The sequence below is a fragment of the Pseudomonas sp. NFACC10-1 genome, from assembly GCF_900119195.1.
Lineage (GTDB): Bacteria > Pseudomonadota > Gammaproteobacteria > Pseudomonadales > Pseudomonadaceae > Aquipseudomonas > Aquipseudomonas cerasi.
In genome coordinates this window covers 569,310-625,953 of the sequence record NZ_FPJB01000004.1, presented here as the reverse complement: position 1 = coordinate 625,953, position 56,644 = coordinate 569,310, and the positions used below count along the sequence as shown (strand labels likewise).

The 56,644-nt window shown below is 59.2% G+C and carries 52 protein-coding genes and 1 tRNA gene (2 of these 53 only partly in view); 17 read left to right on the top strand and 36 right to left on the bottom strand.

Going from position 1 to position 56,644, the window contains the following annotated elements; translation table 11 throughout:
- The 21 genes from nuoM to BT119_RS14955 all read right to left on the bottom strand — a co-directional run.
- On the bottom strand, window positions 1-231 hold the 5' portion of the coding sequence (gene nuoM / locus BT119_RS15055; protein WP_002554022.1) for an NADH-quinone oxidoreductase subunit M. 1,302 nt of this gene lie to the left of the window's left edge; only the first 231 of its 1,533 coding nucleotides appear in the window; the start codon lies at window positions 229-231; its stop codon lies off the left edge, out of view.
- A 39-nt stretch (window positions 232-270) separates the two neighbouring features.
- Window positions 271-2,124: an NADH-quinone oxidoreductase subunit L gene (nuoL, locus tag BT119_RS15050; protein WP_024663375.1), complete on the bottom strand. Its 1,854-nt coding sequence runs from the start codon at window positions 2,122-2,124 to the stop codon at window positions 271-273.
- Window positions 2,121-2,429 carry an NADH-quinone oxidoreductase subunit NuoK gene (nuoK, locus tag BT119_RS15045; protein ID WP_003317980.1) on the bottom strand — a complete coding sequence of 103 codons (309 nt, stop codon included), beginning with the start codon at window positions 2,427-2,429 and terminating at the stop codon, window positions 2,121-2,123. Before nuoK ends, nuoL begins: the two co-directional genes overlap by 4 nt.
- Window positions 2,426-2,935 carry an NADH-quinone oxidoreductase subunit J gene (gene nuoJ / locus BT119_RS15040; RefSeq protein ID WP_003317979.1) on the bottom strand — a complete coding sequence of 170 codons (510 nt, stop codon included), beginning with the start codon at window positions 2,933-2,935 and terminating at the stop codon, window positions 2,426-2,428. Before nuoJ ends, nuoK begins: the two co-directional genes overlap by 4 nt.
- Window positions 2,936-2,945: 10 nt before the next feature.
- A complete protein-coding gene (gene nuoI / locus BT119_RS15035) occupies window positions 2,946-3,494 on the bottom strand; it encodes an NADH-quinone oxidoreductase subunit NuoI (protein ID WP_002554018.1) in 549 nt (182 codons plus the stop codon).
- Window positions 3,495-3,505: 11 nt separating this feature from the next.
- Window positions 3,506-4,513, bottom strand: a complete 1,008-nt coding sequence (gene nuoH / locus BT119_RS15030; protein WP_003371726.1) for an NADH-quinone oxidoreductase subunit NuoH — start codon at window positions 4,511-4,513, stop codon at window positions 3,506-3,508.
- Complete coding sequence (gene nuoG / locus BT119_RS15025; RefSeq protein ID WP_054081088.1) at window positions 4,510-7,227, bottom strand: NADH-quinone oxidoreductase subunit NuoG; 2,718 nt, start codon at window positions 7,225-7,227, stop codon at window positions 4,510-4,512. Before nuoG ends, nuoH begins: the two co-directional genes overlap by 4 nt.
- A gap of 136 nt (window positions 7,228-7,363) precedes the next feature.
- Window positions 7,364-8,722, bottom strand: a complete 1,359-nt coding sequence (gene nuoF / locus BT119_RS15020) for an NADH-quinone oxidoreductase subunit NuoF (RefSeq protein ID WP_003436020.1) — start codon at window positions 8,720-8,722, stop codon at window positions 7,364-7,366.
- On the bottom strand, window positions 8,719-9,216 hold the full coding sequence (nuoE, locus tag BT119_RS15015) for an NADH-quinone oxidoreductase subunit NuoE (RefSeq protein WP_002554014.1): 498 nt from the start codon (window positions 9,214-9,216) through the stop codon (window positions 8,719-8,721). The genes nuoF and nuoE overlap by 4 nt, the downstream gene beginning before the upstream one ends.
- A gap of 2 nt (window positions 9,217-9,218) precedes the next feature.
- Window positions 9,219-11,000 carry an NADH-quinone oxidoreductase subunit C/D gene (nuoC, locus tag BT119_RS15010; RefSeq protein ID WP_002554013.1) on the bottom strand — a complete coding sequence of 594 codons (1,782 nt, stop codon included), beginning with the start codon at window positions 10,998-11,000 and terminating at the stop codon, window positions 9,219-9,221.
- A gap of 74 nt (window positions 11,001-11,074) precedes the next feature.
- Window positions 11,075-11,749 (bottom strand): NuoB/complex I 20 kDa subunit family protein, encoded by a 675-nt coding sequence (locus tag BT119_RS15005; RefSeq protein ID WP_002554012.1) that lies wholly within the window; start codon window positions 11,747-11,749, stop codon window positions 11,075-11,077.
- 10 nt (window positions 11,750-11,759) lie between these two features.
- A complete protein-coding gene (locus BT119_RS15000; protein ID WP_002554011.1) occupies window positions 11,760-12,173 on the bottom strand; it encodes an NADH-quinone oxidoreductase subunit A in 414 nt (137 codons plus the stop codon).
- A gap of 463 nt (window positions 12,174-12,636) precedes the next feature.
- Window positions 12,637-13,962: an isocitrate lyase gene (gene aceA, locus BT119_RS14995; RefSeq protein ID WP_058396340.1), complete on the bottom strand. Its 1,326-nt coding sequence runs from the start codon at window positions 13,960-13,962 to the stop codon at window positions 12,637-12,639.
- 528 nt (window positions 13,963-14,490) lie between these two features.
- Complete coding sequence (locus BT119_RS14990) at window positions 14,491-15,234, bottom strand: secretin N-terminal domain-containing protein (protein ID WP_072366212.1); 744 nt, start codon at window positions 15,232-15,234, stop codon at window positions 14,491-14,493.
- Between the two features lie 185 nt (window positions 15,235-15,419).
- A complete protein-coding gene (locus BT119_RS14985) occupies window positions 15,420-15,842 on the bottom strand; it encodes a GNAT family N-acetyltransferase (RefSeq protein WP_003371737.1) in 423 nt (140 codons plus the stop codon).
- Window positions 15,835-17,001 carry a ribosomal protein uL16 3-hydroxylase gene (locus BT119_RS14980; RefSeq protein ID WP_065349569.1) on the bottom strand — a complete coding sequence of 389 codons (1,167 nt, stop codon included), beginning with the start codon at window positions 16,999-17,001 and terminating at the stop codon, window positions 15,835-15,837. The genes BT119_RS14985 and BT119_RS14980 overlap by 8 nt, the downstream gene beginning before the upstream one ends.
- 60 nt (window positions 17,002-17,061) lie before the next feature.
- Complete coding sequence (gene purB / locus BT119_RS14975; protein ID WP_003371741.1) at window positions 17,062-18,432, bottom strand: adenylosuccinate lyase; 1,371 nt, start codon at window positions 18,430-18,432, stop codon at window positions 17,062-17,064.
- A gap of 131 nt (window positions 18,433-18,563) precedes the next feature.
- Window positions 18,564-19,184, bottom strand: coding sequence for a high frequency lysogenization protein HflD (gene hflD, locus BT119_RS14970; protein WP_003405097.1), 621 nt, complete (start codon window positions 19,182-19,184; stop codon window positions 18,564-18,566).
- On the bottom strand, window positions 19,184-20,314 hold the full coding sequence (mnmA, locus tag BT119_RS14965; RefSeq protein WP_011168961.1) for a tRNA 2-thiouridine(34) synthase MnmA: 1,131 nt from the start codon (window positions 20,312-20,314) through the stop codon (window positions 19,184-19,186). Before mnmA ends, hflD begins: the two co-directional genes overlap by 1 nt.
- A gap of 60 nt (window positions 20,315-20,374) precedes the next feature.
- On the bottom strand, window positions 20,375-20,821 hold the full coding sequence (locus BT119_RS14960) for an NUDIX hydrolase (RefSeq protein WP_003350322.1): 447 nt from the start codon (window positions 20,819-20,821) through the stop codon (window positions 20,375-20,377).
- A gap of 42 nt (window positions 20,822-20,863) precedes the next feature.
- Window positions 20,864-21,769 carry a LysR family transcriptional regulator gene (locus tag BT119_RS14955; protein ID WP_024663379.1) on the bottom strand — a complete coding sequence of 302 codons (906 nt, stop codon included), beginning with the start codon at window positions 21,767-21,769 and terminating at the stop codon, window positions 20,864-20,866.
- Window positions 21,770-22,072: 303 nt separating this feature from the next.
- Here BT119_RS14955 and BT119_RS14950 point away from each other — a divergent pair, with 303 nt between their 5' ends.
- On the top strand, window positions 22,073-22,954 hold the full coding sequence (locus BT119_RS14950) for an alpha/beta fold hydrolase (protein ID WP_054081085.1): 882 nt from the start codon (window positions 22,073-22,075) through the stop codon (window positions 22,952-22,954).
- A gap of 151 nt (window positions 22,955-23,105) precedes the next feature.
- Here the strand turns inward: BT119_RS14950 and BT119_RS14945 are convergent, their stop codons facing one another.
- Together BT119_RS14945 and BT119_RS14940 are read right to left on the bottom strand one after the other, a co-directional pair.
- Window positions 23,106-25,328: an NADP-dependent isocitrate dehydrogenase gene (locus BT119_RS14945; protein ID WP_044308824.1), complete on the bottom strand. Its 2,223-nt coding sequence runs from the start codon at window positions 25,326-25,328 to the stop codon at window positions 23,106-23,108.
- Window positions 25,329-25,945: 617 nt separating this feature from the next.
- On the bottom strand, window positions 25,946-26,230 hold the full coding sequence (locus BT119_RS14940) for a cold shock domain-containing protein (RefSeq protein ID WP_032609879.1): 285 nt from the start codon (window positions 26,228-26,230) through the stop codon (window positions 25,946-25,948).
- Between the two features lie 218 nt (window positions 26,231-26,448).
- Here BT119_RS14940 and clpS point away from each other — a divergent pair, with 218 nt between their 5' ends.
- Window positions 26,449-26,811, top strand: a complete 363-nt coding sequence (gene clpS, locus BT119_RS14935) for an ATP-dependent Clp protease adapter ClpS (protein WP_003405085.1) — start codon at window positions 26,449-26,451, stop codon at window positions 26,809-26,811.
- A gap of 30 nt (window positions 26,812-26,841) precedes the next feature.
- Window positions 26,842-29,115: an ATP-dependent Clp protease ATP-binding subunit ClpA gene (clpA, locus tag BT119_RS14930; RefSeq protein ID WP_003371759.1), complete on the top strand. Its 2,274-nt coding sequence runs from the start codon at window positions 26,842-26,844 to the stop codon at window positions 29,113-29,115.
- A gap of 117 nt (window positions 29,116-29,232) precedes the next feature.
- On the opposite strand, the gene infA is transcribed toward clpA, so the two are convergent.
- From infA to aat, 3 genes are all read right to left on the bottom strand, one after another.
- Window positions 29,233-29,451, bottom strand: coding sequence for a translation initiation factor IF-1 (infA, locus tag BT119_RS14925; protein ID WP_002553999.1), 219 nt, complete (start codon window positions 29,449-29,451; stop codon window positions 29,233-29,235).
- A 101-nt stretch (window positions 29,452-29,552) separates the two neighbouring features.
- Window positions 29,553-30,260: an arginyltransferase gene (locus tag BT119_RS14920; RefSeq protein WP_003371761.1), complete on the bottom strand. Its 708-nt coding sequence runs from the start codon at window positions 30,258-30,260 to the stop codon at window positions 29,553-29,555.
- A 48-nt stretch (window positions 30,261-30,308) separates the two neighbouring features.
- Complete coding sequence (gene aat, locus BT119_RS14915; protein WP_003371763.1) at window positions 30,309-30,998, bottom strand: leucyl/phenylalanyl-tRNA--protein transferase; 690 nt, start codon at window positions 30,996-30,998, stop codon at window positions 30,309-30,311.
- A gap of 468 nt (window positions 30,999-31,466) precedes the next feature.
- On the opposite strand from aat, the gene ftsK reads away from it, so the two are divergent.
- The 6 genes from ftsK to cysG all read left to right on the top strand — a co-directional run bounded on the left by ftsK (window position 31,467) and on the right by cysG (window position 38,979).
- Window positions 31,467-33,872, top strand: coding sequence for a DNA translocase FtsK (ftsK, locus tag BT119_RS14905; RefSeq protein ID WP_058417278.1), 2,406 nt, complete (start codon window positions 31,467-31,469; stop codon window positions 33,870-33,872).
- Window positions 33,873-33,948: 76 nt separating this feature from the next.
- Window positions 33,949-34,572: an outer membrane lipoprotein periplasmic chaperone LolA gene (lolA, locus tag BT119_RS14900; RefSeq protein ID WP_003371767.1), complete on the top strand. Its 624-nt coding sequence runs from the start codon at window positions 33,949-33,951 to the stop codon at window positions 34,570-34,572.
- A gap of 18 nt (window positions 34,573-34,590) precedes the next feature.
- Complete coding sequence (locus BT119_RS14895) at window positions 34,591-35,913, top strand: replication-associated recombination protein A (RefSeq protein ID WP_003405078.1); 1,323 nt, start codon at window positions 34,591-34,593, stop codon at window positions 35,911-35,913.
- A complete protein-coding gene (gene crcB / locus BT119_RS14890) occupies window positions 35,913-36,287 on the top strand; it encodes a fluoride efflux transporter CrcB (RefSeq protein WP_003317947.1) in 375 nt (124 codons plus the stop codon). The genes BT119_RS14895 and crcB overlap by 1 nt, the downstream gene beginning before the upstream one ends.
- Before the next feature lie 16 nt (window positions 36,288-36,303).
- A complete protein-coding gene (serS, locus tag BT119_RS14885; RefSeq protein ID WP_003436002.1) occupies window positions 36,304-37,584 on the top strand; it encodes a serine--tRNA ligase in 1,281 nt (426 codons plus the stop codon).
- Window positions 37,585-38,979: a siroheme synthase CysG gene (gene cysG / locus BT119_RS14880; RefSeq protein ID WP_003436001.1), complete on the top strand. Its 1,395-nt coding sequence runs from the start codon at window positions 37,585-37,587 to the stop codon at window positions 38,977-38,979.
- A 50-nt stretch (window positions 38,980-39,029) separates the two neighbouring features.
- Here cysG and BT119_RS14875 read toward each other — a convergent pair whose 3' ends face one another.
- The 6 genes from BT119_RS14875 to tusD form a co-directional block, all read right to left on the bottom strand.
- Complete coding sequence (locus BT119_RS14875; RefSeq protein ID WP_072366208.1) at window positions 39,030-40,028, bottom strand: glutathione S-transferase family protein; 999 nt, start codon at window positions 40,026-40,028, stop codon at window positions 39,030-39,032.
- Between the two features lie 96 nt (window positions 40,029-40,124).
- Window positions 40,125-41,126: a glycosyl transferase family protein gene (locus BT119_RS14870; protein ID WP_058417281.1), complete on the bottom strand. Its 1,002-nt coding sequence runs from the start codon at window positions 41,124-41,126 to the stop codon at window positions 40,125-40,127.
- Window positions 41,123-41,458 carry a TusE/DsrC/DsvC family sulfur relay protein gene (locus tag BT119_RS14865; protein ID WP_003317943.1) on the bottom strand — a complete coding sequence of 112 codons (336 nt, stop codon included), beginning with the start codon at window positions 41,456-41,458 and terminating at the stop codon, window positions 41,123-41,125. Before BT119_RS14865 ends, BT119_RS14870 begins: the two co-directional genes overlap by 4 nt.
- Entirely contained in the window at window positions 41,455-41,754 is a 300-nt protein-coding gene (gene tusB, locus BT119_RS14860; RefSeq protein ID WP_003371784.1) for a sulfurtransferase complex subunit TusB, read from the bottom strand. Before tusB ends, BT119_RS14865 begins: the two co-directional genes overlap by 4 nt.
- Entirely contained in the window at window positions 41,754-42,116 is a 363-nt protein-coding gene (gene tusC / locus BT119_RS14855) for a sulfurtransferase complex subunit TusC (protein ID WP_072366206.1), read from the bottom strand. The genes tusB and tusC overlap by 1 nt, the downstream gene beginning before the upstream one ends.
- Window position 42,117: 1 nt before the next feature.
- Window positions 42,118-42,510 (bottom strand): sulfurtransferase complex subunit TusD, encoded by a 393-nt coding sequence (gene tusD / locus BT119_RS14850; protein ID WP_003371788.1) that lies wholly within the window; start codon window positions 42,508-42,510, stop codon window positions 42,118-42,120.
- 234 nt (window positions 42,511-42,744) lie between these two features.
- Between tusD and BT119_RS14845 the strand changes: the two genes are divergently transcribed.
- Complete coding sequence (locus BT119_RS14845) at window positions 42,745-44,046, top strand: MFS transporter (RefSeq protein WP_003435999.1); 1,302 nt, start codon at window positions 42,745-42,747, stop codon at window positions 44,044-44,046.
- A 15-nt stretch (window positions 44,047-44,061) separates the two neighbouring features.
- Window positions 44,062-44,841 (top strand): substrate-binding domain-containing protein, encoded by a 780-nt coding sequence (locus BT119_RS14840; protein ID WP_003371792.1) that lies wholly within the window; start codon window positions 44,062-44,064, stop codon window positions 44,839-44,841.
- Here BT119_RS14840 and BT119_RS14835 read toward each other — a convergent pair.
- Window positions 44,827-45,735 carry a LysR family transcriptional regulator gene (locus BT119_RS14835; RefSeq protein WP_044308814.1) on the bottom strand — a complete coding sequence of 303 codons (909 nt, stop codon included), beginning with the start codon at window positions 45,733-45,735 and terminating at the stop codon, window positions 44,827-44,829. The genes BT119_RS14840 and BT119_RS14835 overlap by 15 nt on opposite strands.
- Before the next feature lie 143 nt (window positions 45,736-45,878).
- Window positions 45,879-45,966 (bottom strand) — tRNA-Ser (locus tag BT119_RS14830).
- Window positions 45,967-46,087: 121 nt separating this feature from the next.
- On the opposite strand from BT119_RS14830, the gene BT119_RS14825 reads away from it, so the two are divergent.
- From BT119_RS14825 to BT119_RS14800, 6 genes are all read left to right on the top strand, one after another.
- Window positions 46,088-46,759 (top strand): Bax inhibitor-1/YccA family protein, encoded by a 672-nt coding sequence (locus BT119_RS14825; protein ID WP_003317937.1) that lies wholly within the window; start codon window positions 46,088-46,090, stop codon window positions 46,757-46,759.
- Window positions 46,760-47,238: 479 nt separating this feature from the next.
- Window positions 47,239-48,669, top strand: coding sequence for a serralysin family metalloprotease (locus tag BT119_RS14820; RefSeq protein ID WP_003435995.1), 1,431 nt, complete (start codon window positions 47,239-47,241; stop codon window positions 48,667-48,669).
- Between the two features lie 56 nt (window positions 48,670-48,725).
- Window positions 48,726-49,109 (top strand): protease inhibitor Inh/omp19 family protein, encoded by a 384-nt coding sequence (locus tag BT119_RS14815; protein WP_003435993.1) that lies wholly within the window; start codon window positions 48,726-48,728, stop codon window positions 49,107-49,109.
- A gap of 81 nt (window positions 49,110-49,190) precedes the next feature.
- Window positions 49,191-50,987 (top strand): type I secretion system permease/ATPase, encoded by a 1,797-nt coding sequence (locus tag BT119_RS14810; protein WP_054081081.1) that lies wholly within the window; start codon window positions 49,191-49,193, stop codon window positions 50,985-50,987.
- On the top strand, window positions 50,984-52,321 hold the full coding sequence (locus BT119_RS14805) for an HlyD family type I secretion periplasmic adaptor subunit (protein ID WP_003435991.1): 1,338 nt from the start codon (window positions 50,984-50,986) through the stop codon (window positions 52,319-52,321). Before BT119_RS14810 ends, BT119_RS14805 begins: the two co-directional genes overlap by 4 nt.
- 1 nt (window position 52,322) lies before the next feature.
- Window positions 52,323-53,672, top strand: a complete 1,350-nt coding sequence (locus BT119_RS14800) for a TolC family outer membrane protein (RefSeq protein WP_054081080.1) — start codon at window positions 52,323-52,325, stop codon at window positions 53,670-53,672.
- Here the strand turns inward: BT119_RS14800 and solA are convergent, their stop codons facing one another.
- Together solA and BT119_RS14785 are read right to left on the bottom strand one after the other, a co-directional pair.
- On the bottom strand, window positions 53,673-54,839 hold the full coding sequence (gene solA, locus BT119_RS14795; RefSeq protein ID WP_072366204.1) for an N-methyl-L-tryptophan oxidase: 1,167 nt from the start codon (window positions 54,837-54,839) through the stop codon (window positions 53,673-53,675).
- A gap of 428 nt (window positions 54,840-55,267) precedes the next feature.
- Window positions 55,268-56,644 carry the 3' portion of an aldehyde dehydrogenase (NADP(+)) gene (locus BT119_RS14785; protein WP_003371818.1) on the bottom strand. 207 nt of this gene lie beyond the right edge of the window, so the window shows 1,377 of its 1,584 coding nt (coding positions 208-1,584); its start codon lies off the right edge, out of view; its stop codon occupies window positions 55,268-55,270.

Sequence of the window (56,644 nt, the reverse complement as noted above, 5' to 3'; positions counted from 1 at the left end):
GCCGAAGCGGGTGATCCACGGATGGTGGAATTCCAGGGTCCAGGTCGGATCGGCACCCGGCACCGGCGCGTAGCCGAAGTTGCCGGTAGCCCACAGCCAGAGGCCGAGAACCAGTTCCAGGGTCATTGTCAGCAACGCAATCCAGCGCGGCAGGGTAGAGCCGAAGCGCTCACCCAGCCAGCACAGCAGGCCGCCGATGAAGGGGATCAGGATTAGCCAGGGCAGAATCATGACGGGCTCAATTCCTTTCGCAAATTCGCAAGGTTCATATCAGATCGCAACCAGAACGACGGCACCGAGTACCAGAACGGCACCCACGGCGATCGAGGCAGCATACCAACGCAACTGGCCGGTCTCGGTGCGGCTCATGGTGTCATGACCGCCTTTGACCAGACGTGGGATCAAGCCGATGGTGCGGTCGAACGGATCACTACGCAGTACATGGCTGATTGCCAGATACGGCTTGACGAACAGCTTGTCGTAGATCCAGTCGAAGCCCCATGCCGCGAACCACCAGGCCGAGAGGAAACGGCCCGGAGCGCTGTTGGCGATAGCCGTCGCCAGGCGGCGCTTGCCGAGGAACAGCAATGCTGCCAGCAGGATACCGGCCAGCGCGATGGCGCCGGAGGCGATCTCCAGGCTGTGCTTGGCTTCGCCACCGGCATGGCCGACGCTCTGCGGCAGCACACCGGCCAGGGGCGGAGTGATCCACGCGCCGATGAACGTCGACAGTACGATCAGCACCGACAGTGGCAGCCAGTGAGCGATACCGTGACCTGCGTGTGCTTCGGTCTTGGCTTCACCGTGGAACGCGATGAAGATCAGACGGAAGGTGTACAGCGACGTCATGAACGCGCCCACCAGACCGGCATACAACAAGCCATTGTTACCGCTGGCAAATGCTTCCCAGAGAATTTCGTCCTTGGAGTAGAAGCCCGCCGTCAGCAGCGGCAGGGCGGAAAGAGCAGCGCCACCGACGATGAAGCTGGCGTAGGCCAATGGCAGTTTCTTCCACAGGCCGCCCATCTTGAAGATGTTCTGCTCGTGGTGGCAGGCAACGATCACCGCACCGGAAGCAAGGAACAGCAGCGCCTTGAAGAAGGCGTGGGTCATCAGGTGGAAGATCGCGCCTTCCCAGGCGCCAACGCCCAGTGCCAGGAACATGTAACCGATCTGGCTCATGGTCGAGTAGGCGAGGATACGCTTGATGTCGGTCTGCACCAGTGCGGCGAACCCCGCCAGAACCAGCGTGACGCCGCCGACAATGCCGACCAGATGCAGGATGTCAGGTGCCAGTGCGAACAGGCCATGAGTACGCGCAATCAGGTAGACGCCCGCCGTGACCATGGTCGCTGCGTGGATCAGCGCCGAAACCGGAGTAGGACCGGCCATCGCATCCGCCAGCCAGGTTTGCAGTGGCAGCTGTGCAGATTTACCGACCGCACCGCCCAACAGCATCAACGTCGCCAGCACGATCCAGAAATCGCCGACCTTGAAGTGTTCCGGCGCCCGGACCAGCAGTTCCTGCACATTAAGCGTGCCCAATTGCTGGAACAGGATGAACAAGCCGATAGCCATGAACACGTCACCGATACGGGTGACGATGAACGCTTTGAGGGCTGCGTTGCCGTTGTTGCGGTTGCTGTAATAGAAACCGATCAACAGGTAGCTGCACAGGCCCACGCCTTCCCAACCGAAGTAGATGAACAGCAGGTTGTCGCCCAGGATCAGGAACAGCATGCTGGCAATGAACAGGTTGGTGTAGGAGAAGAAGCGCGAGTAGCCCGCTTCACCGCGCATGTACCAGGACGCGAACAGGTGGATCAGGAAGCCGACACCAACCACGACGCCCAGCATCGTGACGGACAGCCCGTCCAGATACAGCGCGAAGTTGGGCTGGAAGCCATCGACGTCCATCCAGCGCCACAGCACCTGCGTGTAGTGACCGCCTTCAGGTGGTGCCACGTTGAACTGCCAGATGACCCAGGCCGTGACGATGGCTGAAAGGCCGATGGAGCCGACACCGATCAGCGCAGCGAGGTTTTCCGAGATGCGTCCACGGGAGAACGACAGCAGCAGAAAGCCGATGAGGGGGAATACGAAAGTCAGAAAGAGAAGGTTCATCCGCGCATCTCGCTGGCAGCATCGATATCGAGAGTGTGGAAGCGGCGATACAGTTGCATCAGGATCGCCAGGCCGATACTGGCCTCGGCTGCCGCAAGGCTGATCACCAGGATGAACATCACCTGCCCGTCCGGTTGCCCCCAACGGCTGCCGGCCACAACGAACGCCAGTGCAGCGGCGTTCATCATGATTTCCAGGCTCATCAACACGAAGAGAATGTTACGGCGCACCATCAGGCCGACCAGACCCAGGCAGAACAGGACCCCGGCGACCGCCAGACCGTGCTCAAGAGGGATAGCATTCATTGGCTTGGCTCCTTGGCCTCGTTGCGGCCCAGATGGAAGGCCGTGATGGCTGCTGCAAGCAACAGCATCGAGGCGAGTTCCACCACCAGCAGATAGGGCCCGAACAGGCTGATGCCGACTGCCTTGGCGTCGACCGTGGTGTGACCGACACCAGCGCCGGTCGGGTTGGCGAACAGCACATACAGCAACTCGGCCAGCAACAGCGCGCCGAGAATGACCGGGCCGATCCAGATGCCGGGTTTTAGCCAGGCACGTTCCTGCTGAACCGAGGCCGGGCCGAGGTTCAGCATCATCACCACAAACACGAACAGGACCATGATTGCGCCCGCGTAGGCAATGACTTCCAGCACGCCGGCGAACGGAGCGCCGAGGCTGAAGAACGTCATTGCTACGGCGATCAGCGAGATGATCAGGTAGAGCAGGGCGTGCACCGGATTCGTGTTGGTGATCACCCGCAGGGTGGACACAACAGCGATACCGGATGCGAAGTAGAAAGCGAATTCCATCTTTACTTCCTTAAGGCAGCAAGCTCTTGACGTTGATCGGCTCGGCTTCGTTCTGTGCGGAGCCCTTGGGCTTGCCGCCGATGGCCATACCGGCAACGCGATAGAAGTTGTAGTCAGGGTTCTTGCCGGGTCCGGAGATCAGCAGGTCTTCCTTCTCGTACACAAGGTCCTGACGCTTGAAGTCGGCCATCTCGAAGTCCGGCGTGAGCTGGATCGCGGTTGTCGGGCAGGCTTCTTCGCACAGGCCGCAGAAGATGCAGCGCGAAAAGTTGATGCGGAAGAAGTCGGGGTACCAGCGTCCGTCCTCTGTTTCGGCCTTCTGCAGCGAAATGCAGCCGACGGGGCAGGCTACTGCACACAGGTTGCATGCCACGCAGCGCTCTTCACCATCGGGGTCGCGGGTCAGGACGATGCGGCCGCGATAGCGGGGCGGAAGATAAACCTGCTCTTCGGGGTATTGCAGGGTGTCGCGCTTGCGAAAGCCGTGGCCGAAGACCATGACCAGGCTGCGCAACTGAGTACCCGTACCCTTAACGATGTCACCAATATATTTGAACATGGGTCAAATCCTCACTGAACCGAGCCTGCCGGTGTGTTCAACAACACAATCGCAGCAGTCACCAGCAAATTGATCAGGGTCAGCGGCAAACAGAACTTCCAGCTGAAATCCATGACCTGGTCATAACGCGGGCGCGGGATGGAGGCGCGCAGCAGGATGAACAGCATGATGAAAAACGCGGTTTTCAAGGCGAACCAGAAGAATGCCAGCGATGGCAGAATGTCGAACGGGCCGTGCCAGCCACCGAAGAACAGCGTCACCAGCAGCGCCGAGATCAAGATGATCCCGATGTATTCGCCCACGAAGAACATGCCCCATTTCATGCCGGCATATTCAATGTGGTAGCCGTCAGCCAGTTCCTGCTCGGCTTCCGGTTGGTCGAAAGGATGGCGGTGAGTGACCGCGACGCCAGCGATGAAGAACGTACAGAAGCCGAAGAACTGCGGAATGATGAACCACAGGTTCTGCGCCTGATATTCAACAATGTCGCGCATATTGAACGAGCCGACCTGAACCACGATGCCCATCAGCGCAAGGCCCATGAACACTTCGTAGGACACGGTTTGTGCCGAAGCACGCAGGCTGCCCAGCAGGGCGAACTTGTTGTTGCTCGACCAGCCGGCGAACAGCACCGCATATACGGACAGACCGGCCATGGCGAAGAAGAACAACAGGCCGATGTTCAGATCCGCGACGCCCCAGGTCGGGGTGATCGGGATGACCGCAAAGGCGATCAGCAGGGCACTCATGGCAACCACCGGCGCCAGGGTGAAGATCACCTTGTCGGCGAACGGTGGGGTCCAGTCTTCCTTGAAGAACATCTTCAGCATGTCGGCTGCGATCTGGAACATGCCGAACGGACCCACACGGTTCGGACCATAACGGTCCTGCCACCAGCCCAGCAGACGACGTTCGATGAAGCTCAGCAGGGCACCACAAACCACGACCGCCAGCAACACCACAATGGCCTTGACCACTGCAATGATTGCGTCGATCACATCAGGGGTAAACCAGGTCATTGCGCTACCTCCTGCAGACCGTCAACGGATTTGCCGAAGAGTGCTGGCGGAATGCCAGGCAGTCCTGCCGGCAATGCCACAAGGCCCGCGCCCAGTTCTTCGCTGATGCGCAACGGCAAGGTCAGCGTTTCACCGCCGATGCTCAAGGAGAGCAGGGCACCGTCGTTGACGCCGAGACGATCGGCTTCGGACTTGGCCACTGCGACATAGGCCTGCGGGATGCGTTCCTGAACCGGCGCGGCCAGAGACGAGGTTTCGTCGCTGCCAAACAGGTGGAAGAACGGCACGACCTGCCAGGTGCCGCGCTCTGGCGAGAACGCACGTGGCACGCTGGAGAACCAGGACAGACCATCGCCCTGGCTTTCGATCAGGCGAGTGCCCGGGTCGCCGGCGCGCAAGTGACCGCCGACTTCGTCCTGAAACTTGTTCCAGGCCTGCGGCGAGTTCCAGCCCGGCGACCAGGCGAATGGCACCTGCTGACGAGGCTCGGCCGAGCCCGAGTAGCCTTCCATGGAGAAGGAGAACGCTGTGTCGATGTCTTGCGAGGTGCGCGGCTCATGCACGCTGATGTTGGCTCGCATCGCGGTACGGCCGCTATAACGCAGCGGTTCGCGAGCCAGTTTCAGGCCCTTGATGCGGAACGACGCAGACGGCGCGGCGTTGACGATACCCGCCAGTTGCGGGGTGCTGCTGGCGCAGGCCTCGGTGACGTGGTCGAGTTGCGTCCAGTCAACCGGCTTGTTCAGCAAGGTGGCACGCAGGGCATGCAACCAGCGCCAGCCTTCGTGGACCAGAATGCTCGCATCCAGATAGGTCGGATCGAAGACCTGGAAGAAGCGTTGGGCACGGCCTTCCTGGCTGACCAGTGTGCCGTCGCCTTCGGCGAAGCTGGCAGCTGGCAGGATAAGGTGGGCGCGGTCGCTGGTCGGGGTTTTCTGATGGTCAGCGACGATCACGACCTTCGCAGCGCTCAGTGCGGCGTCGACGATCTTGGCGTCCACACGACGATACAAATCGTTTTCCAGCACCACGATGGCGTCGGCCTTGCCGGAGATCACCGCTTGCAGCGCGGCATCTACGGACTCGCCGCCGAACATCGCCAGGCCCATGCTGTTGGCTTCAGGCACGATCAGGCTGATGGAACCCTGCTTGTCGCGCAGCTTCAAGGCCTTGGCGATGTTGGCAGCAGCTTCGATCAGCGCTGTCGAACCCAGCGAACTGCCGGAAATGATCAGCGGTCGTTTGGCAGCCAGCAGCGCATCGGCAATGCGTTGCGCCAGTTCCAGCGCCTCGCTGTCCAGACCATCGACGGCAGGTGCGCTGGCGTCCAGGGCATGAGCCACGGCAAAACCGATACGCGCCAGATCATCGGGCGCTGCATGTACGCATTCTTCTGCAACATCGTCGAGACGGGTTTCGGCGAGGCTGGCGATGAACAGCGGATTGAGCTCGTGCTGACCGATGTTCTTCACGGCCGCGTCGAGCCACGGCTGGACTTTCATCGCCGCAGCCATGTCTTCAGCCTTGCCTTTGACGGCTTGGCGCAAGCCCAGAGCCATACGTGCCGCCGTCTGGGTCAGGTCCTCGCCGAGGACGAAGATGGCATCGTGATCTTCGATGTCGCGCAGGGTCGGGATCGGCAGCGGGCTGTCGTTCAGGACCTTGAGGATGAGTCTGATACGCTCCAGCTCACCGGCTTCGATACCGCTATAGAAATGCTCGGCCCCCACCAGCTCACGCAACGCATAGTTGCTTTCGAGGCTGGCGCGAGGAGAGCCGATACCGACGATGTTACGGCCGCGCAGCAGGTCCGCCGCCTTGTCCAGCGCCTCGTCCAGGCTCAGTTTGACCTGGCCGTCGACAAGCAATGGTTGGCGCGGGCGATCCTTGCGATTGACGTAACCGTAGCCGAAACGCCCGCGGTCGCAGAGGAAGTACTGGTTGACCGAGCCATTGTAACGGTTTTCGATGCGGCGCAATTCACCGTAGCGTTCACCCGGGCTGATGTTGCAGCCGCTGGAGCAACCGTGGCAGATGCTTGGTGAGAACTGCATGTCCCACTTGCGGTTGTAGCGCTCGGAGTGGGTCTTGTCCGTGAACACACCGGTCGGGCAGACCTCGGTGAGGTTGCCGGAGAACTCGCTTTCCAGCGTGCCGTCTTCAACGCGACCGAAGTACACGTTGTCATGGGCACCGTAGACGCCCAGGTCGGTGCCGCCCGCGTAGTCTTTATAAAAGCGTACACAGCGATAACAGGCGATGCAGCGGTTCATCTCGTGCGCGATGAAAGGCCCCAGCTCCTGATTCTGGTGGGTACGTTTGGTGAAGCGATAACGGCGCTCGTTGTGGCCGGTCATCACGGTCATGTCCTGCAGGTGGCAGTGACCACCTTCCTCGCAGACCGGGCAGTCATGCGGGTGGTTGGTCATCAGCCATTCGACGACACTGGCCCGGAAGGCCTTGGACTCATCGTCTTCGATGGAAATCCAGGTGTTGTCGGTAGCTGGCGTCATGCAGGACATGACGATACGACCGCGTGTGTCGTTCTCGTCGGTGTACTGCTTGACCGCGCACTGGCGACAGGCGCCGACGCTGCCAAGGGCAGGGTGCCAGCAGAAATAAGGGATATCGAGGCCCAGCGACAGACATGCCTGTAACAGGTTGTCTGCACCATCGACTTCGAGCGCTTTGCCGTCTACGTGAATAGTAGCCATGGTTCAAAGGTCTTCGTTGGCCCGTTGTCAGCGGGCGTGGCTAATGGAATCTCGGTAGTACCCGTATCGTTCAGCCCGGAGGGCGTCAGCAGGTACGAGGACGGCAGCCCGAACAGCCGCCGACCGTTGTGTCTTGTTATGCGCCGACCACTGTCGGACTTTTGCCCGGAACGAGCGTGGCTGCGCTGGCTGGCGCGATACCGGCTTCGAACTCTGAGCGGAAATACTTGATCGCACTGCCCAAGGGTTCAACGGCGCCCGGTGCATGGGCACAGAAGGTCTTGCCAGGGCCGAGGAAATTGACCAGACCCAGCAGGGTCTCGATATCACCCGGCTGACCCTGACCGTTCTCGATGGCGCGAAGCATTTTCACGCTCCATGGCAAACCGTCGCGGCATGGCGTGCAGAAGCCGCAGGACTCCTGAGCGAAAAACTCTTCCATGTTGCGCAGCAGCGAGACCATGTTGACCGAATCGTCGACCGCCATCGCCAGACCCGTACCCATCCGGGTGCCGACCTTGGCGATACCGCCTGCATACATCTGGGCGTCCAGATGCTCAGGCAGCAGGAACCCCGTACCGGCGCCTCCGGGTTGCCAGCACTTGAGCTTGAAGCCATCGCGCATGCCGCCGGCGTAGTCTTCGAACAGTTCGCGAGCCTGTACGCCGAAAGGCAGCTCCCACAAACCGGGGTTTTTGACCTTGCCGGAGAAGCCCATCAGCTTGGTACCGTGGTCTTCACTGCCTTCGCGAGCCAGCGACTTGTACCAGTCGTTGCCGTTGTTGACGATGGCAGGCACGTTGCACAGGGTCTCGACGTTGTTCACACAGGTCGGCTTGCCCCAAACGCCTACTGCAGCAGGGAAGGGCGGCTTGGAGCGCGGGTTGGCGCGGCGGCCTTCCAGCGAGTTGATCAGTGCGGTTTCTTCACCGCAAATGTAGCGACCGGCACCGGTGTGCACGAACAGTTCGAAGTCGAACCCGGTGCCGAGAATGTTCTTGCCCAGCAAACCGGCGGCCTTGGCTTCCGCCACTGCGCGATTGAGGTGCTTGGCCGCAGTGACGTATTCGCCGCGCAGGAAGATATAGCCGCGATAGGCTTTCAGCGCGCGGGCACTGATCAGCATGCCCTCGACCAGCAGATGGGGCAGTTGCTCCATCAGCATGCGGTCTTTCCAGGTGTTGGGCTCCATCTCGTCCGCGTTGCACAGCAGGTAGCGGATGTTCATGGATTCGTCTTTGGGCATCAGGCCCCATTTCACACCGGTGGGGAAGCCTGCGCCACCGCGGCCCTTGAGGCCCGAGTCCTTGACCGACTGGACGATATCGTCAGGCGCCTGTTGCGTCAGCGCCTTGCGCGCTGCGGCATAGCCGTCCTTGGCCTGGTACTCGTCGAGCCAGACCGGTTCGCCGTCGTCGCGCAGACGCCAGGTCAGCGGATGGGTTTCTGCCGTGCGCGCAATGCGGTTGGCAGGGCCGAAGGAAGTGATGGTCATAGGTAACCCTCCAGCATCTTGGCAACGCCAGCAGGCTGTACATCGCCGAAAGTGTCGTCGTCGACCATCACGGCCGGCGCCTTGTCACAGTTGCCGAGGCAGCAGACCGGCAGCAGTGTGAAACGACCGTCGGCGGTGGTCTGACCCAGGCCGATGCCCAGTGAGCTCTTGATCTCGTCGACCACGTTTTCGTGGCCGCCGATGAAGCACACCATGCTGTTGCAGACGCGAATGATGTGACGCCCGACCGGCTGGCGAAAGATCTGGCTGTAGAAGGTGGCAACGCCTTCGACGTCGCTGGCGGGAATGCCCAGCAGGTCGCCGATCGCGTAAATCGCGCCGTCGGGCACCCAGCCACGTTCCTTCTGAACAATTTTCAGGGCTTCGATGGACGCCGCGCGCGGGTCCTCGTAGTGATGCATCTCATGCTCGATGGCCGAGCGCTCGGTTTCGCTCAGCGCGAAACGGTCTGTCTGGATTAGCGGGCTATTCATGCTTAGCGGTCCACGTCGGCCATAACGAAATCGATACTACCCAGGTACGCGATCAAGTCCGCGACCATGCTGCCTTTGATCACCGAAGGGATCTGCTGCAGGTGCGGGTAACTCGGGGTGCGGATCCGGGTACGGTAGCTCATGGTGCCGCCGTCGCTCGTCAGGTAATAGCTGTTGATACCCTTGGTCGCTTCGATCATCTGGAAGGACTCGTTGGCCGGCATGACCGGGCCCCACGAAACCTGCAGGAAGTGCGTGATCAGGGTTTCGATGTGCTGCAGGGTGCGCTCTTTCGGCGGCGGCGTGGTCAGCGGGTGATCCGCCTTGTACGGGCCTTCCGGCATGTTGCGCATGCACTGGTCGATGATCTTGATGCTCTGGCGCATCTCTTCGACGCGGACCATGCAGCGGTCATAGGCATCGCCATTGGCGGCCAGCGGCACTTCGAATTCGAAGTTCTCGTAGCCCGAGTAAGGGCGCGCCTTGCGCAGGTCGAAATCGCAACCGGTGGAGCGCAGGCCTGCACCGGTGACGCCCCATTCGAGGGCTTCCTTGGTGTTGTAGGCGGCGACGCCGACGGTACGACCCTTGAGAATGCTGTTCTGCAGGGCAGCCTTGGTGTATTCGTCCAGGCGCTTGGGCAGCCAGTCGACGAAGTCCTTGACCAGTTTTTCCCAGCCACGCGGCAGGTCGTGAGCGACCCCGCCGATGCGGTACCAGGCAGGGTGCAGACGGAAGCCGGTAATCGCTTCGATCACGGTGTAGGCTTTCTGGCGGTCGGTGAACGTGAAGAACACCGGTGTCATGGCGCCCACGTCCTGAATGTAGGTACCCAGGAACAGCAGGTGGCTGGTGATACGGAAGAACTCGGCCATCATGATGCGGATGACGTCGACCTTTTCCGGCACCTTGATGCCTGCCAGCTTCTCTACCGAGAGCACATAAGGCAGGTTGTTCATCACCCCGCCCAGGTAATCGATACGGTCGGTGTAGGGAATGAAGCTGTGCCAGGACTGGCGTTCGGCCATTTTCTCGGCACCACGGTGGTGGTAGCCGATGTCCGGAACGCAGTCGACGATCTCTTCGCCGTCCAGTTGCAGAATGATACGGAACGCGCCGTGAGCAGAAGGGTGGTTCGGCCCCAGGTTGAGGAACATGTAGTCCTCGTTGGCGCCAGAGCGTTTCATGCCCCAGTCTTCCGGACGGAAGCGTGCGGCTTCCTCTTCCAGTTGCTGTTTGGCGAGGGTCAGGCTGTACGGGTCGAATTCCGTTGCACGGGCAGGGAAGTCCTTGCGCAGCGGATGACCTTCCCAGGTCGGCGGCATCATGATGCGGCTCAGGTGCGGGTGGCCTGGGAAGTCGATGCCGAACATGTCCCACACTTCACGCTCGTACCAGTTGGCGTTCGGCCAGATGCTGGTAATCGTCGGTACGCTCAGGTCGCTTTCGGAAAGCGCTACCTTGATCATCACGTCGCTGTTTCGCTCGATCGACAGCAGGTGATAGAACACGGTGAAGTCTGCACCGGGCAGACCACGACGGTTTGTGCGCAGACGCTCGTCCACGCCATGCAGGTCATAGAGCATGGAGTAGGGCTTGGGCACGTTGCGCAGGAACGTCAGGATTTCAAACAGTCGGGCGCGCTCGACCCACAGCACGGGCATGCCGGTGCGAGTCGGCTGGGCAGTGAAAGCCTCGGCACCAAAACGGTTGTTCAGTTCAACGACGACATCTTGGTCGTCAGCCTTGTAAGGCGGGATGTACAGAGCGTTGTCTGCAGTCATAGGTCTCAATCACTTCGGTCAACGTACAGAATCAACCCCGGTTCTTGTCTTTTTTATAAGAAGAACGGGCTGGATCAGACTTCGTCGGGGCTGCGCAGGTTGGTCACCTGAATACGCTGTTCGCGGCGCTGTTCCTTTTGCGATGGCATCTCGGCGCGATACACGCCTTGATCGCCAACGACCCAGGAAAGAGGGCGACGCTCCTTGCCGATGGATTCCTGCAACAGCATCAAGCCTTGCAGAAACGCTTCGGGGCGGGGCGGGCAGCCGGGCACGTAGACATCCACGGGAAGGAATTTGTCCACCCCCTGGACCACTGAGTAGATGTCGTACATGCCACCGGAGTTGGCACACGAACCCATGGAAATGACCCACTTGGGTTCGAGCATTTGCTCGTAGAGACGCTGGATGATCGGCGCCATCTTGATGAAGCAGGTACCGGCAATGACCATGAAATCCGCCTGTCGTGGCGACGCCCGGATCACTTCAGCGCCAAAGCGCGCGATGTCGTGGGGTGCCGTGAAGGCGGTGGTCATTTCCACATAGCAGCACGACAGGCCGAAGTTGTAGGGCCACAGGGAGTTTTTACGTCCCCAGTTGACCGCACCGTTCAGCACGTCTTCCAGCTTGCCCATGTAGATGTTTTTGTGGACTTGATCTTCTAACGGATCGGAAACGGTTTCCCGTTTGCCGATGGGGTACTGCTCGTTAGGAGCGTCCGGGTCGATCCTGGTGAGATTATATTGCATCGCCAAAGCCTCATTGTTTCAGCTTCGCTTGCCGATTACGGCGACCTTCAGGAGCCCAGTCAAGAGCACCAACCCGCCATAGGTAGACAAGACCTGCCAACAGAATTGCTATGAAAACGAGAGCTTCGACGAATCCGGTCCAGCCGCTTTCGCGGACGGACACAGACCAGGCAAAGAGAAAGAGGGCTTCAATGTCAAAGATCACGAAAAGCATCGCGACCAGATAGAATTTTGCGGAGAGACGCAGGCGCGCACTGCCGGTAGGCAGCATGCCGGATTCGAAAGGTTCGTTCTTGCTGCGGCCCCAGGCCTTGCTTCCGAGCAGGCTGGAGAGACCGAGCATGAAGGCGCAAAGGCCGACAACACCCAAAAGGAAAATGGCGAAGCCCCAGTTATGGGCAATCAGACCTGTCGATTCGGGCATGCTGTCAGTCCTTGTTAGAGAGCAAAGGTCTCTGTGCTTGATAAAGAGTCGAGGCAGTGACGAAATGTCGCAGTGCGGTCAACGGATTGATTTTATGTGCAAACAGTTGGCAAGTAAATTTTCTACATCAAATTTATTTACGGAATTAATTGCCCAAGGCCTTTCAGGGAGGCTGCAGGGCCTGCCGGGCGGGCATCAGCGGGGATTTCGTTAATTATGTTTCTTGACCGAGAAAAGCAGGAAAACGCAATTTGAATGATAATTAATATCATTTGAAGTGGTCTTGATAGTTCAGCGTTCGGTAGTCGGCGCATAGTGGGTAACGGTACTGATTATAAAGTACGCCTTTTGTAGCATTCGCCCGGCAACTGCATATTGTCCGAAATCAATACCGGCACCTTCTGACACAAAAGACAGACCGCCCTGACGGACGGCCTGTGTTTTCAACGCGTTGCGCGGTGTATCAGTGGAATTGCTCTTCTTCGGTCGAGCCGGTGAGTGCGGTTACCGACGATACGCCGCCCTGAATCACGGTCGTCATGTCGTCGAAATAGCCGGTACCCACTTCCTGCTGGTGAGCCACGAAGGTATAACCCTTGGCAGCGTCGGCGAATTCCTGTTCCTGCAGCTTCACGTAGGCGGTCATGTCGTTGCGGGCGTAGTCATGCGCCAGATTGAACATGCTGTGCCACATGTTGTGAATGCCTGCCAGGGTAATGAACTGGTGCTTGTACCCCATCGCCGACAGCTCGCGCTGAAATTTGGCAATGGTTGCGTCGTCGAGGTTTTTCTTCCAGTTGAAGGACGGCGAGCAGTTGTAGGACAGCAACTGATCCGGGTATTCCTTTTTGATTGCCTCGGCGAAGCGGCGTGCCTCGTCCAGATCCGGCCTGGCGGTTTCGCACCAGATCAGATCGGCGTAGGGCGCGTACGCCAGACCGCGTGCGATGGCCTGATCGAGGCCGGCGCGAACCTTGTAGAACCCCTCATGGGTACGTTCGCCGGTCACGAATGGCTTGTCGTACGGATCGCAATCGGATGTCAGCAAGTCGGCAGCGTTGGCATCAGTCCGGGCCAGAATGATGGTCGGTACACCGGCCACGTCGGCGGCCAGGCGTGCAGCGACCAGTTTCTGTATGGCTTCCTGAGTCGGGACCAGCACTTTGCCGCCCATGTGGCCACATTTCTTCACTGAAGCCAGTTGATCTTCGAAGTGCACCCCGGCGGCACCGGCCTCGATCATGTTTTTCATCAGCTCATAGGCATTGAGTACACCGCCGAATCCGGCTTCCGCGTCTGCCACGATCGGAGCGAAGTAGTCGATGTAGCCTTCGTCGCCCGGCGCCTTGCCGGCTTTCCACTGGATCTGATCGGCACGGCGGAACGAGTTGTTGATGCGCTTGACCACGGTAGGCACCGAGTCAACCGGGTACAGCGACTGATCCGGGTACATGGACTCGGCAGAGTTGTTGTCGGCGGCGACCTGCCAGCCGGAAAGGTAGATGGCCTGAATGCCGGCCTTGACCTGCTGCACAGCCTGGCCACCGGTGAGGGCGCCCATGCAATTGACGAAATCCTTGTCCGGCCGAAAGGACGGTTTGGCACCCTGGGTCACCAGGTTCCACAGCTTGTCCGCGCCCAGCCGTGCAAAGGTGTGTTCGGGTTGAACCGAGCCGCGCAGGCGGACCACATCTGCAGCGGAATAAGTACGGGTCACGTTTTTCCAGCGCGGATTTTCAGCCCAGTCTTTCTCGAGAGCCGCTATTTGTTGTTCGCGTGTCAGTGCCATGGTGATAAACCTCTAGAAGTAGGTCTCGTTGGAAAGTCCTGCTCCGCCAAAACGCCTCGTTTATCGAAGGCACGGTAGATGGCTGCTCGCTGATCCGGGGTTTTGCCTGAAGCCGCACGTTATGAGTGGCGCGACGGGTGAATGAGGTGCTCGAGGGGAGAGCGGGCGTCCGGACATGAGGCTGTCAGGTGGACAGTCGGGCCTGCAGTGGCGTTGTGCATCACCGTCGGCCTTGCCGGGTTACCGTTTACGCTTCCGTCCCTCGGGACAACTTCGTTCCAGTCGCAACCTCGTCAAACTGCCTTGTGGGCGATGCGGACACGAATCGGCTCTGCGGGTGTGTGAGAGCGGCGACTCGAAGGCTTTTTGCAAAGCCTCTGATTAGCGGGAGCGAGGCAATCATGCCTCGCACTTCAGGGGGGCGTCAAACGTTTTGTAGTGCTTTTTTTAAATCACTACATATTTGTGAAAAGTAGACCGGGCAGTCATCAAAAGGCCCGTAAGTATTGGGTTTTCAGCCCGTGCAGGCTATTCGAGGGTTTCGACCTTTACACGCAAAATCATATCGTCACGACCCTGTGTGGAATAGCGTTGCGCCAGGCCACTTTGATCCGCGACGGATTCATTGCTGTTGCTCGCCAGTGTGATCCATTCTCCCAGCCGTCCGCTGACCTGGCTGTCAGTACTCTGCACCTTGATAGCGTCGGGTCGCTCCTGGCTCATGCGGTCATGATTGGTGCTGATACTCAGGTGAACCGTGTCGCCGGTCACGCTGGCCGTGACGTAAAACCCTTGGGTTACATTGCGGTACTCGGTGTCGCTTCGGGAATATCCGTACGCGTCCGTGGATGAAGAGGTCAGCGGCACACTCTGGCCCACCTGTATGAGTGCAGGGGTGCCCTCGCTGGTCTGCACTTGTTGCACGCCGCCTTCACGGCTGGCGGTACCGTACTGAATAACCCGCGAGCCACTGCTGCTGCGGGTCGCGCTGTCGCTGGTGTCGACGCTGATCAGCAAGCGTTTCGGTGCCGTATCGAGCTGCGAGATCAAAGCGCGAAGTTCTTCGATCTTGCGTGACTCTGCATTCACGATCAATTGATTGCCGTAGGCGCTGACGGTGCCTTCGTCCCCCAGAAAGGATTTGGCGACCGGCAACAGATCGGCACTGGTGCGGTAGTTGAGCGGGACGACTTCGGTCGCCGCGAAGACCTGAGTGCTGAAGACGATCAGCATCGAGGTGAGTGCTGCATTGAGCAAGTTGCGTACTGACATGTTCATTCTCCGCGGTGAGCGCGTAAAGCATGATTGTGCCACTGTGTCGGCTGCAGGCAATCAAGCTGAATGGTCAGGCATAAAAATGCCCTGCGGCTTTTCGGTTCGACCTTGAGGGGGCGAGCGAAAAAGAGCAGGGCGATCATCATGTAGTGCCGCTGCAAACGCCTACATAACTGCGTTGATCACGCTTCGCGGAGCATATCAACGTGTGGCAGGCCGGCTTCGAGAAACTCGTCGCTGATAACCGAAAAGCCGAAGCGCTGATAAAACTCGACGGCCTGCACCTGAGCGCTCAGCTTGAGCGGCTTGAGCCCACGCTGTTCGGCTTCATGGATCACTGCACCCAGCAGAGCCTCGCCGACCTTCAGGCCACGCCAGTCTCTCAGGACTGACAGGCGACCGATCTCGCCATCGGGCAGCAGTCGGGCAGTGCCCACCGCATATTCACCCTCGTACGCGAGAAAATGCACGGCACCTGCGTCTTCGGCATCCCACTCCAGTTCCGGCGGCACCGATTGTTCGGCAATGAATACCGAATCGCGTATGCGCCGGATATCGGCGTTGTTCTTCTGCCATTGGGCGACAGTTACAGTGACTTTATTCATCGGCAAATCCCAGGCTTCCTTGTTTTACGAGTTCGCAAAGCAAATTGCGCCCCTCGTCATCGGCCAACCATTGGCCAAGGTTTTCGCTGTGCAATGCATCGGCGGCACAGATCAGTTTGAGCAGATCACGCAGGCTGCCTGGCAGCAGGCGGCTCTGGCCACTGGCAAACAGTAGCAGATCGTCATCGACTTCAGACCACGCCAGCCGTGCGCTCGGGTTACGAATCAGCACCGCGCCCTGCTCAAGGCTGTCGAGCAGGTCCTGTTCGTCGAGCTCTGGGCCGGTCACCAGTTCCGGGTAGCGCGGTTCGGTCATGAACTGGCCGAACCAGGTCAGCAGCAGGCGTTCGTCACTCATGTGCTCGGCCAGCAGCGTTTTCAGGCGATCAAGCGCTTCATGCTGGATTTGATGAGGATCGCTGACCGGCTGGGCGTCAGCATCGGTGTAGCGCTCTTCGTCCGGTATGAACTGGCTGAGGAAGTCAGTGAAGTGAGTCAGGACTTCGGCGGCGCTTGGTGCACGGAAACCGACCGAGTAGGTCAGGCAGTCGTCGACGGCGACGCCGCAGTGCGCCAGGCGCGGCGGTAGATAAAGCATGTCGCCCGGTTCCAGCGTCCACTCTTCGGTCTTCTCGAATTCGGCAAGGATGCGCAGGTCGGCATGCTGCAGCAGCGGGCTTTCCGCATCGCACATCTGGCCGATCTGCCAGTGGCGTTTGCCATGCCCCTGAAGCAGGAACACATCATAGTTGTCGAAGTGCGGACCGACGCTGCCGCCAGGGGCTGCGTAGCTGATCATCACATCGTCAATCCGCCAGCTGGGCAGAAAGCGGAAGTTTTCCAGCAGCTCGCTGACTTCCGGAACGAATTGGTCCACGGCCTGGACCAGCAGCGTCCAGTCGCGCTCGGGCAGTTTGCTGAATTCGTCTTCAGCGAACGGGCCACGACGCAGCTCCCACGGGCGCTCGCCGTTTTCGATGACCAGGCGCGACTCCACTTCTTCTTCCAGGGCGAGGCCGGCAAGCTCGTCCGCGTCGATCGGGCTTTGAAAGTCCGGCAGAGCCTGGCGGATCAGCAGCGGTTTTTTCTGCCAGTAGTCACGCAGGAAAACGCGAGCAGTGATGCCGCCCAGAAGTTGTAGAGGAATATCAGGATTCATGTGTAAGCCCTTGAAATGAAAACGCCCGGCACAGCCGGGCGTGTGCAATTTTTTTGCGTGTCAGATGCGCTTGGCCTGAGCGGCTGCGTTACCGATGTAATTGGCAGGCGTGAGCTTCTTGAGCTCGGCCTTGGCTTCGGCAGGCATGTCCAGGCCGTCGATGAAAGTCTGCAGCGCTTCAGGGCCGATGCCCTTGCCGCGTGTCAGCTCTTTCAGTTTTTCGTACGGGTTTTCGATGTTGTAACGACGCATGACGGTCTGAATCGGCTCTGCCAGAACTTCCCAGCAAGCGTCCAGATCGGCGGCAATGCGCTGCTCGTTCAGTTCCAGCTTGCTGATGCCCTTGAGGCTGGCTTCGTAGGCAATGACGCTATGGGCAAAGCCGACGCCCAGGTTGCGCAGTACGGTGGAGTCGGTCAGATCACGCTGCCAGCGGGACACAGGCAGCTTGCTCGCCAGATGCTGGAACAGTGCGTTGGCGATGCCCAGGTTGCCTTCGGAGTTTTCGAAGTCGATCGGGTTGACCTTGTGCGGCATGGTCGAGGAGCCGATTTCGCCAGCAATGGTGCGCTGCTTGAAATAGCCCAGCGAGATGTAGCCCCAGATGTCGCGGTCGAAGTCGATCAGGATGGTGTTGAAGCGGGCAATGGCGTCGAACAGCTCGGCAATGTAGTCGTGCGGTTCGATCTGCGTGGTGTACGGGTTGAAACCCAGGCCCAGCTCGTCTTCGATGAAGGCCCGCGCATTGGCTTCCCAGTCGATGTCTGCATAGGCAGAGAGGTGGGCATTGTAGTTGCCGACTGCGCCGTTGATTTTGCCGAGCAACGGGACTGCTGCGATCTGACTGATCTGGCGCTCGAGGCGGTAAACGACGTTTGCCAACTCCTTGCCCAGTGTGGTCGGGGAGGCGGGCTGGCCGTGAGTGCGGGACAGCATCGGCACGTCTGCAAAGCGAATCGCCAGCTCGCGGATGGCGTCGGCGATCTGGCGCATCAGTGGCAGCACTACGGTGTCGCGACCCTCGCGCAGCATCAGTGCGTGAGACAGGTTGTTGATGTCTTCGCTGGTGCAGGCGAAGTGGATGAACTCGCTGACCTTTTCCAGCTCTGGCAATTTGGCAGCCTGCTCCTTGAGCAGATACTCCACAGCCTTCACGTCATGATTGGTGGTGCGCTCGATTTCCTTGACGCGCTCGGCATGTTCCACGGAGAAGTCTTCAGCCAGGGCATCCAGGATGGCATTGGCTTGCGCGGAGAAGGCCGGGACTTCGGTGATTTGCGGGTGAGCCGCAAGACGCTGGAGCCAGCGAACTTCAACCATCACGCGGAAACGGATCAGGCCGTATTCGCTGAAAATAGGGCGCAAGGCCTGGGTTTTGCCGGCGTAGCGGCCATCAACAGGGGAAACCGCAGTGAGCGAAGAAAGCTGCATGGGATGCTCTCGGACAGTCGGGCGACGAAAAGGGCGCATATCATACATGAAAAGTCAGTCGGACCGGAGCCCGCCGACCAGCGTAGACAGCGTCGTGCCTGGGGTGGTGAAGGTCATTGGCGCGCGGCGGGTCAGCCGTGCAGCAATGGGTAGAGTTCTTTCAACAACTTGCGGCGGCTGAACACCAGTTGCCAGCGATGACCGCCAACTTGCCGCCACAGGCGGGCAGAGCGTATACCGGCCAGCAGAATGCCGCGAATCTTCGAGGCATTGTTCGGCTGCTGCAGGTTACGCATGTCGCCTTGTACCTGAATGCGCTGGCGCAAGGTACTCAGGGTGTCCTGGTACAGCGCGCCGGTCGCGGCAATCACGTTCTCATGCGCGATGCCAAAATGCTCGACCTGGGACTGAATCACCGGAATGCGTTTGCCGATCACTTCAAGCAGGTCATCGCGCTTGGCCAGCTGGCGCTCGAGGCCGAGCATCGACAGGGCGTAGCGCAACGGTTCGCGTTGCAAGGTTGCCGGGTCACGTTCCAGGGCGCTGGCCATGGCGCGATAGCCTTCGTGCAGGTTGAGATCGTCGCCGCCGTAAACGTCCAGCGTATCCTTGGGGTCGACCACCAGCAGGCTGCCGAGCATGCAGCTCAGGGCTGCTTCGCTGATCTGACCGGTCTTGGCGATCCGGTCGACCAGCACGGCGGCCTGGAATACACCGCCCAGAGCGATCAGTTGTTCCTGAGTCGGGCTCATCAACGCTTGTCCTTGCTGGTCCAGGGTTCGGCAATTTCGATCACGCCGCCGCCCAGACAGATTTCGCCGTCGTAGAACACCACGGACTGGCCGGGGGTGACGGCGCGCTGCGGGTCATCGAATGTGGCGCGGTAACCGTCGGCGGTCTTTTCCAGCGTGCACGGCTGGTCGCCTTGACGATAACGGACCTTCGCGGTGAGCTTGCGCGGGCTGCTCAGGTCGATCGGGTTGACCCAATAGATTTCCGAAGAAACCAGCGCACGGGAAAACAGCCAGGGGTGATCATTGCCCTGACCGACAATCAGTTCATTGTTGTCCAGGTCCTTGACCAGCACGTACCACGGATCATCACTGGCGTCCTTGAGGCCGCCGATGCCCAGGCCCTGGCGCTGGCCGATGGTGTGGTACATCAGGCCGCTGTGACGACCGATGACTTCACCCTCGGTGGTCTTGATTTCGCCGGGCTGGGCGGGCAGGTACTGGCGCAGAAAATCAGTGAAGCGGCGCTCGCCAATGAAGCAGATTCCGGTGGAATCCTTCTTCTTGGCAGTGGCCAGGCCGTGTTTTTCGGCAATGGCCCGGACTTCCGGTTTTTCCAGTTCGCCAACCGGGAACAGCGTCCGGGCGATCTGCTCGCCGCCAACGGCGTGCAGGAAGTAGCTCTGGTCCTTGTTCGGGTCCAGGCCCTTGAGCAGCTCGGTACGTCCATCGATATCACGGCGGCGCACGTAATGGCCTGTAGCGATAAGGTCAGCGCCCAGCATCAGTGCGTAGTCGAGAAACGCCTTGAACTTGATTTCGCGGTTACACAGGATGTCCGGGTTTGGGGTGCGCCCGGCCTTGTACTCTTCAAGGAAGTGCTCGAAGACGTTGTCCCAGTACTCGGCCGCGAAGTTGGCCGTGTGCAGCTTGATGCCGATCTTGTCGCACACGGCCTGGGCGTCCGCCAGGTCTTCGCGGGCGGTGCAGTATTCCGTTCCGTCGTCTTCTTCCCAGTTCTTCATGAACAAGCCTTCCACCTGATAACCCTGCTCCATGAGCAGTACGGCGGAAACGGAAGAGTCCACGCCGCCGGACATGCCGACTATGACGCGCTTCATTTCTGAGTTCGAGGGGGCTGGATCACGCATGGGGGTTCAACGGCTGACCTGTAAAAGGACGCGATTCTATCAGGCTGAGGGCGTCGAGTCTCACGCCTTGTCGCGCAGCAGGTCGAGACTGAAATGTTCGCCATCGAGGTAGTCGTCCAGACAACGCAATACCAGCTCGCTGCGCCAGCGCTCCTGTTGGGCCACTAGCTCATCGCGAGTCAGCCAGACTGCGCCGACGATGCCTTCATCGAGTTGATACTCCGGGTGGTGGCGCAGGCCCTTGGCGGCAAAGCAGATTCGCTGGTAGGTCACGCCATTGCTCGGCGCGGTGTACAGGTAGATGCCCACCACGCTGGTCAATTCGACGTCCCAGCCGGTTTCTTCCAGGGTTTCACGCACGGCGGCACGTTGCAGGCTTTCGTTCGGGTCCAGGTGTCCGGCGGGTTGGTTGAGTACGGCGCGTCCGCCTTTGATTTCCTCAACGAAAAGAAAGCGGCCTTGATCTTCGACGATGGTGGCGACGGTAACGTGGGCTTGCCAGGTCATGGTAATGGTCTCTTTGCAGGGGATTGGGTCAGCCGTAACAGCTTATTGGTGCTCGAACTGCAGGTCATGCCTCAGGGCGCTGACGCAGAAGTCCACAAAGGCTCGCACTTTGGATGAGCGACGACGGCCCTCCAGGTAAACAACGTGAACCGGTTCCGGCGTTATTTCGAACGTCTCCAGAACACACTTGAGCCTGCCTTCCTGCAGGTGATCGCGTATCTGATAGTACGGCACCTGGGTCAGCCCCCATCCTTGTAATGCTGCGCTGATCGCCGCCTGATAAGACGTCAGGCTGAGTCTCGAGGCGACATCGACCGAATAATTATTGTCATCGATCCGGAAAAGCCATTGAGGCGGGCGTTCGGCGGTGGTGGTTGAAACCGTCGAATGCTGTCGCAAATCGTCGGGATGCTGCGGAACTCCATGCTTTTCGAGATAGGCCGGGGATGCGCAAACCATGCGCCGCACGCTACCTGTCGGGATTGCGGTCAGAGACGAATCGGGCAGGGCACCGATCCTGACGGCCACGTCGACGCCCTCATCGAGCATGGACACTACTCGGTCGACCAGAATGGCACGGATGTCCACAGCCGGAAAACGCTCGAGAAAGCTCGTCATTACGGGCACGACATGCAGCGCGCCGAACATCTGGGGTGCGGTGATCGTCAGCAGGCCGCCTGGCACTGCATGCAAGCCGCCTGCCGCGCTTTCAGCCTCATCAAGGTCGGCAAGCAGTCGGCGGCAATCAGCGGCGAAGCGCTGGCCCGCCTCGGTGAGCCGCATGTTGCGAGTGGTGCGCACCACCAGCAGGATGCCCAGGCGGCTCTCCAGACTCGCGACAGCCCGGGTTACCGTGGCGGTCGACAGGCCAAAATGGCGGGCTACCCCGGCAAAACTGGTTTGCTCGGCAAGTCCGGCAAAAAGCGTCATTTCCTGAATACGGTCCATAGGCAGCCTGCTTGCCACGAAAGATGCGAAATCGTATCAGCATTTCAGAAATTGAAAGGGTGAATTGATTTTTTCGGTAATTCTGCAGTCCAGTTGCAATGACTAGGATGGCGACTCATTCATCCAGCCCGGTCAGACTCTGCTATGAAAAATTCCGGTTCAGTCGACGCTGAAAATGCCGCATCCGGTGTCAGTCGGCGCAAGGTTTTACAGGCGTCAGCGTTAGGCGCTGCTTCTGCTCTCGGGGCGTCGTTGGTGAGCGCCGCTTCTGCAAGCAATAAACCTCTATCCAGGGAAAGTGCAATGAGCATTGATGATGCCTTCCGCGTGACGTTTCACACTCAGCAGGTAGGGGACGTCAATGTGTTCTATCGCGAAATCGGAGCCAAGGACGCCCCGGTGCTGCTGTTGCTTCATGGTTTCCCGAGTGCCAGTCACATGTTTCGTGACCTGATGCCATTGTTGGCGAGTCAGTACCGCCTGATCGCTCCCGATCTGCCCGGATTCGGTAATACCAAAGCACCACCGCGCGGGCAGTTCGATTACACATTCGAAAACCTTTACAAGGTAATCGAGGGCTTCACCGAGGCGCTGGGCCTGAAGAAGTATGCGTTATACATATTCGACTATGGCGCACCGACAGGTTTGCGGCTCGCAGCGGCGAACTCGGAGAAGGTCACCGCAATCATCAGTCAGAACGGCAATGCCTACCTGGAGGGATTCAGCGATCAATGGGGCCCGTGGCAAGCCTATTGGCGCGAGCCTTCGGCAGCCAATCGTGAAGCCTGTCGCGCCTCGCTGTCACCGCAAGTCATCCGGGACTGGCAATACGGTACGGGAGCCGATCCTGAAAAGCTTTCTCCCGATGGCTGCAACCTCGACATTCTGTATATGGCGCGGCCGGGCGCAGAAGAGATCCAGCTTGATCTGATTCTCGACTACCGCAGTAACGTAGCGGCTTACCCCTCGTTTCAGGAATACCTGCGCAAATATCAGCCACCCTTGCTGGCGGTCTGGGGCAAGCATGATCCTGCGTTCATACCTCCGGGCGCGCATGCTTTTCGCAAGGACGTCCCGGCGGCTGAAGTGCATCTGCTGGATGCAGGCCACTTTGCATTGGAAACGCACGCGCCGGAGGTCGCTGAATACATTCGCGACTTTCTTTCGCGCGCGCTGAAAAGCTGAAGGGGGCAATCATGTTCTTGAGCAGGGATCTCCCAGGCTTGCGAGATCAAACCTGTAACTGAAATTTTTCATGGGTAAAAAAATCCCCGGCAACAGGCCGGGGATTTTTTTGCGAGGCGGTGCATTTTTATGCACCGCCTCGGATTGCCTCTTACAGCGCGGCGATAGCCGCGTTGAGCGTGGCGCTCGGGCGCATGGCCTTGCTGGTGACTTCCGGGTTAGGGAAGTAGTAGCCGCCAATGTCTACCGGCTTGCCCTGAACCGCGTTCAGCTCGGCAACGATTTTTTCTTCGTTGTCGGTCAGGGTTTTCGCCAGAGGTGCGAACTGCGCCTTGAGGTCTGCATCGTCGTTCTGAGCAGCCAGTGCCTGAGCCCAGAACAGGGTCAGGTAGAAGTGGCTGCCGCGGTTATCGATACCGCCGACCTTGCGCGAAGGCGACTTGTTACGGTCCAGGAACTCGCCAGTGGCCTGGTCGAGGGTCTTGGACAGAACCAGTGCTTTCGGATTGTTGTAGGCATGGCCCAGATGCTCGAGGGACGCTGCCAGAGCCAGGAATTCACCCAGCGAATCCCAGCGCAGGAAGTTTTCCTCGACGAACTGTTGCACGTGCTTCGGAGCCGAACCACCTGCGCCGGTTTCGAACAGGCCGCCGCCGTTCATCAGCGGAACGATCGACAGCATCTTCGCGCTGGTGCCCAGTTCCATGATCGGGAACAGGTCGGTCAGGTAGTCGCGCAGTACGTTACCGGTGACCGAAATGGTGTCCTTGCCTGCGCGAGTGCGTTCCAGGGTCAGCTTCATCGCGTCGACAGGTGACAGGATCTGGATATCCAGGCCCGACGTGTCGTGGTCGCCCAGGTACTTGCGCACTTTTTCGATCATCACGCTGTCATGGGCGCGGGACGAATCCAGCCAGAAGATAGCCGGGGTATTGCTGGCGCGGGCACGATTGACGGCCAGTTTCACCCAGTCCTGAATCGGTGCGTCCTTGGCCTGGCACATGCGCCAGATATCGCCCGCTTCGACCTTCTGTTCCATCAGCAGGTTGCCCTGGCTGTCAGTTACACGAACAACGCCGTTGGTCTGAATGTGGAACGTCTTGTCGTGGGAGCCATACTCTTCGGCCTTCTGAGCCATCAGGCCGACGTTCGGTACGCTGCCCATGGTGGTCGGGTCGAATGCGCCATTTTTCTTGCAGTCTTCGATGACTGCCTGATAGATGGTGGCGTAGCAGCGATCCGGAATCACGGCCTTGGCATCGTGCAACTGACCGTCTGTGCCCCACATCTTGCCGGAGTCACGAATCATTGCCGGCATTGAGGCGTCGACGATGACGTCGCTCGGCACGTGCAGGTTGGTGATGCCCTTGTCGGAATTGACCATCGCCAGCTGTGGGCGAACGGCGTAGACCGCTTCGATATCAGCCTTGATTTCTGCCTGCTTGTCAGCGGGCAGGCTAGTGATGCGCTCGTACAGGTCGCCGATGCCGTTGTTCAGGCTGAAGCCGATCTGCTTGAGCGTATCAGCGTGCTTGGTCAGCGCATCCTTGTAGAACTCGTCGACGATCTGGCCGAACATGATCGGGTCGGAGATCTTCATCATGGTCGCTTTCAAGTGCACCGAAAACAGCACGCCCTGCTTGCGGGCGTCTTCGATTTCGGCAGCAATGAAGCTGCGCAGGGCCTTGGCGCTCATGACCGAGCAGTCGACGACTTCGCCAGCCTTGACGGCGGTTTTTTCCTTCAGGACGGTGGTGGTGCCGTCCTGAGCGACGAGTTCGATCTTGACGGTATTGTCGGCCGCGATCTCGGCGGCTTTTTCGCTGCCGTAGAAGTCGCCGTTGCTCATGTGTGCAACGTGAGCCTTGGAGTCAGCTGACCAGGCGCCCATCTTGTGCGGGTGCTTGCGCGCGTAGTTCTTGACCGACAGCGGGGCGCGGCGATCGGAGTTGCCTTCGCGCAGAACCGGGTTCACGGCGCTGCCCTTGGTCTTGTCGTAGCGTGCGCGGGTTTCTTTTTCCGCGTCAGTGGCAGGATTTTCAGGGTAGTCAGGGATGTTGTAGCCCTGATTCTGAAGCTCCTTGATGGTCGCCTTCAATTGCGGGACCGAGGCGCTGATGTTAGGCAGCTTGATAATATTGGCTTCTGGCGTGGTAGCCAGTTTGCCCAGCTCGGCGAGATGATCCGGCACTTTTTTGTCGGCAAGCAATTCCGGGAAGCTGGAAAGAACACGGCCCGCCAGAGAAATGTCGCGTGTTTCCACGTCGATATCGGAGGTCGCTGTGAACGCTTCGATAATAGGCAGCAGGGAGTAGGTGGCGAGGGCCGGAGCTTCGTCGGTGAAGGTGTAGATGATCTTCGAGCGGTTGGACATTCGTATTAACTCTCTTTTGCTGAGCATGCACAAAATCTCGATACGCGCATTCTAAGCGCGCTTGCCCACGGTTCGGCCATGAGCCAGGTCGAGGTTTATTCGCGGTGATGTTGGGTGCATCAGTCGAGCGTCAAGCTGTCGGGTCAGGTAGCAGCCCGACGCATAAGGAAGGCCGAGGGTCAGAATTCGGACGGGTCGGCCTTGATGACTCTGCGGTCACGGCGCGAGTATATCAAACCATTGGCACCAAGCATTAATGCTATGCGAGCTATCGAAAAATGAATATCCGCCGTTGGTCGAACGTGCGGTTTGCCAGACAGGCACTCGGAGTGGCTGGCGCATCGGCCCCAGCAGGCCTGAAGGTAGGACGAATTCGATGGGAGAGGGGCGAACTTCCATTGTACGGGCTGGGCTGCGCAGGCCATATGAACGTCCTGGAGTCTGGGCATCCGCGGTGCAACAACCGCTAATTCGATACCCTGTGGAGCGCGACGGGTATAAAGCAGACCAACATAGCTGTCTCTTTATGTGTCCGGCAAAGCTCATTGCGTGCTTCTGGCAGTTCGGCTGCTCTGATGGCTGCCGTTATACATCAACTGACTTTTTCAACACGAGCATCAGGCGTCCGCGTGAGCGTGGTCCTGCTGAAGCAGCGGCTGCGTGTCCTTTGCCGGATCCAGCTTTTTCTCTTCCGAGCTGTTGATTTTTATTGCCTGCAGCCCTTTAGGGCCGTGGGCGACTTCAAATCTGACTTTCTGGCCAGCCTTGAGGGTTTTGTAACCTTCCATTTCGATAGCCGAGAAATGAACGAACAGGTCCTCGTCACTCTTGCCTTCAGCGTTTATGAACCCAAACCCTTTTGCATTGTTGAACCACTTGACTTTTCCTTCAATCATCACCATCTCCCTCTGCAAAGGACTCCGTCAGGAGTATCATCCACTTCAATCCGCTACCCACCCAAAAAATTTTGGTTGACTGTGCGGACCCTTTTTACCCAATGTGGGCTCTATTGGTTGTAACACCGTTTAGCTGATAGTCAAGGTCATGTGGCAGCCCATTTAAAAACCGTCCAGACTGCGACTAAATTGCTCAATCCGCCCTCAAACGAACATTTCTTTCCATGCATGCATTCAGCAAGATTCGACTAACATTCAATCAGGATGATCCGCAGTCGCACGAGGACGACTCGGCGGGCATTGCGGTGCAGGACGCCAAGCCGACCCTGCAGGCGCCACCGATGTACAAGGTGGTTTTATTCAACGATGACTACACCCCGATGGATTTCGTCGTAGAAGTGCTCGAGGTGTTTTTTAACCTGAATCGTGAGCTGGCTACCAAAGTCATGCTGGCCGTCCATACAGAGGGACGGGCAGTCTGCGGATTGTTTACCCGCGACATCGCCGAGACCAAGGCAATGCAGGTCAATCAATACGCCAGGGAGAGCCAGCATCCGCTACTCTGTGAGATCGAGAAGGACGGTTAAACGCCGACCACTTGGGTATGAGGTGAAGCTATGTTAAACCGTGAGCTCGAAGTCACCCTCAATCTTGCCTTCAAGGAGGCACGTTCGAAGCGTCATGAGTTCATGACGGTCGAGCATCTCCTGCTGGCTCTATTGGACAATGAGGCTGCAGCCACTGTACTGCGTGCCTGCGGCGCAAACCTCGATAAACTCAAGCATGATCTGCAGGAGTTCATCGACTCCACCACTCCGCTGATCCCCGTTCATGACGAGGACCGCGAGACACAACCGACGCTCGGGTTTCAGCGCGTGCTGCAACGGGCAGTCTTCCACGTGCAGAGCTCCGGCAAGCGCGAAGTGACCGGCGCCAACGTGCTGGTTGCGATTTTCAGTGAGCAGGAAAGCCAGGCCGTATTTCTGCTCAAGCAGCAGAGCGTGGCCCGGATTGATGTCGTCAACTATATCGCCCACGGTATCTCCAAGGTTCCAGGGCATGGCGAACACTCTTCTGAAGGTGAACAGGATATGCAGGACGACGAGGGCGGTGAAGCATCTTCCTCAGGCAATCCTCTGGATGCCTATGCCAGCAATCTGAACGAGTTGGCGCGTCAGGGGCGCATCGATCCACTGGTCGGCCGCGAAAGCGAAGTCGAGCGGGTGGCACAGATTCTGGCTCGTCGCCGCAAGAACAATCCTTTGCTGGTCGGTGAAGCGGGTGTCGGTAAAACGGCCATCGCCGAAGGTCTGGCCAAGCGCATCGTCGACAATCAGGTGCCTGACCTGCTTGCCAACAGCGTCGTCTACTCGCTCGATCTGGGCGCGTTGCTGGCCGGGACGAAATACCGCGGCGATTTCGAGAAGCGCTTCAAGGCGTTGCTCAATGAACTGCGCAAGCGTCCTCAGGCGATCCTGTTCATTGACGAGATCCACACGATCATCGGTGCTGGCGCAGCGTCCGGCGGGGTAATGGATGCTTCCAACCTGCTCAAGCCGCTGCTGTCTTCCGGCGAGATCCGTTGCATCGGTTCGACGACCTTTCAGGAATTTCGCGGGATTTTCGAGAAGGATCGTGCCTTGGCGCGTCGCTTCCAGAAAGTCGATGTTTCCGAGCCTTCGGTCGAGGACACCATCGGTATCCTGCGCGGCCTGAAAAGCCGTTTCGAGCAGCATCACAGCATCGAATACAGCGACGAAGCCCTGCGCGCCGCCGCCGAGCTCGCCTCGCGCTACATCAATGATCGTCATATGCCTGACAAGGCCATTGACGTGATCGATGAGGCGGGTGCCTATCAGCGTCTGCAGCCTGTCGAGCAGCGCGTCAAGCGCATCGATGTGCCTCAGGTCGAAGACATTGTCGCCAAGATCGCGCGCATTCCGCCAAAACACGTCAACAGCTCCGACAAGGAACTGCTGCGTAACCTGGAGCGCGATCTCAAGCTCACTGTCTTCGGGCAGGATGCGGCCATCGATTCGTTGTCGACTGCGATCAAGCTGTCCCGTGCAGGCCTCAAGTCGCCTGACAAGCCGGTCGGTTCGTTCCTGTTCGCCGGTCCTACGGGCGTCGGCAAGACCGAGGCGGCGCGTCAGTTGGCCAAGGCACTGGGCGTCGAGTTGATCCGGTTCGACATGTCCGAGTACATGGAGCGGCATACTGTTTCCCGTCTGATCGGTGCGCCTCCGGGTTACGTCGGTTTCGACCAGGGCGGTCTGCTGACCGAGGCCATTACCCGCCAGCCACATTGTGTGCTGTTGCTCGATGAAATCGAAAAGGCTCACCCGGAAGTCTTCAATCTGCTTCTGCAGGTGATGGACCACGGTACGCTGACCGACAACAACGGGCGCAAGGCGGACTTCCGCAATGTGATCGTGATCATGACCACCAACGCCGGGGCTGAGTCTGCTGCGCGCGCTTCGATCGGTTTCACGCATCAGGACCACTCGTCCGATGCGATGGAAGTGATCAAGAAGAGCTTCACGCCAGAGTTCCGCAACCGTCTGGATACCATCATTCAGTTCGGTCGCCTCAGCCACGAAGTCATCAAGAGCGTGGTTGACAAGTTCCTCACCGAGCTTCAGGCCCAGCTGGAAGACAAGCGCGTACTGCTCGAAGTGTCCGAGGCGGCGAGAAGCTGGCTGGCGCAGGGTGGTTACGATGCGGCAATGGGTGCCAGACCGATGGCTCGCCTGATTCAGGACAAGATCAAACGGCCTCTCGCCGAAGAGATCCTGTTCGGCGAACTGTCAGAACATGGCGGCGTGGTTCACATCGATATCAAGGATGGCGAGATCACCTTCGATTTCGAAACCACGGCAGAAATGGCCTGATAGCCGACGCCTCGCCCCGCATCATTGACGGATGCGGGGCACGTCGAGGACATCGATTGTAAAAAACAGGCATACAAAAACGCCCGGCTTATGCCGGGCGTTTTCGTTAATGCCTGTTTAGCGAGCGCGGTAGGTGATGCGCCCTTTGCTCAGGTCGTAGGGCGTCAGCTCTACACGCACTTTGTCACCGGTCAGAATACGGATGTAATTCTTGCGCATCTTGCCGGAGATATGCGCGGTTACGACGTGCCCGTTTTCCAACTCCACGCGAAACATGGTGTTGGGCAGGGTGTCGACGACAGTGCCTTCCATTTCGAAGCTGTCTTCTTTCGACATGCAGTAAAGCCCTCGGTATACAAATGAGTGGCCCGGTGCAAGTGGCGCCAGGCAAAAGCGGCGTGCATTGTGCCCGAAAAAACCAGTTTAAGCCAAGGGGTTCAATACAGAGTGACCCATCTTTGATTGGTGAGCAGCTCGATGGGGCGATATTGAGTCTTGTAATTCATCTTTTTGCAGTTCTTGATCCAGTAGCCGAGGTACACCGCCTGCAGTTGCAGCCTGGCCGCTTCGGCGATCTGCCACAAAATGGCGTAACGGCCCAGACTGCGGCGTTCTTCATCGGGTTCGTAGAACGTATAGACTGCCGAAAGCCCGTTGGGCAGCAGGTCGGTGACGGCAACTGCCAGCAGACGTTGATCGACACGAAATTCGTAAAAGCGCGAGAAAGGCAGGTCGCGAACCAGAAATGTCGAAAATTGCTCCCGGCTCGGCGGGAACATGTCGCCGTCAGCGTGCCGTTGTTCAATATAACGCTGATAAAGATCGAAGTATTCCTGAGTGAAAACAGGTTTGGCGCTTTGCACCTGAATGTCGGCATTGCGTTTCAGAATACGTTTTTGCTGACGGTCGGGAACGAAGAGGCTTACCGGAATGCGTGCGGGTACACACGCGCTGCAGTTCTGGCAGTGCGGGCGATAAAGGTGATCACCGCTGCGGCGAAAACCCATGTCAGACAGGTCGGCATAGACCTGTACATCCATCGGCTGGCTGGGGTCCAGAAACAGGGTCGTCGCCTGCTCTTCGGGCAGGTAACTGCAGGTGTGCGGTTGAGTGGCATAAAACTTCAGCCTCGCCAGCTCTGTCATGGTCGTCGCCTAATGGTGAATCCTTACCCATGAGTGTATGCCAGCCTGTCAAACTCGCCTAGCTGACCAGTCAGCGTCGGTCGGCTGATCAAGATGGCGGGACAGGTAATCGGCGAAAGTCTGCCGAGGAATGGCGCGCGCGCCGAAGCTGTGCAGATGCTGAGTGGGCATCTGGCAGTCGATCAACACAAATCCCCATTCAGTCAAATGCTCTACCAGGGTGGCAAAGCCGACCTTGGAGGCGTTATCTGCCCGGCTGAACATCGATTCGCCGAAAAACAGCTGGCCCATTGCCAAGCCATAAAGCCCACCGACCAGCTCATCCTGATCCCAGACCTCGACGCTGTGCGCATGTCCACGGCGGTGCAGCTCGATATAGGCCTCCTGCATCGAGCCGGTTATCCAGGTTTCGTTGGCATAACTGCGAGGGGCGGCGCAGGCCGTGATCACGCTGGCGAAGTCCTGATCGAAGGTCACCCGATAGCGCAACTGGCGCAGAACCTTGCCAAGACTTCGCGAGACGTGCAGTTCTTCGGGAAATAACACAGTGCGCGGATCGGGGGACCACCAGAGAATCGGCTGACCGTCCTGAAACCAGGGAAAGCAGCCGTGTCGATAGGCGCTGATCAGGCGATCGGCCGACAAGTCTCCGCCTGCGGCAAGCAAGCCGTTGGGTTCGCGGAGGGCTTTTTCCAGTGGCGGAAAATCGAGGCTGTTGCGGTTCAACCAGGTCAGCATGGCATCACAACTTTGCGGAAGGGGAGGGCGCACCTGTCTGTAAGTGCAACTCTGTGCGACAGGCGTGGTCACAAGCGGTTGTCATTATGGCGCGTACCTTGTGCATGCGGTAGGGCGCGAGCCTCGCAGCGGTCGTATGGTCGTTCAAGTTGCGGGCCGTTGATAGAAACACGGCATAAGCCTTTGTCACAAAACGTAATGCATGCTCAAATTGAACATCATCAGTGAAGGTGAAAGCATGTTGTGTCTTGCGTGACCGTCTGAAGTGGAGATGGTGTGTTTTCGTACAGACTCAAGTGGCTGTAAAGCCGTACAATGCCTGTTTTGGGCGTTATCATTCAAGCGTCTGTCGACAGGCTTTCCCGCTGTCTGCGCTCCCTGTCCATTCGGGAGCCGTCAGTGCCGTCCGACAGCCGTTTCTGGTCAATCAACGAGATGTTCGCGCTACCGCGCAGGAAATAAAGCGTTTTGAAGAAATCCACCCCCGCACCCAGCGCTGTCCCGCTTTGGCGGCAGCAATTGCACTACCGGCTCAAGGAAGGGGCCCTGATCGCCTTTGGCGCACTGTGCCTGTATCTGATGATGGCCTTGCTGACCTACGATCAGAGCGATCCCGGCTGGAGCCACACCAGCAGCAATGCGGCGCAGGTTCAGAATGCCGCAGGGCGTGCAGGTGCGTTCTGTGCCGATATTCTGTTCATGGTTCTGGGCTACTTCGCCTACATCTTCCCACTGTTGCTGGCGATCAAGGCCTGGCAGGTGTTTCGCCATCGCCATGAGCCTTGGCAATGGAGCGGCTGGCTGTTTTCCTGGCGTCTGATCGGACTGGTGTTTCTGATCCTCGCGGGTGCTGCGCTGGCGCATATTCACTTCCATTTTTCGGCCGGTTTCCCCGGTTCGGCAGGCGGTGTGCTGGGCGAAGTGCTCGGCGATCTGGCCAAGAAAGCCCTGAATATTCAAGGCAGCACCTTGCTGTTCATTGCCCTGTTTCTGTTCGGCCTGACGGTGTTTACCGACCTGTCCTGGTTCAAGGTGATGGATGTCACCGGCAAGATCACCCTCGATCTGTTCGAACTGTTTCAAGGCGCTGCGAACCGCTGGTGGACCGCCCGTGCCGAGCGCAAGCAGATGGTTGCGCAGTTGCGTGAGGTGGACATGCGTGTCAACGATGTGGTGGCGCCTGTGGCGCCCGATCGTCGCGAGCAGGCCAAGGCCAGAGAGCGCCTGGTGGAGCGTGAAGCGTCGTTGAGCAAACACATGACCGAGCGCGAAAAGCACGTGCCTGCGGTCATCGCGCCAGCGCCTTCGAAGCCTGTAGAGCCCAGCAAGCGCGTCATGAAGGAAAAGCAGGCCCCGCTGTTCGTGGACAGCGCAGTGGAAGGCACGCTGCCTCCGATTTCCATCCTCGACCCGGCAGAGAAGAAGCAGCTCAACTATTCCCCGGAGTCTCTGGCGGCCGTCGGTCATTTGCTGGAAATCAAGCTCAAGGAATTCGGTGTGGAGGTGTCGGTAGACTCCATCCATCCCGGTCCGGTAATTACTCGCTACGAGATCCAGCCAGCTGCCGGCGTCAAGGTCAGCCGCATTTCCAACCTCGCCAAGGACCTTGCGCGCTCGCTCGCCGTGACCAGCGTTCGTGTGGTCGAGGTGATTCCGGGCAAGACCACCGTCGGTATCGAGATCCCTAACGAAGACCGCCAGATCGTGCGTTTCTCCGAGGTGTTGTCCACACCCGAATACGATAACGCCAAGTCGCCCGTCACCCTGGCGCTGGGCCACGATATCGGTGGCAAGCCGGTGATTACCGATCTGGCGAAGATGCCCCACCTGCTGGTGGCCGGTACGACCGGTTCCGGTAAATCGGTGGGTGTGAACGCCATGATCCTGTCGATCCTGTTCAAGTCCGGCCCGGAAGACGCCAAGCTGATCATGATCGACCCGAAAATGCTCGAGCTGTCCATCTACGAAGGTATTCCGCACCTGTTGTGTCCGGTGGTCACTGACATGAAGGACGCCGCCAACGCCTTGCGCTGGAGCGTTGCCGAGATGGAGCGCCGCTACAAGCTGATGGCGAAGATGGGCGTACGTAACCTGTCCGGCTTCAATCAGAAGGTCAAGGAAGCTCAGGATGCCGGCGAGCCGCTTGCCGATCCGCTGTACAAGCGCGAAAGCATTCATGACGAAGCGCCGCTGCTGAGCAAGCTGCCGACCATCGTAGTGGTGGTGGACGAGTTCGCCGACATGATGATGATCGTCGGCAAGAAGGTCGAAGAGCTGATCGCGCGTATCGCCCAGAAGGCGCGTGCGGCGGGGATTCACCTGATCCTCGCGACCCAGCGTCCGTCGGTGGATGTGATCACCGGTCTGATCAAGGCCAACATTCCGACGCGTATGGCGTTCCAGGTGTCGAGCAAGATCGATTCGCGGACCATCATCGACCAGGGTGGCGCCGAACAACTGTTGGGCCACGGTGACATGCTGTACATGCCGCCGGGCACCAGCCTGCCGATCCGTGTGCATGGCGCGTTCGTTTCCGATGAAGAAGTGCATCGTGTGGTAGAAGCCTGGAAGCTGCGAGGTTCCCCGGACTACAACGACGATATTCTCGCTGGCGTCGAAGAGCCCGGCAGCGGCTTTGATGGCGGTGGCGGCGAAGGCAGTGAAGACAGCGAAAGCGACGCGCTTTACGATGAGGCCGTCAAGTTCGTGCTGGAAAGCCGTCGCGCCTCGATTTCTGCCGTACAGCGCAAGTTGAAAATCGGCTATAACCGCGCAGCGCGCATGATCGAAGCGATGGAAATGGCAGGGGTCGTGACCTCCATGAATACCAACGGTTCGCGCGAAGTCCTGGCCCCCGGGCCGGTGCGCGACTGATTTTTATCACCCCGTATTGCGGCGACGGCGTGCATGTCACGCTGTCGCATCATCATCGACTTCAAAGAGGAATCCAATGCGCCTTATCCGCATGCTGTTGGCCACCGCACTGACCTTCTCCATGATCCCCGCCCATGCCGACAGCAAAGACGTGGCGCGCCTGACTCAGTTGCTGGAGAAATCCCAGACCCTGACCGCTCGTTTCTCGCAACTGACGCTGGACGGTGGCGGTACTCAGTTGCAGGAAACCACCGGCGAAATGGCCCTGCAACGCCCAGGCCTGTTCAACTGGCATACCGATGCGCCACAGGAGCAGTTGATGGTCTCGGACGGCAAGAAAGTCTCGCTGTGGGACCCTGATCTGGAGCAGGTCACGATCAAGAAGCTCGACCAGCGTCTGACCCAGACTCCAGCCTTGCTGTTGTCCGGTGATGTGTCGAAGATCAGCGAAAGCTTCGACATCACCGCGAAAGAGGCGGGTGGCGTGATCGATTTCGTGCTCAAGCCCAAGACCAAGGACACGCTGTTCGACAGTCTGCGCCTGTCGTTTCGCAACGGTATCATCAACGACATGCAGTTGATCGATAGCGTGGGTCAGCGCACCAATATCCTGTTCACCGGGGTCAAGGCCAACGAGTCGATCGCAGCCAGCAAGTTTCAGTTTCAGATTCCCAAGGGCGCTGATGTCATTCAAGAATAAAAGGGCCGATTTCTGACCATGGATCTGTTCAGCCGCGAACCGATAGCTCAGCCTCTGGCTGCACGTTTGCGTGCTACCAACCTGGATGAATATGTCGGTCAGGAACATGTGCTTGCCCACGGCAAGCCGCTGCGTGAGGCGCTGGAGCAGGGCGCACTGCACTCGATGATTTTCTGGGGCCCGCCCGGCGTCGGTAAAACCACCCTGGCGAAGCTGCTGGCCAAAGTGTCGGACGCGCACTTCGAGACGGTTTCGGCAGTGCTCGCCGGGGTCAAGGAAATCCGCCAGGCCGTCGAAGTCGCCCGTCAACAGGCCGGACAGTACGGCAAGCGCACTATCCTGTTCGTCGACGAAGTGCACCGCTTCAACAAGTCACAGCAGGATGCCTTCCTGCCTTACGTCGAGGACGGCACGCTGATCTTTATCGGCGCGACCACCGAAAACCCGTCGTTCGAACTCAACAACGCCCTGTTGTCCCGGGCGCGTGTCTACGTGCTCAAAAGCCTGGACGAGGCGGCGCTGCGCAAGCTGGTCAACCGTGCCCTGACCGAAGAGCGCGGGCTGGGCAAGCGGCAGCTGACCCTGAGCGATGAGGGGTTTGCGATTCTGATGTCCGCCGCCGATGGCGACGGTCGGCGCATGCTCAACCTGCTGGAGAACGCCTCGGATCTGGCCGAAGACGGCAGCGAAATCGATGTCGGGCTGCTGCAGAGCCTGTTGGGTGACAGTCGACGCCGCTTCGACAAGGGCGGCGAGGCGTTCTACGACCAGATATCGGCGCTGCACAAGTCGATTCGCGGTTCCAATCCCGATGCGGCCCTGTACTGGTTTGCGCGGATGATCGACGGCGGCTGTGATCCGCTGTATCTGGCGCGCCGCGTGGTGCGCATGGCCAGTGAAGACATCGGTAATGCCGATCCTCGTGCGCTGCCGTTGTGCATGTCCGCCTGGGATGTACAGGAGCGCCTCGGCAGTCCCGAGGGCGAACTGGCGGTCGCGCAGGCCATTGTCTATCTCGCCTGCGCGCCGAAAAGCAACGCGGTCTACATGGCGTTCAAGGCGGCCATGCGTGAAGCGGGCGAGCACGGTTCGCTGGAGGTTCCGCTGCACTTGCGCAATGCGCCTACCAAGCTGATGAAGCAGCTCGGTTACGGTGAAGAATATCGCTATGCCCATGACGAGCCCGATGCTTATGCGGCTGGCGAAGACTACTTTCCAGACGAGCTGGAGCCACGGCAGTATTACCAGCCTGTACCTCGCGGTCTGGAACTCAAGATCGGCGAAAAGCTCAGGCATCTGAACGCATTGGACGATGCCAGCCCTCGTAAGCGGAGAAAGTGATGATTCAGACTATTCTTGCGGTGTCGATTGCCGGGATCGCTGGTACATTATTGCGCTTTGCGACTGGCACCTGGGTCAGCGCCAACTGGCCACGTTATTTTTACGCGGCGACGCTGGCGGTCAACATCGTCGGGTGCCTGATCATAGGTGTACTGTACGGACTGTTCCTGCTGCGTCCGGAAGTGCCCATCGAAATTCGTGCCGGCTTGCTTGTCGGCTTTGTAGGCGGTCTGACGACCTTTTCATCCTTTTCACTGGATACGCTGCGCCTGCTGGAAAGCGGGCAGGTACCGCTGGCCCTCGGCTATGCCGGTATCAGCGTATTCGGCGGGCTGCTCGCAACCTGGGCTGGCCTGTCCCTGACCAGACTTTGATAGACGAGAGAACGATATGCTCGATTCCAAACTGTTACGTACTCAACTTCAGGACGTAGCGGATCGCCTGGCTTCCCGTGGTTTCACACTGGATGTGGCGCGCATTGAATCGCTGGAAGCCCAGCGCAAGGTAGTGCAGACCCGCACCGAACAGCTGCAGGCCGAGCGCAATGCACGTTCCAAATCCATTGGTCAGGCCAAGCAGCGCGGCGAAGATATTGCGCCGTTGATGGCTGATGTCGAGCGCATGGGCAACGAGCTGAGCGAAGGCAAGGTCGAGCTGGACGGCATTCAGGCCGAGCTGGATGCGCTGGTGCTGAGCATCCCGAACCTGCCTCACGAATCCGTGCCGGTCGGTGCCGACGAAGAGGGCAACGTCGAAGTGCGTCGCTGGGGTACGCCGACGCATTTTGATTTCGAGGTCAAGGATCACGTTGCGCTGGGCGAGAAGTTCGGCTGGCTGGATTTCGAGACTGCCGCCAAGCTGTCCGGCGCGCGCTTTGCGCTGCTGCGTGGCCCGATCGCGCGTCTGCACCGTGCCCTGGCACAGTTCATGATCAATCTGCACATCAACGAGCACGGCTACGAAGAGACCTACACGCCGTATCTGGTGCAGGCTCCAGCGTTGCAGGGCACAGGTCAGTTGCCCAAGTTCGAGGAAGACCTGTTCAAGATCTCCCGCGAAGGCGAAGCCGATCTGTACCTGATCCCGACTGCCGAAGTATCGCTGACCAATATCGTGTCGGGTGAAATTCTCGATGCCAAACAGCTGCCTCTCAAGTTTGTTGCCCACACCCCTTGCTTCCGTAGTGAAGCGGGCGCGTCCGGGCGTGATACCCGCGGCATGATTCGCCAGCACCAGTTCGACAAGGTCGAGATGGTCCAGATCGTTGCGCCTGACGACTCCATGGCCGCACTCGAGTCGCTGACCGGCAACGCCGAACGCGTGCTGCAACTGCTTGAACTGCCTTATCGCACGCTGGCGCTGTGCACCGGCGATATGGGTTTCAGTGCGGTGAAGACCTACGACCTGGAAGTCTGGATTCCGAGCCAGGACAAATATCGCGAAATCTCTTCCTGCTCCAACTGCGGTGATTTCCAGGCGCGTCGCATGCAGGCTCGCTGGCGCAACCCGGAAACCGGCAAGCCGGAGCTGGTCCACACCCTCAACGGGTCGGGCCTGGCGGTAGGTCGCACACTGGTGGCAGTGCTGGAGAACTATCAGCAGGCGGACGGTTCGATTCGTGTGCCTGAGGTGCTCAAGCCGTACATGGGCGGCCTTGAGGTCATCGGTTAAATGGAATTTCTGCCGCTGTTCCATAACCTGCGTGGCAGCCGGGTGCTGGTGGTTGGCGGCGGTGAAATTGCCCTGCGCAAATCACGCCTGATTGCCGACGCCGGTGCAGTGCTGCGCGTGGTTGCGCCGGAAGTCGAGGCACAACTGAGCGAACTGGTTGTCCAGAGCGGCGGTGAGATGATCCTGCGCGGATACAGCGAATGCGACCTCGATGGTTGCGTGCTGATCATTGCGGCGACGGACGATGAGCCGCTCAATGCTCAGGTGTCCCGCGATGCCCGCTTGCGTTGCGTTCCGGTCAACGTAGTCGACGCCCCGGCGTTGTGTACGGTGATCTTCCCGGCCATCGTCGACCGCTCGCCGCTGGTGATCGCCGTGTCCAGTGGCGGCGATGCGCCGGTGCTGGCCCGTTTGATTCGCGCCAAGCTGGAAACCTGGATTCCCTCCAGCTACGGGCAGCTCGCCGGACTGGCTGCGCGCTTTCGCAATCAGGTCAAAGGCCTGTTTCCGAATGTGCAGCAGCGCCGAGCGTTCTGGGAGGATGTTTTTCAGGGCGCCATTGCCGACCGCCAGCTGGCCGGGCAGGGTGCTGAAGCCGAACGTATGCTGATCGCCAAGATTGCCGGCGAGCCGCCTTCTGAGACCGGTGAGGTCTATCTGGTGGGTGCGGGTCCCGGTGATCCGGATTTGCTGACTTTTCGCGCCTTGCGCCTGATGCAGCAGGCGGATGTGGTGCTGTATGACCGCCTGGTCGCGCCAACGATTCTTGACCTGTGCCGTCGTGATGCCGAGCGTGTTTACGTTGGCAAACGCCGTGCGGAGCATGCCGTTCCGCAGGAGCAGATCAACCAGCAACTCGTGGCACTGGCAAAACAGGGCAAGCGAGTGGTGCGTCTGAAGGGCGGGGATCCGTTTATCTTCGGCCGTGGCGGCGAGGAAATCGAAGAGCTGGCGGCGCATGGCATTCCGTTTCAGGTGGTGCCTGGCATCACCGCTGCCAGCGGTTGCGCGGCGTATGCGGGTATACCGTTGACGCACCGTGATCATGCGCAATCGGTGCGCTTCATCACCGGGCACTTGAAAAACGGTACGACAGATCTGCCTTGGTCAGACCTGGTAGCGCCTGCGCAAACACTGGTGTTTTACATGGGGCTGATCGGTTTGCCGGTTATCTGTGAGCAATTGATCCGGCACGGTCGCTCTGCCGACACGCCTGCTGCGCTGGTTGAGCAGGGCACCACCGTCAATCAGCGTGTGTTCACGGGTACCTTGGCAAACTTGCCGCAACTGGTCGCCGAGCATGATGTTCATGCGCCGACGCTGGTGATCATTGGTGAGGTGGTCAAATTGCGTGAAAAGCTGGCGTGGTTCGAGGGCGCTCAGGCGACTCTCTGATGCCATTGGTGGGTAGCCCGTCCGGGCTATCCACCACTTCTCCGGCTACTTCAGTTGCTCCATACACCTTCACCGGAAAGTCGTTCACGATCGTGATCTGCCTGCAGATCGAGTGCTGGCCCCTTCGGTATGATGCCGGTCGGGTTGATGGTGCGATGGCTCCCGTAGTAATGCCCTTTGATGTGCTCGAAACTCACTGTCTCTGCGATTCCCGGCCACTGATACAGCTCGCGTAGCCAGTTGCTGAGATTGGGGTAGTCCGCGATGCACCGCAGGTTGCATTTGAAGTGGCTGTAATACACCGAATCGAAGCGCACGATGGTGGTGAACAGGCGTATGTCGGCTTCAGTGAGGTGTTTGCCTGTCAGGTAGCGCTTTTCGCCGAGCAGGTTTTCCAGCACGTCCAGTTCAGCGAACACATCGTCGAAGGCCTCCTCATACGCGCCCTGCGAGGTGGCGAAACCAGCCCGGTACACGCCGTTGTTGACCTTCGGGTAGATCTGCTCGTTGAGTTCGTCAATGCTCGCGCGTAACGCTTGCGGGTAGAAATCCAGCGTATTGCCGGTCAGCTCGTCGAATGCGGAGTTGAACATGCGGATGATTTCCGCAGATTCGTTGCTGACGATGCATTGCTGCTGCTTGTCCCACAGCACCGGAACGGTGACGCGGCCGGTGTATCGAGGGTCGTCGGCGGTGTAGCGCTGGTGAAGGAACTGCAGGTCATCCAGTGCATCGCCGCTGGAGCCTTTCTGCTGATCGAAGGTCCAGCCGTTTTCCAGCATCAGCCAACTGACCACCGAAACATCGATCAGGCTTTCCAGGCCCTTGAGCTTGCGCAAAATAAGCGTGCGGTGTGCCCACGGGCAAGCCAGAGACACGTACAGGTGATAGCGGCCCGCCTGCGCAGCAAACCCGCCTGCACCTGACGGTCCCGGCTGTCCATCGGGGGTGACCCAACTGCGTCGCTGAGCATTTTCGCGCTGAAATGCGCCATCTTTGCTGCTTTTGTACCACTGGTCTTGCCAGTGTCCTCCGACCAGAAGGCCCATGTCTGACTCCCATTTCCAGGTTATAGAGCTTGGAGGTCAGCGCAGGTGCATCGGTTCGACTGGATTATGGCCTTTCATTGTCGAAAGGCCGACGGGTCATAGATTCGTGTCGCGGCGATCCCAGAATACCTGCGCTTTGGCGAAGGCTTCGTCACGATCAGCGCCCAGGCCGCGCAAGGCGAGCGCCATGGTCGATATCAATGCCAATTGCGGGTAACTGTCTTCGATCTCTCCTCGCCACAAGGCCAGCAGTTGCTGCGGGTCGAGCGTCGCCGGTTTTACGTGGCGGCGCGGTGAGAGCGCTGGCCATTCTTCATCCCACGGCTGACCGCCGGTGGTGCCGTACAGGTGGCTGATGGTGTCAGGGTTGATCTCGATTTCGCCGCCATCACCTTTGACCACGATGGCGTTGTCACCGAGCAGGCTGCTGGCATCGCGATGCACGCTTTGATAGCCCGGGTGAAAAATGCTTTGCAGGCCGCAGCGCGCCTGCAGCGGATTAAGAATGCGTGCCAGCGAATGAATGGGCGAGCGTAGCCCCAGCGTGTTGCGCAGATCGATCATGCGCTGCAACTGCGGTGCCCAGTCGGCGAGCGGAATGAACGCCAGATGTTCTTGCTCAAGCGAGGTCTTGACCGCTGACCAGTTGCGGCACAGCGGGATCTTCAATAGGTCCAGCAACTGCTCGGTGTACAGACGCCCTGCGGTATGCGCGCCGCCGCCGTGCAGGAGGATCCTGACGCCGTTTTGCGCCAGGCATTTGGCTGCCAGCAGATACCAGGGCAGATGACGTTTTTTCCCGGCGTAGGTCGGCCAGTCGATGTCGACCTGCATGGCGGGAGCGTTGAGACGCTCACGCACCGCTTCGGTAAACCCCGCCAGTTCCTCGGGACTTTCTTCCTTGTGGCGCAGCAGCATCAGAAAAGCCCCGAGCTGGGTGTCCTCGACTTTTTCATCGAGCAGCATGCCCATGGCTTCCCGTGCTTCCTCGCGAGTCAGGTTGCGCGCGCCACGTTTGCCTTTGCCCAGAATGCGAACGAAGGTCGCAAAAGGATGTTCTTCAGGTGTTTCAGTGACAAGCGCAGCGTAATCATTCATATGCAATTGGTCGGTTTTGGCAGGCCCGCCAGCTTGGCGGCGAGTTTGGCGGGAGTGCCGTTGAACAGGCGGTTGAGGTGCATGCTGTTGCCTTTTTCCGCACCCAGCTTCAGCGCGGTGTATTTGATCAGCGGCCGCGTCGCGGGCGAAAGCTGGAACTCGGCGTAAAAGCCGCGCAGCAGTTCGAGGATTTCAAGGTGCTCGGCACTCAGCTCGATACCTTCCTCGGCGGACAGGGCGTGGGCGACGTCCAGCGACCAGTCGCTGAGGTCTTGCAGAAAACCATCCTTGTCCAGTTCGATGCTGCGCCCGTCAATGTTCAACTGTTTCATAACCAGGTATTGACCTTGTCGAAGCGCAACGACAGTTCCACGAACGCCGGGTAATCGATGCTGCTGACTCCGGCAGGGAGGGGCAGATTGCGTGCGCTGATGTCTTCGTCGAGGGCGAACAGTTGCGATGAGTCGACCAACGACTGAAGGGCTTTGAGTGGCGTGCTGGACGGCATCAGCGCATAGGTGGCATCGCCACAGAGCAGTACGCCATCGTCCTTGCCCAGCAAGCGCAGGCAACTGTCCAGCCGGGTGTCGGCAAACGGCGAGTGAGAGAGAACGTGCAAAGTAGCCATCAGATTGTGATCACCTCGTCGTACCGATCAAAAAGCGCTGACAATTCCGCGCGCGTAGTCAATTGGCTCATCTCTTCGCTCAATACGCCAGGAGAGATGCCGCGCTCGGCCAGGCTCTGCCCGCAGACGTAAAGGTCGTCGACACCGAACATCGGCAGGGCCTTCAGGTTTGCGGTCAGGTCTTTCTGTTGCAGGGCGTCGGGCGACTGCTGTGGCGACAACTGAAAAACCCCGTCGTCCAGAAACAGCAGGCCTACCGACAGATCGAATGCCCCGCCCGCCAGTACGATATCCAGTGCTTCGCGGGCACCTGGACCGGACCACGGCGACTGACGGCTGACAACCAATAGTGATCTGGGCATCTCATGGCCCTCCGAAGCAGATCAGGCGATCAGCCGATTGCACGGCATCGTGCAACTGGCCCAGCCCGGACAATTCCCATGGCTCGCGCAGGTTTGCCGCCGGCCGCTGATAACGCTCGGCCTCTTGCGTGTCGAGCACACCGCGACGCAACGCGGCGGCAATGCACACCACGCCGTCCAGCTTGTGCTCGACGATGAAGTCACGCCACTGCAGTGCCATATCCTGCTCGTCCTGCGGCGTTACGACGTTGGCCGACGCGCTGTGTACGCCGTCTTGGTAAAAGAACAACCGGACAATTTCATGCCCGCCTGCCAGCACCGCCCTGGCGAACTGCAAGGCTCGCCGAGAGGAGGGCGCGTGGGCGGCGGAAAAAAGGGAGATGGCGAATTTCATGATCGGCTCTGCCAACAAAACATGCGCAATGATAAAGAATTCAAGGGCTGGCGTGTGAGTTTGGCGCGGGTCGACCTGCAAGTGCTAGGTCGGGGTACAACTGTTTGAGTTTCGATTGATGTTTGTCGGGCATCAATCGATGAAAACATAGCACTTATCGTTTCAAAGTGTGTCCGGCAGACTCCTTCCTCACAAGCGCTTACAACACTCTAATAAGATCGCTGGAGAACATTGATGCACGGCTCATCCTCATTACGAAAAGAATCCTCCCGGTCGAAGGCAGGCGCGGTATTTCGGGTTACCTCCGGTAATTTCCTCGAGCAATTCGACTTCTTCCTGTTCGGCTTCTACGCCACCCAGATCGCCTCCGCCTTTTTCCCGGCCAGCAGTGAGTTTGCTTCGCTGATGATGACCTTCGCGGTCTTTGGTGCGGGCTTCCTGATGCGTCCGTTGGGTGCCGTGATTCTGGGCGCTTACATCGATGACGTCGGCCGGCGCAAAGGCTTGATTGTGACGCTGTCGATCATGGCCAGCGGCACGCTGCTGATCGTTCTGGTGCCCGGTTACGCGAGCATCGGCCTGTGGGCGCCTGCCCTGGTATTGGTCGGCCGCTTGCTGCAGGGCTTCTCTGCCGGTGCCGAGTTGGGTGGCGTGTCAGTGTATCTGGCGGAGATGGCGACACCCGGCCGCAAGGGCTTCTATACCAGCTGGCAGTCAGGTAGCCAGCAGGTGGCAATCGTTGTTGCCGCTGCACTGGGTTACGGCTTGAACCAATGGATGGCACCTGCTGCTGTCGCTGACTGGGGCTGGAGAATTCCGTTCGCCATCGGCTGCCTGATCATCCCGTTCATTTTCCTGCTGCGCCGCAGCCTGCAGGAAACCGAAGAGTTCGCCACACGTGCTCACCGGCCGACCATGCGACAGGTGTTCGCGACGCTGCTGCAAAACTGGCGCGTGGTGATTGCCGGAATGCTGATGGTGGCGATGACCACTACCACGTTTTACCTGATCACCATCTATGCACCGACATTCGGCAAAACCGTACTCAATCTGAGTACCTCCGATGCGCTGCTGGTGACGTTGCTGGTCGGTGTCTCCAATTTTATCTGGCTGCCGGTCGGCGGCATGTTGAGCGACCGTTTCGGGCGCAAGCCACTGTTGGTCGCGATGACGCTGCTGACCATCATCAGTGCTTACCCGGCGCTGTCTTTCCTCGCCCTGGCGCCCAGCTTCGCTCATATGCTGGAAGTGCTGTTGTGGTTCTCGTTCCTCTACGGGTTGTATAACGGCGCGATGATTCCAGCGTTGACGGAAATCATGCCGGTAGAGGTGCGTGTTGCCGGTTTTTCTCTGGCCTACAGCCTGGCGACGGCGGTTTTCGGTGGTTTCACTCCGGCGATCTCGACCTGGTTGATCCACCTCACCGGCGACAAGGCTGCACCTGCTTACTGGATGACGTTCGCTGCAGCCTGTGCGCTGGGTGCCACACTGGTGCTCTACCGGCACATCTCGACCCGCCCGCAACTGGCTGTTTAATCAAGGAAAATCACTATGAAATCGTTATACAAAACTCAATTGGCCGCGCTGTTTCTCGGCTGTATCGCGGTCAGTGCGGCGGCGCAGGCTGAACAGCTCAAGGTCATGACCTCCGGCGGCTTTACGGCTGCGTACAAACTGCTCGGACCGCAATACGCGGCGTCTTCCGGGGACTCGCTGGACACCATTCTCGGCCCATCGATGGGCAAGGCGCCCGAGGCCATTCCGAATCGTCTGGCCCGTGGCGAGCACGCCGATGTGGTGATCATGGTCGGCTATGCGCTGGATGATCTGATCAAGCAAGGCAAGGTAGACCCGGCATCGCGGGTCGAACTGGCTGACTCGCGGATCGGAATGGTGGTGAAAGAGGGCGCGGCCAAGCCTGCGATTGGCACCGACAGTGAGCTCAAGGCGACCTTGCTCAAGGCCAAGTCGGTGGCTTACTCCGACAGCGCCAGTGGCGTGTACATCGAAAAAGAGCTTTTCAAAAAGCTCGGTATCGAGAAGGAACTCGCGCCGAAGGGCAAGATGATCGAGCGCATCCCGGTTGCTTCGGTGGTTGCCAAGGGCGACTACGAAGTGGGCTTTCAACAGGTTGCCGAGCTGCTGCCGATTCCCGGCGTGACGTTCGTGGCGAAGATCCCGGAAGACGTTCAGTCGGTCACCCGTTATGCCGCGGGCATCCCGGTCAATGCCGAGCACCCGAAGGAGGCGAAGGCCTTGCTGGATTACCTGGCCTCCCCGAAAGTCCAGGCCACGGTGCAGTCTACCGGGCTGGATTCAGTTCCCCGCTGAGCGTGACGGCATTTTCCTGACCAGCTGTTCCAGCTCGAGGGCTGCCGGTGTCAAGGTCCTGCCACGACGCTTGAGCAGCCCCACATTGCGCATCACCTCGGGCGCAACCAATGGCACGCTCACCAGAAACGGGTGAGCGGTCATCGGCATGGCAATCGACGGCACCGCAGCCACGCCAAGCCCGGCCTCCACCAGGCCGATCATGGTCGTGACATGGCGGGTTTCGCAGATGCTTTCCTTATGCGGGCGCGACGGTGCCAGCGCCTGATCCAGCACCAGACGATTACCTGAAGTGATGTCCAGGGCGATGTAATCGTGGCGGTACATCTCCTCCCAACTGACGCTTTCGCACATTGCCAGCGGGTGATCCCGTCTGCAGGCCATCACGTAGCGTTCCTGCAGCAGCAGTTCGAAATCCACTTCCGGCGCCAGATTGCCGCTGAAACTCACCCCGAAATCGGCTTCGCCCAAGGCAACCGCACTGTTGACCTCATTGGCGCTGGCGTCCATGACCCGAATTCTGATTTTCGGAAACAGCTGGTGGAAGGCGCTGATCACCTGAGGCATGAAGTAATAGGCGGCTGAAGGCACGCAGGCAATCGTCACGCTGCCCATTCGCGTGGAGCCGACGCCGTCGATGGTCATCAATGCGCTGTCCAGATCGTCCAGAATGCGCTCGACCTGAGGCAGAAATGCGCGGCCAACCGTGGTCAGGCTGACCCTGCGGGTGGTCCGCTCGAACAGCTTCACATTCAGCGCAGATTCGAGCTTTTCTATCCGCCGACTGAGCGCAGGCTGGGTGATCTGTACGGTTTCAGCGGCCTTGCGGAAGCTGCCATTCTCGACCACGGCACGAAATGCCTGGAGGTCGTTGAGGTCGAAATTGATGGGCATTGCGTAACCAGGATGATTGATTCGGTCTGGACATCAATATATCAGGTTGCGCACGTCAGCTCGCAAGGCGGGGAGGCGGGAGGGTTTCGTTGGCACCAGAAACGACAAAGCCCTGAATAATCAGGGCTTTGCGCTGCCAAATATGGCGGAGGCATAGAGATTCGAACTCTAGGACCTGTTACAGTCGGCAGTTTTCAAGACTGCTGCCTTAAACCACTCGGCCATACCTCCACTTCGTTGCGGGCGCCATAATACCGGAATGAAACAAGCTGTCAAACTCTGTGACTAGCCAGTTGCAGCGCCTCTGTTATGATCTTTGCAACTCAACATTTCAACAGCAAGGAGTTTCGCCATGCGCGAACAGGATTACAGCCTTAAAACCGGCATGCAGGCCGACCAGCTCGAGGTTAGTCGTGTCCTGCGCAATACTTACGGTCTTCTCGCCCTGACACTGGCTTTCAGTGGTGTCATGGCATTCGTCGCTCAGCAGATGCGCGTCGGCTACCCGAACATTTTTGTGGTGCTGATCGGCTTCTACGGTCTGTTCTTCCTGACCAACAAGCTGCGTGATTCGGTCTGGGGCCTGGTGTCGACCTTCGCCCTGACAGGTTTCATGGGCTTCCTGCTGGGCCCGATCCTCAACCGTTACCTGGGCATGGCCGGTGGTGCTGAAGTGGTCAGCTCCGCCTTTGCGATGACGGCTCTGGTATTCGGCGGCCTGTCAGCCTACGTACTGATTACCCGCAAGGACATGAGTTTCCTGGGTGGTTTCATCACCGCAGGTTTCTTCGTTCTGCTGGGTGCGGTAGTGGCCGGCATGTTCTTCCAGATCAGCGGTCTGCAGCTGGCTATCAGCGCGGGCTTCGTACTGTTCTCGTCGGTGTGCATTCTGTTCCAGACCAGCGCGATCATTCAGGGTGGTGAGCGTAACTACATCATGGCGACGGTCAGCCTGTATGTATCGATCTACAACCTGTTCATCAGCCTGCTGCAGATCTTCGGCATCATGAGCCGCGACGACTGATCAACAAGGCCTGACTACTAAGGCCGCTCTGCTTGAAAAAAGCCCCGACTCGTCGGGGCTTTTTGCGTTTCTGAGGTACGCAAAAGTGTCAGCCTTGGCCAATGATAATGCTGGCGAAAGTGCCGTTCCCTGCAATTGGCTGGCGAGGGTAACGACCCCATGGCATTCGTGCTCCGTCAGCACCGTAAAATCCTGACCTATCAGTCATATTTATCAACCTTGTTACAGTCTACTCAGGCGTTTATCGGCTATCTCGTCATCACAAAAAATAATATCAGGCGATTCCCCAATGGCTGTAGGTGCTTGCCCATTTGGGGCCACTTGACATCATCGAACAGCGCTGGACACAAGATTTCAAGATGTGTCAGTTTTGTTACGCAACGCGATTTTACGCTTCGCAAAGCGAGTGACTGGACTCTCTCGCTACAGGGGAGAGTCCTGTCGTACCTAACCTGTCACACAGCAAACAAGGAAGTGTCATGACGAAAGTCAAAGAAAATGCTGCAATCCAACTTTCCGCTGCTACCAGCACCTCTTTCGACCAGATCAATGCGTTCGCGCACCAGTATGACCGTGGCGGCAACCTCACGATCAATGGCAAGCCCTCGTATTCGGTCGATCAGGCCGCTGATTATATTCTTCGCGACAACGCCGCCTGGACGGATCGCGATGGCAACGGCACCATCAACCTCACTTACACGTTCCTGACGGCCAAGCCTGCCGGGTTCGACAATTCGCTGGGGACTTTCAGTGCGTTCAACGCGCAGCAGAAAGCACAGGCGGTATTGTCGATGCAATCCTGGGCAGACGTCGCCAAGGTCAGCTTTACCCAGGCGGCTTCCGGCGGCGACGGGCATATGACCTTCGGTAACTACAGCAACGGCAGCGCGGGCGGGGCAGCCTTTGCCTACCTGCCCAGCGGCAACAGCCGCACTGACGGCCAGTCCTGGTACCTTGTCGATAACAGCTACAAGGTCAACACCACCCCGGACAATGGCAACTACGGCCGTCAGACCCTCACTCATGAAATCGGCCATACCCTGGGCCTGTCTCACCCGGGTGACTACAACGCAGGCGAGGGCAATCCGAGCTACAAGGACGCCACTTACGCAGAAGACACCCGTGGCTACAGCGTCATGAGTTACTGGAGTGAGTCCAACACTGACCAGAACTTCGTCAAGGGCGGCGCTCCGTCGTACTCTTCGGCACCGTTGCTGGATGACATCACTGCCGTTCAGCAGCTCTATGGGGCGAACATGAGCACCCGTGCCGGTGATACGGTCTATGGGTTCAACTCCACTGCCGGGCGCGATTTCTACAGCGCCACGTCCGCCTCTTCCAAGGTGGTGTTCTCGGTGTGGGATGGCGGGGGCAAGGATACCCTCGACTTCTCCGGCTTCACCCAGAACCAGAAGATCAACCTCAATGCCGCGTCGTTCTCGGATGTCGGTGGCATGGTGGGCAACGTTTCGATCGCCAAGGGTGTGGTGGTTGAAAACGCGGTGGGCGGTTCGGGCAATGACCTGTTGATCGGCAATGCTGCCGCCAACGACCTCAAGGGTGGTGCCGGCAACGACATCATCTACGGTGGTGGCGGCGCCGACAGCCTGACCGGTGGTGCGGGTGCCGACATCTTCGTGTTTGGCGCCAGCTCCGACTCCAACCGTGCGGGCCAGGATACGATTCGTGATTTCGTCAGCGGTCAGGACAAGATCGACGTATCGGCCATCTCTACGCTGAGCGCGCTGCAGTTCGTCAACGCATTCAGCGGCCACGCTGGCGAGGCGATCCTCAACTATAACCAGAGCAGCAATCTGGGCAGTCTGGCGATCGACTTCACCGGACAGGGCTTGGGGGACTTCCTCGTGGGGACCGTTGGTCAAGCGTTGGCTACTGATATCGTGGTTTAATCTGTAACAATCATGGACGACCCTGCGGTCGTCCATGATCTGGAAAGTACCCCTTCATGAAGATCAAACACGTTTTTCGAATCGTGCCGGCCGCCTTTGCGTTGCTGGCGGGTATTTCTGGAGCAAGCATGGCCATGAGTTTGAAACTGCCCGATCCTGCTGAACTCAGCGGCAAATGGCGACTTTCTCTTCAGGGAAAGACGAACGAAGTCTGTGAATTGCACCTCAATATCGATGTACCAAAACTGACGGGCGATCTCGCCTGCGCAGTGAAGTGGTTGCACGAAGCACCCACTGGCTGGTTCCCGACTCCGGATGGCCTGGCGTTCACCGACAAGGAAGGCAATCGCCTGATTCACCTCAATAACATGGGGGAGCAGATCTATCAGGCGAGTCTGCCCGACGGTGAGGTGCTGGTCCTTGGACGGCTCGCCGATTAAGCGTTTCATGGATATGCGCGAGTTGTTTGTCAAAACCCAGGGATGTCACTCCGTCACAGGCAAGACCATCAAGGAACAACCATGAGTGCGTTGCCCCAAAGCGCCCGGCCGCCGCTTTATAAAGCGCTGGCTGATTACAAGAGCGCGTTGATTGGTGTCGGTTGCTTTACCGCCCTGATCAACGTGCTGATGCTCGCCCCATCGATTTACATGCTGCAAGTCTATGACCGCGTACTGACGTCGCAGAACCAGACCACCCTGGCCATGCTGACGCTGATGGTAGTCGGGTTCTTTGCGTTTATCGGCTTGCTGGAGATGATCCGCAGCTTTGTGGTGATCCGCATCGGCAGCGAGCTGGAAAAGCGTTTCAATCTGCGCGTCTATCAGGCCGCGTTCGAGAGCAATCTGCACGCCGGGCAGCGTCAGGCCGGACAGGCGCTGGGTGACCTGACCTTCATCCGCCAGTTTCTCACCGGGCCGGCGTTGTTCGCGTTCTTCGACGCCCCTTGGTTCCCCATCTACCTGGCGGTGATCTTCCTTTTCGATCCCTGGCTTGGCGTGCTCGCCAGCGTGGGCACGGTGTTGCTGGTCGGACTGGCCTGCCTCAACGAATGGCTGACCCGCAAACCGCTGGCCGAAGCCAGCGGTTACTCGCAGCAGTCCGCACAATTGGCGACCCGACACCTGCAACAGGCCGAGGCGATCCAGGCGATGGGCATGCTCGAAGTGTTGCGGCGCCGCTGGTTCCATGTGCATGGGCGCTTTCTGGCCCTGCAAAACCGGGCCAGTGACACTGGCGCGGTGATCAGTTCGATCAGCAAGGCCCTGCGTCTGTGTCTGCAGTCGCTGGTGCTGGGCTTGGGCGCATTGCTGGTGATAAACGGAGACATGACCGCCGGCATGATGATCGCCGGTTCGATCCTCATGGGGCGGGTCCTCAGCCCCATCGATCAATTGATCGCCGTCTGGAAACAATGGAGTTCTGCACGCCTGGCTTACGGGCGCCTCGACCAGTTGCTCAAGACCTACGCCGAGCCCGCGCCGCGCATGCCACTGCCGGCACCGCGCGGTCAGATCAGCGCGGAACAGGTCAGTGCTGCGCCTCCCGGCAAAACGTCGCCGACCATTCAACAAGTGAGCTTCCAGTTGCAGGCCGGTGAAGTGCTCGGTGTGCTGGGCGCATCCGGCTCCGGCAAATCGACCCTGGCACGCGTGTTGGTCGGTGTCTGGCCAGTGCTGGGCGGAACGGTACGTCTTGATGGTGCTGACATGCATCGCTGGGACCGAGAGGCGCTGGGCCCCTACATCGGTTATCTGCCGCAGGACATCGAGCTGTTCGGCGGCAGCGTGGCAGAAAACATCGCGCGTTTTCGCGAGGGTGATGCGAGCGCTGTGGTTGCTGCCGCGCAACTGGCGGGCGTACACGAATTGATTTTGCGCCTGCCGCAGGGCTATGACACGCGGCTGGGCGATGATGGCGCTGGCTTGTCCGGAGGTCAGAAACAGCGCGTCGCGCTGGCCCGCGCGTTGTATGGCGATCCACGACTGGTGGTGCTCGATGAGCCCAATTCCAATCTGGATGCCGCAGGTGAAGCGGCGCTGACTCAGGCGATTGCTGAACTCAAGACCCGCGGCTGCACCGTTGTGCTCGTCACCCACCGCACACAGTCTCTGAACCAGACCGATCGTCTGCTGGTGCTGAGCGAAGGTCGCATGCAGGCATTCGGCGCCACGGCTCAGGTGTTGCAGGCCTTGTCCGGGCAGACCTCACCCGCGCAAGCACCGCAAGCACACCCCCAATCGCAATCTCGCCCGGCACCTGCCGGGCTTTCCATGAGCCGTCAGTACGGCACGCAGAACAGGCAGTCCGACGTATGAACAGCCCTATCGACAGTCATTACGCCGTGCCGGGCAAGGAGCGCGGCGTGCAGTTCTTCGTTCGCGCGGGCTGGATTCTCATGCTGGCAGGGGCGGGCAGCTTCTTTTTGTGGGCCAGTCTCGCTCCTCTGGATCAGGGTATTGCCGTGCAGGGGACGGTAGTTGTTTCTGGCAAGCGCAAGGCCGTGCAGTCGCTGGATGGCGGTGTGGTCAGCAAAATTCTGGTCAGTGAAGGCCAATTGGTGAAAGAGGGCGAGCCGCTGTTTCGCCTTGATCAGACTCAGGTCGAAGCCGACGTGCAATCGCTGCGAGCCCAGTATCGAATGGCCTGGGCCAGCCTGGCGCGCTGGCAAAGCGAGCGCGACAACCTTGACGAGGTGCGCTTTCCTGCAGAACTGATTGCCGCCGGGCAGGGGCAAGATCCCGACCCACGGCTGGCGCTGGTGCTTGAAGGGCAGCGGCAGTTGTTCAGCAGCCGACGCCAGGCCCTGGCGCGCGAGCAATCCGGCTTGCAGGCGAGTATCGAGGGTGCCGGACTGCAGCTCGCCGGCATGCGCCGTGCCCGCTCGGACTTGCTGGCTCAGGCTGATTCGCTACGCAAGCAACTGAGTAACCTGGAGCCGCTGGCGCAGAACGGGTTCATTCCCGGCAATCGCTTGCTGGAGTTCCAGCGTCAGCTTTCTCAGGTGCAACAGAGCCTGGCGCAAAACGCAGGCGAAACCGGACGTATAGAGCAAGGTATCGTCGAGTCGCGCCTGCGCCTTCAGCAGCAGCGCGAGGAGTACCAGAAAGAGGTGCGCAGCCAATGGGCCGATGCCCAGGTCAAGGCGCTTACCCTTGAGCAGCAACTGGCCTCGGCCGGTTTCAGTCTGCAACACAGCGCAATCCTTGCGCCGGCTGATGGCATCGCCGTCAATCTGGGCGTGCACACCGAAGGTGCTGTGGTGCGTGCCGGTGAAACCCTGCTGGAAATCGTCCCGCAGGGTACACGTCTGGAAGTCGAAGGGCGGCTGCCGGTGCAACTGATCGACAAGGTCGCCAGCCATCTGCCGGTCGACATCCTCTTTACTGCATTCAATCAAAGCCGCACTCCACGGGTTTCCGGCGAAGTGAGCCTGATTTCCGCCGACCAGATGCAGGATGAAAAAACCGGCCAGCCGTATTACGTGCTGCGCACCTCGGTGGGCGACGCGGCGCTGGAAAAACTCAACGGGCTGGTGATCAAACCCGGTATGCCCGCTGAAATGTTCGTGCGCACGGGTGAACGCTCGCTGCTCAATTATCTGTTCAAACCTTTGCTGGACCGTGCCGGCTCCGCGTTGACGGAGGAATAGGATGTTTCGCCATCCCCTTAAAGCCGCTTTGCTGACGGCCATCCTGCTGGGCATTGCACCTTTGAGCCAGGCCATGGGCCCGTTTCAGGTCTATGAACTGGCGCTTCGCAATGACCCGGTTTATCTGGGCGCACTCAAGGAGCGCGACGCAGGCCTGGAAAACCGGGTGATCGGTCGTGCCGGCTTGTTACCTCGCGTTTCATACAGCTACAACAAGGGTCGCAACGATTCCAAGGCGACCCTCAAAGGCAGCGCTCAAGACACCACTGACCATCGCCACTACAACAGTTTTGGTTCGAGCCTGACGGTTCAGCAGCCATTGATCGATTACGAGGCGTACGCCAATTACCGCAAGGGGCTGGCCCAGGCGCTGTTTGCCGACGAGACCTTTCGCAGCAAGAGCCAGGAATTACTGGTGCGGGTGTTGACCCTCTACACCCAGGCACTCTTCGCCCAGGACCAGATCAATATCGCGCGTGCCAAGCAGCAGGCGTTCGAACGCCAGTTCGCGCAGAACCGACAGATGTTCGAGCAGGGAGAGGGCACGCGCACCGATATCCTCGAAGCCGAATCGCGCAACGAACTGGCGATTGCCGAGCAGATCGAAGCCAGCGATGAGCAGGACGCGGCCTTGCGCGAGCTTGCCGCGTTGCTGGGCGAGCCGAGTATCGATGTTACGCAACTGGACCCGTTGAGGGACAGCTTTCAGGCGTTGGTCCTGGCGCCGTCCAGCTTTACCGAGTGGCATGCGCTGGCGATGGCCAACAGCCCGATTCTGGCTTCGCAACGTCAGTCCCTGGAAGTGGCGCGATACGAGGTGGAGCGCAATCGCGCGGGGCATCTGCCGACGGTGAATGCTTACGCAAGTATCCGTCAGAATGAATCGGACAGCGGCAACACCTACAATCAGCGTTACGACACCAACACGATAGGCATCGAGCTCAGTCTTCCGCTGTACGCCGGAGGTGGCACCAGTGCCTCGGTGCGCCAGGCCAACAGCAAGCGCGAGCAGGCTGAATACGAGCTGGAGGGCAAGACCCGCGAAACCCTGATCGAGCTGCGTCGCCAGTTCAACGCCTGTGCGTCAGGGGTGGGCAAGTTGCGCGCCTACCAGAAGGCGCTGATCTCGGCGCAGGCACTGGTCGAGTCGACCCGCCAGAGCATTCTGGGTGGCGAGCGCATCAGCCTGGATGCCCTCAACGCCGAGCAGCAGCTCTACAGTACCCGTCGCGATCTGGCAAAAGCCCGTTACGACTATTTGATGGCCTGGATCAAACTGCATTACTACGCGGGCACCTTGCGTGACACCGATCTGGCGCGCATCGACGAGGCGTTCGTGGTGGCGCGCTGATCAAGCCTGCCTGGCGAAGCGTTGTAATGAAAAGGCCGAGAGATCCATATCGCTCTCGCCATCAATACAGCGTTGCGCCAGCGCCAGTCCGAGCCCGGCCGAATGCTTGAAGCCGTGGCCGGAACAGGCCGAGACCACCGTCACATTTTTCAGGTGCGGATGTTCATCGATGATGAAGTGGCAGTCCGGCGTGACCGTGTAAGCGCACACCGAAGACTTGACCACCTTTGGCGTCAGTCCCGCTATCCTGCCCTGCACCTGGGTGCGGAACATTTCCTGTTCTTCCCGCGCGGAGATGGTACGGTCCAGCTGGTCCGCCGCTGACGTCTCGCTGTATTGCTCGGTGGCGACCTTCATGCTGTTTTCACCGGGCAGCGGCGGGAAGCCGTAGTTGACATCGGCGTCGCCCGGCCCGTGACTCAGGATGAAGCTTGGCGACCGCGCAGCAAAGGCAGCCTCGTGCTGCAACTCGAACCAGAACAGCTTTTGCCGGCACACCCGCAGCAGGTCGCTGAACGGTGCGCCGAGCAGCCCGGATGACCACATGCCCGCGCTGACCACGACCTTGTCGGCGATGATCGAGCCCTTGTCGGTGGTGATTCGTACCTGATCGCCATGCGCCTGTAAGTGCGTGACCGTTTCATGGGTCAGCAAACGCGCGCCATGTTGCCTTGCCAGCTTGAGCTGTACGGCGATGCAGCGCTCGGGCCGAACGAATCCGCCTTCGGGTTCGAAATAGCCGATAGCGCTGTCCAGTACAGGAGCGAACTGAGGGAAGCGCTCGCGAATCGCTGCGGCCGCCAGTACCTCGTGCTTCACCCCATAAGTACGGGCCAGCGCGATGGTCTGATGGGTGAAGTCGTTGACGTCCTCGGGATCGTAGGCCGGGCTTGAGGTCATCACCAGCACACCGCATTGCTCGAACAGCGATTCGCCGCTCAATGCTTCAAGTTCGCGCCAGATGCGCTGCGAGCTGCGTACCAAGGGCAGGTATTGCGGACCTTCACCGGCTGACAGCCGCGTGATGCGTGTATCGCCGTGACTGGAGCCTTGTGTGTGCGGACGGTCGATGCCAATCACATCGACTCCGGCCTTTGCCAGCTGATAGGCAGTGGCTGCACCCATGGCACCCAGGCCGAGTACGGCCACTTTACAACGCTGTTGCATAGGGGAGCCTCGATAAATGGTCTATCTCACTATGGACAGCCTGTCGAATCAACCGCCAAACGTGCATAAGGTTATGTCAGGCGACCTCGTGGGCCATTACAGATGCCATCACACCGGGATTGCAGGCACCCGTCAAAAATTTACGCTTGCACTGCTCAGGGTTTTTAAGGTCCGAAATCGATGAAAAGTTGTCCACGGAAATCGTGGGTATGTCTGTGGGTAACTTTTTGAAACCCTTGTTACACGTGGCTTACAGCTGTGTGGTTATTTTATGAACAGCCCATGTTTTGCACTTCTATGGTGCTGTCGTCCGGGTACAAAACCGGTCCGCTGTAAGCGAATTCGGGCACAAAAAAGAAATATTTTCCAAAAAAAAGCGCGACCCTGATCAGGTCGCGCTGCTTTGCTGCGGGTTCAACCGACGGCTATCAAGCGACAGGCTGATCGCTCCATTCGCCATTGACCAGACGACGCAGGCCCAGCGGGTTGGCGTTCTGCAACGCGGGTGGCAACTGGCTGTCCGCCAGGTTCTGATAGCAGACCGGGCGCAGGAAACGGTCGATGGCGAGGGTGCCCACCGAAGTACCGCGCGCGTCCGAAGTTGCCGGATACGGACCGCCGTGAACCATGGCTTCACAGACCTCGACACCGGTCGGGTAGCCGTTGAACAGAATGCGCCCGACTTTCTCTTCGAGAATCGGTTGCAGCCAGCTGTACTGGCTCAAGTCCGCAGGCTCGCCGATCACCGTCGCAGTCAGCTGACCACGCAAGGCTTGCAGCGCGTCCTTCAACTGCGCATCGTCAGCGACTTCGATCAGCAGCGTGGTCGGGCCGAAGACTTCCTCTTGCAATAACTGATCGCCGTCCAGCAGCAGGCTGACGTCAGCCTTGAACAACTGCGCCTGAGCCTGCTTGCCTTCCTGAGGCTTGCCGGCCAGATGTGTCACGCCAGGATGCGCCAGAAGATGTTCCACACCCTTGCTATAGCTGCGCAGGCCACCCGCGTTGAGCATGGTCTGCGGAGCCTGACTGCCCATCTGTTCGGTCAGTTGCTCGATGAATGTCGAGAACGCCGGAGAACGCAAGCCGATGACCACGCCGGGATTGGTGCAGAACTGGCCGGCACCCATGACCACCGAGCCGGCAAGCTCCTTGGCCACGGTTTCACCACGTGCCTGCAAGGCGCCTGGCAGCAGCACGACCGGGTTGATACTGGACATTTCGGCAAACACCGGAATGGGTTGTGGACGCTCGGCGGCCATTTTGCACAGGGCGTTACCGCCGTTCAGCGAGCCGGTGAAACCGACCGCCTGGATGGCCGGGTGCTTGACCAGACCTTCGCCGACGCCGTTGCCGAAGATCATGTTGAACACGCCTTTCGGCATCTGCGTACGCTCGGCAGCGCGAATGATGGCGCTGGCCACCAGATCGGCAGTCGCCATGTGACCGCTGTGCGCCTTGAACACCACCGGGCAACCGGCGGCCAGTGCCGCTGCGGTATCACCGCCCGCAGTGGAAAACGCCAGCGGGAAGTTGCTCGCCCCGAACACGGCAACCGGGCCCACGCCGATGCGGTACTGGCGCAGGTCGACGCGTGGCAGCGGCTTGCGATCCGGCAGCGCCAGGTCGATACGGGCACCGACGAAATCACCGCGACGCAGAACCTTGGAAAACAGACGCATCTGGCCACTGGTGCGACCGCGCTCACCCTGAATGCGCGCCTGGGGCAGGGCGGTTTCCTGGCAGACGATGGCGACGAAGTCATCGCCCAGGCCGTCAAGCTCATCAGCAATGGCGTCGAGGAA

What these genes read in the sequence shown, in the direction of transcription:
- BT119_RS14875 (WP_072366208.1), bottom strand. Translation starts at nt 40,028, where the DNA reads ATGGGCCTTCTGGTCGGAGGACACTGGCAAGACCAGTGGTACAAAAGC.
- BT119_RS14985 (WP_003371737.1), bottom strand. Translation starts at nt 15,842, where the DNA reads ATGAATAAAGTCACTGTAACTGTCGCCCAATGGCAGAAGAACAACGCC.
- BT119_RS14820 (WP_003435995.1), top strand. Translation starts at nt 47,239, where the DNA reads ATGACGAAAGTCAAAGAAAATGCTGCAATCCAACTTTCCGCTGCTACC.
- nuoF (WP_003436020.1), bottom strand. Translation starts at nt 8,722, where the DNA reads ATGACCATCACTTCCTTCGGCCCTGCCAACCGCATTGCGCGCACGGCA.
- nuoK (WP_003317980.1), bottom strand. Translation starts at nt 2,429, where the DNA reads ATGAATGCTATCCCTCTTGAGCACGGTCTGGCGGTCGCCGGGGTCCTG.
- aceA (WP_058396340.1), bottom strand. Translation starts at nt 13,962, where the DNA reads ATGGCACTGACACGCGAACAACAAATAGCGGCTCTCGAGAAAGACTGG.
- BT119_RS14960 (WP_003350322.1), bottom strand. Translation starts at nt 20,821, where the DNA reads ATGACCTGGCAAGCCCACGTTACCGTCGCCACCATCGTCGAAGATCAA.
- purB (WP_003371741.1), bottom strand. Translation starts at nt 18,432, where the DNA reads ATGCAGCTTTCTTCGCTCACTGCGGTTTCCCCTGTTGATGGCCGCTAC.
- tusD (WP_003371788.1), bottom strand. Translation starts at nt 42,510, where the DNA reads ATGAAATTCGCCATCTCCCTTTTTTCCGCCGCCCACGCGCCCTCCTCT.
- BT119_RS15005 (WP_002554012.1), bottom strand. Translation starts at nt 11,749, where the DNA reads ATGCAATATAATCTCACCAGGATCGACCCGGACGCTCCTAACGAGCAG.
- clpS (WP_003405085.1), top strand. Translation starts at nt 26,449, where the DNA reads ATGCATGCATTCAGCAAGATTCGACTAACATTCAATCAGGATGATCCG.
- infA (WP_002553999.1), bottom strand. Translation starts at nt 29,451, where the DNA reads ATGTCGAAAGAAGACAGCTTCGAAATGGAAGGCACTGTCGTCGACACC.
- BT119_RS14955 (WP_024663379.1), bottom strand. Translation starts at nt 21,769, where the DNA reads ATGGACCGTATTCAGGAAATGACGCTTTTTGCCGGACTTGCCGAGCAA.
- tusC (WP_072366206.1), bottom strand. Translation starts at nt 42,116, where the DNA reads ATGCCCAGATCACTATTGGTTGTCAGCCGTCAGTCGCCGTGGTCCGGT.
- BT119_RS14945 (WP_044308824.1), bottom strand. Translation starts at nt 25,328, where the DNA reads ATGTCCAACCGCTCGAAGATCATCTACACCTTCACCGACGAAGCTCCG.
- BT119_RS14870 (WP_058417281.1), bottom strand. Translation starts at nt 41,126, where the DNA reads ATGAATGATTACGCTGCGCTTGTCACTGAAACACCTGAAGAACATCCT.
- nuoG (WP_054081088.1), bottom strand. Translation starts at nt 7,227, where the DNA reads ATGGCTACTATTCACGTAGACGGCAAAGCGCTCGAAGTCGATGGTGCA.
- BT119_RS14810 (WP_054081081.1), top strand. Translation starts at nt 49,191, where the DNA reads ATGAGTGCGTTGCCCCAAAGCGCCCGGCCGCCGCTTTATAAAGCGCTG.
- nuoJ (WP_003317979.1), bottom strand. Translation starts at nt 2,935, where the DNA reads ATGGAATTCGCTTTCTACTTCGCATCCGGTATCGCTGTTGTGTCCACC.
- nuoH (WP_003371726.1), bottom strand. Translation starts at nt 4,513, where the DNA reads ATGACCTGGTTTACCCCTGATGTGATCGACGCAATCATTGCAGTGGTC.
- BT119_RS14920 (WP_003371761.1), bottom strand. Translation starts at nt 30,260, where the DNA reads ATGACAGAGCTGGCGAGGCTGAAGTTTTATGCCACTCAACCGCACACC.
- cysG (WP_003436001.1), top strand. Translation starts at nt 37,585, where the DNA reads ATGGAATTTCTGCCGCTGTTCCATAACCTGCGTGGCAGCCGGGTGCTG.
- crcB (WP_003317947.1), top strand. Translation starts at nt 35,913, where the DNA reads ATGATTCAGACTATTCTTGCGGTGTCGATTGCCGGGATCGCTGGTACA.
- nuoI (WP_002554018.1), bottom strand. Translation starts at nt 3,494, where the DNA reads ATGTTCAAATATATTGGTGACATCGTTAAGGGTACGGGTACTCAGTTG.
- tusB (WP_003371784.1), bottom strand. Translation starts at nt 41,754, where the DNA reads ATGGCTACTTTGCACGTTCTCTCTCACTCGCCGTTTGCCGACACCCGG.
- nuoL (WP_024663375.1), bottom strand. Translation starts at nt 2,124, where the DNA reads ATGAACCTTCTCTTTCTGACTTTCGTATTCCCCCTCATCGGCTTTCTG.
- BT119_RS14980 (WP_065349569.1), bottom strand. Translation starts at nt 17,001, where the DNA reads ATGAATCCTGATATTCCTCTACAACTTCTGGGCGGCATCACTGCTCGC.
- nuoC (WP_002554013.1), bottom strand. Translation starts at nt 11,000, where the DNA reads ATGACTGCAGACAACGCTCTGTACATCCCGCCTTACAAGGCTGACGAC.
- BT119_RS14825 (WP_003317937.1), top strand. Translation starts at nt 46,088, where the DNA reads ATGCGCGAACAGGATTACAGCCTTAAAACCGGCATGCAGGCCGACCAG.
- lolA (WP_003371767.1), top strand. Translation starts at nt 33,949, where the DNA reads ATGCGCCTTATCCGCATGCTGTTGGCCACCGCACTGACCTTCTCCATG.
- solA (WP_072366204.1), bottom strand. Translation starts at nt 54,839, where the DNA reads ATGCAACAGCGTTGTAAAGTGGCCGTACTCGGCCTGGGTGCCATGGGT.
- BT119_RS14840 (WP_003371792.1), top strand. Translation starts at nt 44,062, where the DNA reads ATGAAATCGTTATACAAAACTCAATTGGCCGCGCTGTTTCTCGGCTGT.
- clpA (WP_003371759.1), top strand. Translation starts at nt 26,842, where the DNA reads ATGTTAAACCGTGAGCTCGAAGTCACCCTCAATCTTGCCTTCAAGGAG.
- BT119_RS14815 (WP_003435993.1), top strand. Translation starts at nt 48,726, where the DNA reads ATGAAGATCAAACACGTTTTTCGAATCGTGCCGGCCGCCTTTGCGTTG.
- BT119_RS14940 (WP_032609879.1), bottom strand. Translation starts at nt 26,230, where the DNA reads ATGGTGATGATTGAAGGAAAAGTCAAGTGGTTCAACAATGCAAAAGGG.
- BT119_RS14835 (WP_044308814.1), bottom strand. Translation starts at nt 45,735, where the DNA reads ATGCCCATCAATTTCGACCTCAACGACCTCCAGGCATTTCGTGCCGTG.
- BT119_RS14800 (WP_054081080.1), top strand. Translation starts at nt 52,323, where the DNA reads ATGTTTCGCCATCCCCTTAAAGCCGCTTTGCTGACGGCCATCCTGCTG.
- BT119_RS14895 (WP_003405078.1), top strand. Translation starts at nt 34,591, where the DNA reads ATGGATCTGTTCAGCCGCGAACCGATAGCTCAGCCTCTGGCTGCACGT.
- BT119_RS14845 (WP_003435999.1), top strand. Translation starts at nt 42,745, where the DNA reads ATGCACGGCTCATCCTCATTACGAAAAGAATCCTCCCGGTCGAAGGCA.
- mnmA (WP_011168961.1), bottom strand. Translation starts at nt 20,314, where the DNA reads ATGCGTGATCCAGCCCCCTCGAACTCAGAAATGAAGCGCGTCATAGTC.
- BT119_RS14865 (WP_003317943.1), bottom strand. Translation starts at nt 41,458, where the DNA reads ATGAAACAGTTGAACATTGACGGGCGCAGCATCGAACTGGACAAGGAT.
- BT119_RS14950 (WP_054081085.1), top strand. Translation starts at nt 22,073, where the DNA reads ATGAGCATTGATGATGCCTTCCGCGTGACGTTTCACACTCAGCAGGTA.
- BT119_RS14805 (WP_003435991.1), top strand. Translation starts at nt 50,984, where the DNA reads ATGAACAGCCCTATCGACAGTCATTACGCCGTGCCGGGCAAGGAGCGC.
- serS (WP_003436002.1), top strand. Translation starts at nt 36,304, where the DNA reads ATGCTCGATTCCAAACTGTTACGTACTCAACTTCAGGACGTAGCGGAT.
- aat (WP_003371763.1), bottom strand. Translation starts at nt 30,998, where the DNA reads ATGCTGACCTGGTTGAACCGCAACAGCCTCGATTTTCCGCCACTGGAA.
- BT119_RS15000 (WP_002554011.1), bottom strand. Translation starts at nt 12,173, where the DNA reads ATGCCCGAATCGACAGGTCTGATTGCCCATAACTGGGGCTTCGCCATT.
- hflD (WP_003405097.1), bottom strand. Translation starts at nt 19,184, where the DNA reads ATGAGCCCGACTCAGGAACAACTGATCGCTCTGGGCGGTGTATTCCAG.
- nuoE (WP_002554014.1), bottom strand. Translation starts at nt 9,216, where the DNA reads ATGAATAGCCCGCTAATCCAGACAGACCGTTTCGCGCTGAGCGAAACC.
- BT119_RS14990 (WP_072366212.1), bottom strand. Translation starts at nt 15,234, where the DNA reads ATGTCAGTACGCAACTTGCTCAATGCAGCACTCACCTCGATGCTGATC.